At 48.0% G+C, this 57,671-nt stretch carries 43 protein-coding genes (2 of these 43 cut by a window edge); 26 read left to right on the top strand and 17 right to left on the bottom strand.

Annotated features, from left to right (window positions below; translation table 11 throughout):
• From BM257_RS04260 to BM257_RS04230, 7 genes are all read left to right on the top strand, one after another.
• Positions 1-1,831, top strand: the 3' portion of a protein-coding gene (locus BM257_RS04260; protein WP_092068720.1) for a hypothetical protein. The gene continues 1,232 nt to the left of window position 1, outside the view; only the last 1,831 of its 3,063 coding nucleotides appear in the window; its start codon lies beyond the left edge, outside the window; its stop codon occupies positions 1,829-1,831.
• Between the two features lie 17 nt (positions 1,832-1,848).
• A complete protein-coding gene (locus tag BM257_RS04255) occupies positions 1,849-3,318 on the top strand; it encodes a glycoside hydrolase family 30 protein (RefSeq protein ID WP_218154492.1) in 1,470 nt (489 codons plus the stop codon).
• Positions 3,315-4,793 (top strand): MFS transporter, encoded by a 1,479-nt coding sequence (locus BM257_RS04250; protein ID WP_092068717.1) that lies wholly within the window; start codon positions 3,315-3,317, stop codon positions 4,791-4,793. The genes BM257_RS04255 and BM257_RS04250 overlap by 4 nt, the downstream gene beginning before the upstream one ends.
• 116 nt (positions 4,794-4,909) lie before the next feature.
• Complete coding sequence (locus tag BM257_RS04245) at positions 4,910-6,577, top strand: DUF6377 domain-containing protein (protein WP_092068714.1); 1,668 nt, start codon at positions 4,910-4,912, stop codon at positions 6,575-6,577.
• A 179-nt stretch (positions 6,578-6,756) separates the two neighbouring features.
• Positions 6,757-7,758 (top strand): class II fructose-bisphosphate aldolase, encoded by a 1,002-nt coding sequence (locus tag BM257_RS04240; protein ID WP_092068711.1) that lies wholly within the window; start codon positions 6,757-6,759, stop codon positions 7,756-7,758.
• A 319-nt stretch (positions 7,759-8,077) separates the two neighbouring features.
• The gene (locus tag BM257_RS04235; protein ID WP_143096739.1) at positions 8,078-9,520 is read left to right on the top strand and encodes a hypothetical protein; all 1,443 of its coding nucleotides are present in this window, start codon (positions 8,078-8,080) and stop codon (positions 9,518-9,520) included.
• Between the two features lie 224 nt (positions 9,521-9,744).
• Positions 9,745-11,262 carry an SLC13 family permease gene (locus BM257_RS04230; RefSeq protein ID WP_092068706.1) on the top strand — a complete coding sequence of 506 codons (1,518 nt, stop codon included), beginning with the start codon at positions 9,745-9,747 and terminating at the stop codon, positions 11,260-11,262.
• Here BM257_RS04230 and scpB read toward each other — a convergent pair whose 3' ends face one another.
• The 3 genes from scpB to BM257_RS04215 are packed head-to-tail and all read right to left on the bottom strand — an operon-like array spanning position 11,263 to position 14,723.
• Positions 11,263-12,072, bottom strand: coding sequence for a methylmalonyl-CoA decarboxylase (gene scpB, locus BM257_RS04225; RefSeq protein ID WP_092068703.1), 810 nt, complete (start codon positions 12,070-12,072; stop codon positions 11,263-11,265). It abuts the gene before it with no gap.
• 22 nt (positions 12,073-12,094) lie between these two features.
• Complete coding sequence (locus tag BM257_RS04220; protein ID WP_092068700.1) at positions 12,095-13,204, bottom strand: DUF4831 family protein; 1,110 nt, start codon at positions 13,202-13,204, stop codon at positions 12,095-12,097.
• 4 nt (positions 13,205-13,208) lie between these two features.
• Positions 13,209-14,723, bottom strand: a complete 1,515-nt coding sequence (locus tag BM257_RS04215) for an NAD(P)H-hydrate dehydratase (protein ID WP_092068697.1) — start codon at positions 14,721-14,723, stop codon at positions 13,209-13,211.
• A gap of 92 nt (positions 14,724-14,815) precedes the next feature.
• On the opposite strand from BM257_RS04215, the gene hpt reads away from it, so the two are divergent.
• From hpt to BM257_RS04180, 7 genes are all read left to right on the top strand, one after another.
• The gene (gene hpt / locus BM257_RS04210) at positions 14,816-15,355 is read left to right on the top strand and encodes a hypoxanthine phosphoribosyltransferase (protein WP_092068694.1); all 540 of its coding nucleotides are present in this window, start codon (positions 14,816-14,818) and stop codon (positions 15,353-15,355) included.
• 136 nt (positions 15,356-15,491) lie between these two features.
• Positions 15,492-16,064, top strand: coding sequence for an adenylate kinase (locus BM257_RS04205; protein WP_092069337.1), 573 nt, complete (start codon positions 15,492-15,494; stop codon positions 16,062-16,064).
• A gap of 40 nt (positions 16,065-16,104) precedes the next feature.
• Positions 16,105-17,274 (top strand): GTPase ObgE, encoded by a 1,170-nt coding sequence (gene obgE, locus BM257_RS04200; protein WP_092068691.1) that lies wholly within the window; start codon positions 16,105-16,107, stop codon positions 17,272-17,274.
• On the top strand, positions 17,267-18,016 hold the full coding sequence (gene pgeF / locus BM257_RS04195) for a peptidoglycan editing factor PgeF (protein WP_092068688.1): 750 nt from the start codon (positions 17,267-17,269) through the stop codon (positions 18,014-18,016). The genes obgE and pgeF overlap by 8 nt, the downstream gene beginning before the upstream one ends.
• Positions 18,017-18,029: 13 nt before the next feature.
• Entirely contained in the window at positions 18,030-19,010 is a 981-nt protein-coding gene (gene mutY, locus BM257_RS04190; RefSeq protein ID WP_092068685.1) for an A/G-specific adenine glycosylase, read from the top strand.
• A 1-nt stretch (position 19,011) separates the two neighbouring features.
• A complete protein-coding gene (locus BM257_RS04185) occupies positions 19,012-19,590 on the top strand; it encodes a phosphoribosylglycinamide formyltransferase (protein ID WP_092069334.1) in 579 nt (192 codons plus the stop codon).
• Between the two features lie 2 nt (positions 19,591-19,592).
• On the top strand, positions 19,593-19,946 hold the full coding sequence (locus tag BM257_RS04180) for a YraN family protein (protein ID WP_092068682.1): 354 nt from the start codon (positions 19,593-19,595) through the stop codon (positions 19,944-19,946).
• 12 nt (positions 19,947-19,958) lie between these two features.
• Here the strand turns inward: BM257_RS04180 and ndk are convergent, their stop codons facing one another.
• The 4 genes from ndk to BM257_RS04160 are packed head-to-tail and all read right to left on the bottom strand — an operon-like array spanning position 19,959 to position 24,075.
• Positions 19,959-20,423, bottom strand: coding sequence for a nucleoside-diphosphate kinase (ndk, locus tag BM257_RS04175; RefSeq protein ID WP_092068679.1), 465 nt, complete (start codon positions 20,421-20,423; stop codon positions 19,959-19,961).
• 11 nt (positions 20,424-20,434) lie between these two features.
• The gene (locus BM257_RS04170) at positions 20,435-22,165 is read right to left on the bottom strand and encodes an acyl-CoA dehydrogenase family protein (RefSeq protein WP_092068677.1); all 1,731 of its coding nucleotides are present in this window, start codon (positions 22,163-22,165) and stop codon (positions 20,435-20,437) included.
• Positions 22,166-22,171: 6 nt separating this feature from the next.
• The gene (locus BM257_RS04165; protein ID WP_092068674.1) at positions 22,172-23,197 is read right to left on the bottom strand and encodes an electron transfer flavoprotein subunit alpha/FixB family protein; all 1,026 of its coding nucleotides are present in this window, start codon (positions 23,195-23,197) and stop codon (positions 22,172-22,174) included.
• A gap of 5 nt (positions 23,198-23,202) precedes the next feature.
• Positions 23,203-24,075, bottom strand: coding sequence for an electron transfer flavoprotein subunit beta/FixA family protein (locus tag BM257_RS04160; protein WP_092068671.1), 873 nt, complete (start codon positions 24,073-24,075; stop codon positions 23,203-23,205).
• Positions 24,076-24,827: 752 nt separating this feature from the next.
• Here BM257_RS04160 and BM257_RS04155 point away from each other — a divergent pair.
• The gene (locus BM257_RS04155; protein ID WP_092068668.1) at positions 24,828-26,267 is read left to right on the top strand and encodes a hypothetical protein; all 1,440 of its coding nucleotides are present in this window, start codon (positions 24,828-24,830) and stop codon (positions 26,265-26,267) included.
• Between the two features lie 74 nt (positions 26,268-26,341).
• Positions 26,342-28,507, top strand: a complete 2,166-nt coding sequence (locus BM257_RS04150) for a hypothetical protein (RefSeq protein ID WP_092068665.1) — start codon at positions 26,342-26,344, stop codon at positions 28,505-28,507.
• A gap of 161 nt (positions 28,508-28,668) precedes the next feature.
• Here BM257_RS04150 and BM257_RS14725 read toward each other — a convergent pair whose 3' ends face one another.
• Together BM257_RS14725 and BM257_RS04145 are read right to left on the bottom strand one after the other, a co-directional pair.
• Positions 28,669-28,818, bottom strand: coding sequence for a hypothetical protein (locus BM257_RS14725; RefSeq protein WP_177216011.1), 150 nt, complete (start codon positions 28,816-28,818; stop codon positions 28,669-28,671).
• A 240-nt stretch (positions 28,819-29,058) separates the two neighbouring features.
• Complete coding sequence (locus tag BM257_RS04145; RefSeq protein WP_092068662.1) at positions 29,059-29,958, bottom strand: diaminopimelate dehydrogenase; 900 nt, start codon at positions 29,956-29,958, stop codon at positions 29,059-29,061.
• Positions 29,959-30,187: 229 nt separating this feature from the next.
• On the opposite strand from BM257_RS04145, the gene ruvA reads away from it, so the two are divergent.
• From ruvA to BM257_RS04115, 6 genes are all read left to right on the top strand, one after another.
• On the top strand, positions 30,188-30,790 hold the full coding sequence (gene ruvA / locus BM257_RS04140; protein ID WP_092068659.1) for a Holliday junction branch migration protein RuvA: 603 nt from the start codon (positions 30,188-30,190) through the stop codon (positions 30,788-30,790).
• Between the two features lie 52 nt (positions 30,791-30,842).
• On the top strand, positions 30,843-38,216 hold the full coding sequence (sprA, locus tag BM257_RS04135; protein ID WP_092069331.1) for a T9SS outer membrane translocon Sov/SprA: 7,374 nt from the start codon (positions 30,843-30,845) through the stop codon (positions 38,214-38,216).
• 97 nt (positions 38,217-38,313) lie between these two features.
• A complete protein-coding gene (gene dxs, locus BM257_RS04130; protein WP_369821303.1) occupies positions 38,314-40,182 on the top strand; it encodes a 1-deoxy-D-xylulose-5-phosphate synthase in 1,869 nt (622 codons plus the stop codon).
• Complete coding sequence (trkA, locus tag BM257_RS04125) at positions 40,179-41,537, top strand: Trk system potassium transporter TrkA (protein WP_092068657.1); 1,359 nt, start codon at positions 40,179-40,181, stop codon at positions 41,535-41,537. Before dxs ends, trkA begins: the two co-directional genes overlap by 4 nt.
• Positions 41,531-42,991 (top strand): TrkH family potassium uptake protein, encoded by a 1,461-nt coding sequence (locus tag BM257_RS04120; protein WP_092068653.1) that lies wholly within the window; start codon positions 41,531-41,533, stop codon positions 42,989-42,991. The genes trkA and BM257_RS04120 overlap by 7 nt, the downstream gene beginning before the upstream one ends.
• A gap of 20 nt (positions 42,992-43,011) precedes the next feature.
• Entirely contained in the window at positions 43,012-43,968 is a 957-nt protein-coding gene (locus BM257_RS04115) for a type I phosphomannose isomerase catalytic subunit (RefSeq protein WP_092068650.1), read from the top strand.
• On the opposite strand, the gene BM257_RS04110 is transcribed toward BM257_RS04115, so the two are convergent.
• The 7 genes from BM257_RS04110 to BM257_RS04080 all read right to left on the bottom strand — a co-directional run bounded on the left by BM257_RS04110 (position 43,937) and on the right by BM257_RS04080 (position 51,753).
• Entirely contained in the window at positions 43,937-44,947 is a 1,011-nt protein-coding gene (locus BM257_RS04110) for a DUF4435 domain-containing protein (RefSeq protein WP_092068647.1), read from the bottom strand. The two genes, BM257_RS04115 and BM257_RS04110, sit on opposite strands and share 32 nt — an antisense overlap.
• A 45-nt stretch (positions 44,948-44,992) precedes the next feature.
• A complete protein-coding gene (locus BM257_RS04105) occupies positions 44,993-45,829 on the bottom strand; it encodes an AAA family ATPase (RefSeq protein WP_092068644.1) in 837 nt (278 codons plus the stop codon).
• 39 nt (positions 45,830-45,868) lie between these two features.
• Positions 45,869-46,480, bottom strand: coding sequence for an FKBP-type peptidyl-prolyl cis-trans isomerase (locus BM257_RS04100; protein ID WP_092068642.1), 612 nt, complete (start codon positions 46,478-46,480; stop codon positions 45,869-45,871).
• Positions 46,481-46,504: 24 nt separating this feature from the next.
• Positions 46,505-48,046 (bottom strand): glycine--tRNA ligase, encoded by a 1,542-nt coding sequence (locus BM257_RS04095; protein ID WP_092068639.1) that lies wholly within the window; start codon positions 48,044-48,046, stop codon positions 46,505-46,507.
• Positions 48,047-48,129: 83 nt separating this feature from the next.
• On the bottom strand, positions 48,130-49,242 hold the full coding sequence (locus tag BM257_RS04090; RefSeq protein ID WP_092068635.1) for a penicillin-binding transpeptidase domain-containing protein: 1,113 nt from the start codon (positions 49,240-49,242) through the stop codon (positions 48,130-48,132).
• A gap of 33 nt (positions 49,243-49,275) precedes the next feature.
• Positions 49,276-50,520, bottom strand: coding sequence for an esterase (locus BM257_RS04085; protein ID WP_092068632.1), 1,245 nt, complete (start codon positions 50,518-50,520; stop codon positions 49,276-49,278).
• A gap of 24 nt (positions 50,521-50,544) precedes the next feature.
• Entirely contained in the window at positions 50,545-51,753 is a 1,209-nt protein-coding gene (locus BM257_RS04080) for an esterase (RefSeq protein ID WP_092068629.1), read from the bottom strand.
• A gap of 142 nt (positions 51,754-51,895) precedes the next feature.
• Here BM257_RS04080 and BM257_RS04075 point away from each other — a divergent pair, with 142 nt between their 5' ends.
• On the top strand, positions 51,896-52,990 hold the full coding sequence (locus BM257_RS04075) for a helix-turn-helix domain-containing protein (RefSeq protein ID WP_092068626.1): 1,095 nt from the start codon (positions 51,896-51,898) through the stop codon (positions 52,988-52,990).
• Between the two features lie 173 nt (positions 52,991-53,163).
• On the opposite strand, the gene BM257_RS04070 is transcribed toward BM257_RS04075, so the two are convergent.
• Positions 53,164-53,487 (bottom strand): hypothetical protein, encoded by a 324-nt coding sequence (locus BM257_RS04070; RefSeq protein ID WP_092068623.1) that lies wholly within the window; start codon positions 53,485-53,487, stop codon positions 53,164-53,166.
• Positions 53,488-53,791: 304 nt separating this feature from the next.
• Here BM257_RS04070 and BM257_RS04065 point away from each other — a divergent pair, with 304 nt between their 5' ends.
• The 3 genes in view from BM257_RS04065 to BM257_RS04055 are tightly spaced (at most 54 nt apart) and all read left to right on the top strand, a layout consistent with a single transcriptional unit that may run on beyond the window.
• Positions 53,792-54,031, top strand: coding sequence for a GlsB/YeaQ/YmgE family stress response membrane protein (locus BM257_RS04065; RefSeq protein ID WP_092068620.1), 240 nt, complete (start codon positions 53,792-53,794; stop codon positions 54,029-54,031).
• Positions 54,032-56,083 (top strand): SpoIIE family protein phosphatase, encoded by a 2,052-nt coding sequence (locus BM257_RS04060; RefSeq protein ID WP_143096738.1) that lies wholly within the window; start codon positions 54,032-54,034, stop codon positions 56,081-56,083.
• 54 nt (positions 56,084-56,137) lie between these two features.
• A protein-coding gene (locus tag BM257_RS04055) for a DNA gyrase/topoisomerase IV subunit A (protein ID WP_092068617.1) crosses the window boundary here: on the top strand, positions 56,138-57,671 show its 5' portion. 1,172 nt of this gene lie beyond the right edge of the window; 1,534 of the gene's 2,706 nt are visible here — the first part of the coding sequence; its start codon is at positions 56,138-56,140; its stop codon lies off the right edge, out of view.

Raw genomic sequence — 57,671 nt, 5'->3', positions numbered from 1 at the left:
GACACTGCTGAAACCCATGACGGATAAGTTCCTCAGTTGTTCAACAGCTGATGGTTACAATCCCTATCGCGTCACTAAAGCAGGATTCGACTGGGAGACAGTGGATCCGTCAGACCCTTGGTCGTATATCGGCTATTGGGGTGACCACCAGATCATCTATCTGTTGAGACTGATGGAGGCAGAGGAGGCCCATACACCTGGAGAAATCGCTGCCCGTCTGGATATCCCTGCCTATCCCTTTGCCAATGTTCCCTATCGTATCAAGACGTATCATGAGATCCTGCTAAACCCCAAAGATACCATCCGTTTCGATGCATCACTAAACAACCAGATTAAGAAAGAGATGGCAGTGAAGGGGATAGATGCGGCACTGCTGAAAGGAACTGATGGCAAGACCATCAAAGTATCACTTTTGGAGAAACTACTAGTGTCACTATTAGCTAAACTCTCTAACTTCATCCCTGATGGTGGTATCTGGATGAATACACAACGTCCCGAATGGAATGATGCTAATAATGCTTTGGTAGGCGGTGGACTGTCGGTAGTGACATTGTGCTATCTACACCGTGCTCTGGTATTCTATAGAAATATTGTAGCTGCCTCACCGACAGCAACGTTTACTCTCTCTCGGGAAGTAAGTACATGGATGGACTGCACAAAGGATGCCCTTGCACTGACATCCACACAGGAAGTCATGAATGCCTTGGGTGAAGCTGCCACCACTTATAGGCAGAAGATATATACCCAGTCGTTCTGTGAGGGCAACATACAGGTACAACGTGAGGACGTGCTGTCATTCCTAACAGCAGCACTGATTCCTGTGGAGCGTAGTATTCGTGCCAATCGCAGAGATGACGGTCTATACCATTCTTATAATATTCTAGAACTGTCAAAGGGACGCTTTGCCGGCATTCGCACTCTCCCAGAAATGCTGGAGGGACAGGTAGCTGTGCTCAGCTCTGGGGTCCTCTCACCCAAGGAAGCGCTCGCCGTACTGGATACACTTCGCACCAGTCGTCTCTATCGAGAAGACCAGCAGAGTTACATGCTCTATCCCAATAAGGAATTACCTGGCTTCTTAGAGAAAAACTGTCTACCAGGAGATGCCCTTGACCGTTCTGCCTTGCTGAAGAAAATGATCAAAGAGGGTGACAAGCGTCTAGTCAGTCAGGATGTATGTGGAAAACTGCACTTCAACGGAACGTTCCGCAATGCCGCAGACTTAGCCATAGCGATGAAGAACATCGATGTGACGGAAGACGAACAGAATGTCCTACTAGATTTGTTTGAAGAGACCTTCGATCACAAGGCTTTTACTGGTAGAAGTGGTACCTTCTACGCCTATGAGGGATTGGGTAGCATCTATTGGCACATGGTATCGAAACTAGTGGTGGCTACACAAGAGTGTTATTTCCAGGCATTGGATAGCAATGCGCCAGAGACAGAAGCATTAGCCAAACACTATCATGCCATTTTGGAAGGAACAGGTATTCACAAGGACGCACGCCAGTATGGAGCATTTTCGACAGATGCTTATTCGCATACCCCCTGGGGCAAAGGCGTACGTCAACCAGGAATGACAGGACAGGTAAAAGAAGATATCCTCACTCGCTTCGGTGAACTGGGTGTAAGGATAAAAGACGGAAAAGTGACCTTCTCCCCCACTCTTCTTCGGGATGATGAGTATCTGCCTGACGGCACACTCACATTCTCCTATTGTGGAGCACAGATTACCTATCATCGTGGCAAGGGAGAAGGTATCACCTTGTCAAAAGCAGACAGCGCCCGTCTGTTTGCACGCCAGATGACAGAATTAGAAATCAATGTATAACTAAAAACACAAACATCATGAAGACTAAAGCGTTGTTAATGATAGCAATGGCATTACAAGCATGTTCCCAGAAAGAGAGTATCACAGTCTGGGAGACCTCTTCTGAAGGAGACAAATTGGTACAAAAAACCGAGTTTGCTTTCATGGAGAAAAAAGTCGCTATCGAAGTAAACAGTAGTGAAGAGCGACAGACACTCGTTGGTATTGGTGGTTCCTTCACAGAGGCAACCTCCTCGTTGTTGGCACGAATGAGTAAAGAGAAGCGTCAGGAAATCATTGATGCTTACTTTGGAGAAGACGGTGCCCGTTACTCACTCACCCGTACCCATATCGGATCTTGTGATTTCTCGAAGGGCAACTATTGCTATGACGAAGTGAAGGGTGACACCTTATTAAAGAACTTCAGCATTAAACATGACGAGGAGACATTACTGCCACTGATTAAGGATGCCCAGGCTGCCTCCCGTGATGGTTTCAAGATAGTGGCATCACCTTGGTCTGCTCCTTTCTGGATGAAGGACAATCAGAATTATGTGGGTGGCGCTTTGCTGCCTGAGTGCCAACAGGTATATGCTAATTATCTGGTAAAATATTTAGAGGCTTACAAGGCTCAAGGCGTAGACATTTGGGGTATCACTCCCGTGAACGAACCATATGGAAATAATAATAATTGGGAAAGTATGTACTTTGACCCGAAATATGAAGCCGCCTTTGTACGTGACTACATGGGACCCACCTTTGAAAAAGCAGGATTTGGTGATGTCCAGATATTAGGATACGACCAGAACCGTGCTGGTATTCCACAATGGGTGGATGCCATGTATACTGACGAGGCTACTGCAAAATATTTCGGTGGAATCGCCGTCCACTGGTATGAGAGTACCGTTGAGTGGCAACCTGACATGTTGAACCTTGCCCATGATAAAGCACCTCAGAAGCATATCATTGAGACAGAAGGGTGTTGTGATGCGGAGATACCTATCTGGAAAGACGATGCCTGGTACTGGAAGTGTGAGGGTACGGACTGGGGATGGGACTGGGCACCTGATGACCAGAAACATCTGCATCCAAAATATGTACCTGTATTCCGCTATGCCCGTGACCTCATCGGTTGCCTTAACAACTGGGTAGACGGTTGGATAGACTGGAACATGGTGCTGGATCGTCAAGGTGGACCTAACTGGGCTAAGAACTGGTGTCTGGCTCCAGTTATCGTCGATCCCGAAGTTGATGAGGTGTATTTCACCCCGATGTACTACGCACTCGCCCACTTTAGCCGTTTCCTTCGTCCTGGTGCAAAAGTACTAAGTGTTAAATGTGAAAGCAAAGAAGTGATGGCTACTGCCGTCCGTAATCCTGACAAGACACTGGCTATTGTGGTGATTAATCAAGGACAATCACCTATTGGTCTCGACCTTACCATAGATGGTAAGCACTATGATCTGTCTATTGCTAAAGAAGCTATTCAAACCATTACATTGCCATGAAACAGACCACTATCACCTCTACAGGCAGACTGAGCTTTGGTCAGAAACTCGCCTACGGCTCAGGAAGCCTTACCAATAACCTGCTGCCCGCCGCATTGGGTGTGTTTATGTACTTCCTCGTCACAGGATTTGGAATGGATCCATTCTTGGCAGGTTTATTAGGTGGAATCCCGCGTTTCTTTGACGCGCTAACCGACCCTATCATGGGCTATATCTCTGATAATAGTCGTACAGGATGGGGACGTCGTCGTCCGTATATTTTCGTCGGCGCCATTGTTACTGGTATTCTCTTTATCCTGCTATGGCAGATGAGTCCTGAAAACGGTCAGACATTTAATTTCTGGTACTTTCTGGTCATGTCTCTCTTGTATATTACGGGAAACACCATCTTCAGTACTCCGTTCATCGGACTGGGTTACGAAATGTCAGACGACTACAACGAGCGTACCCGTCTGATGGGTATCACAAATATCATCGGTCAGACAGCATGGATGATAGTACCTTGGTTTTGGGCTTTAATCTCTAACCCCGACTATATCTTTGCCACACAGGTGGAAGGTGTTCGCAAATTATCTATTGCCGTTGGCGCATTGTGTATTCTCACAGGAATCATGCCAGCCATCTTCTGTAAGGAGCCGCCACTTTCCGAGGATGCCAAGAACCGTCAAGGCATCACTATGTCTGGAATGTGGAACGTTATGAAAGATATCTTCAAGAATCTGGGAGAGGTGTTTAGTAACAGACCATTCCTACGGCTGTGCGTTGCTACTTTTCTGGTATACAACGGTTTTCAGATTGTGGCTGCCTTCAGTAACTATATTATTGTATATTATATGTTCAATGGTGACTATTCACTTGCCAACAACTGGCTTACCTGGTCATGGGTACCTACACTGTTCCGTTCGGCATCTGCTTGGTTTGCCACTGTAAATGCCCTTATCACCGCCTTCCTGGTAATTCCTATTGTCACTTGGATGGCTGCTAAATATGGAAAGAAACAGGCTTTTGTCATTTCCACAGTACTCTCTATCGTTGGATATATCATGAAATGGTGGGGATTCAGTCCTGAGAATCCCTGGTTGATGTTCCTGCCATTACCTCTCATGTCGTTCGGTATGGGTGGATTGTTCACACTTATGATGAGTATGACAGCCGATGTATGTGATTTGGATGAGCTTCATAACGGACTACCCCGAAAAGAGAGTCAGTTTGGGGCTATCTACTGGTGGATGGTGAAGATGGGACAGTCCTTGGCACTGGTACTGAGTGGAGCGATTCTCAAATGGGTGGCTTTCGACCAGAATGCAGCTATCCAGACCCCAGAGACACTTACTAATTTGCGACTGGCTGATATTATTGTTCCTGCCGGATCAGCATTCATTGCTATCTTTGTAATGATAGGTTATAACCTGACAGAAGACAGGATGAATGACATCAAGGAGAAACTAAAAATCAAGAGAAGTCAGCAACAATAAATAGGTTATTCTTCAGCAGATTCACAAAAAAAAGAGTCTGCTGAAGAATTTCATACGAAAAATAACGATTATATGGCGTTTTTTAGCTATATTTGTCCCCAAAATAAAGCGGGCTTATGCGATTATTGGCGTTTTTATTTTATTTATTAACCTCCGTTTCGGTCCTGGGGCAATCACCAAATCAAGGGGCTTTATTACAGGAGATTGACAGGGAAATTGACCGTTTCCCAGTTTATGTAGCACAGCATGAAGGGCTCATCAAAGAAGCCCGCAAACGCTTAAATGCGGCAGAGCGTCCAGCCGTCAAATATGAGGATGCATTACAGCTTTACGAATTATATAAAGCTTTTGTCAGTGACTCCGCCATCTTCTTTTTGTCTGAGGCTATCAAATATGCGGATTTGGTAGGTAATCCCTCTGAGACAGCTCGTTGCCGTTGTCTGATGGCAATACGCTGTACCAATGTCGGCATGTATGATGAAGCCCAAATCATATTGGACAGCATCAATATAGAAGGACTCGACAAGGCTGCCTTAGGAGAGTATTACAAGGCTCGCACTAATGTATATAATGAACTTGCCTACTATACCCAGTTGGATCTTATGCGACAGCAATATTGGCAATTGGCAGGAAAATACGAAGCATTAATGTATGAGACACTGCCTCCTCAGGATCCAGAATGTATGCTGCGACGGGAGTTGGCAAAGCAGAATGCCGGTGATCTGAAAGGGTCCATGAAAATCAATGATGAATGGTTGAAGTCTGTGGAAAAAGGAAGTCATCCTTATGCTTTAGTGACTCTCTATCGTTTTTTGGAATATAAGGCACAGGGAGATACCATTCAGATGATGAAATGGCTGAAAGAGTCCGTACTTGCAGATATCCGAAATGGTGTGATGGATCAAGGCTCTATGTGGGAGCTAGCCAACCAGCTGATGCTGATGGGTGACATAGACCATGCCTATCGCTATATCAGTTTTACCAGTGACTGTGCTGGTCGCTATGGTTCCAGACAACGTCGCTGGCAGATAACTCCTTTATTGACTGCAATAGCCAATGACTATAAGGCTAAGAGTGAACGCACCACCACCCAACTATGGGTGTTGTTAGGTGGAACCAGTGTTCTCGCCTTATTGTTATTGATTGCCTATTTCTTCGTCAGACGCCGCAACCTACAGCTTGCCATGGCTCGTAATGCTCTCCATCTGACCAATGATCAATTGGCGACCCTCAATCAAGAATTACAAGATGCCAATAACCAGTTGTCATCTACCAATGAGCAGTTTGCTGTGCTTAATGCTAAACTGAAAGAGGCGAACGTTGTGAAAGACGAGTATATCGGACGCTTCCTATCTCTTTGTGCCCAGTATGTAGATAAACTTGACAACTATCGGAAGATGGTGAATAAGAAAATGAAAAACAAAGAACTAGAGGAGCTCTACCGCATCACGAAATCCACCGAACTGAAAGAAGAGGAGATAGAGGAACTCAACCAGAACTTCGATTCTGTTTTCTTACATCTGTTCCCTAACTTTATTGACGATTTCAATGCCTTGTTAATGCCAGAGGTGCAGATACATCCAAAAGAGGAAAACCGCCTAACAACGGATTTGCGTATTTTCGCCCTGATCCGGCTTGGAATTGAGGATTCCTCAAAAATAGCGGAGTTCCTGCATTACAGCGTAAATACCGTATATAATTACCGAGCACGCATCAAGAACGGAGCCATAGGTAACCGAGAAGCTTTTGAACGTCAGGTCAAGGAATTGGGTATGCCACAATAAGGAAGAAAATGTAAAATGCAGATGACATTTTTTAGATTGTGTATCATCTGTTTTGTTAATCAATGAAAAAAAAAAGCACAGGAACATAAAAACTTTAAACTTTAAACTTTGAACTTTGAACTTTTTCGTAACTTTGCACGAGAAAATTTATAAAATCACTTTTAATCAATAGTATAATTATGGTAAATTACAAGGATTTAGGTCTCGTCAATACTCGCGAGATGTTCAAGAAGGCTGTAGCTGGTGGCTACGCTATCCCTGCTTTCAACTTCAACACAATGGAGCAGATGCAGGCTATCGTACAGGCTGCCGTTGAGACAAAGTCACCTGTTATCATGCAGGTTTCCAAGGGTGCTCGTAACTATGCTAACGCTACTATCCTCCGCTATATGGCTGAGGGTGCTGTGGCTTATGCTAAGGAGCTGGGTTGTGAGAAACCAGAGATCGTGCTTCACCTTGACCACGGTGACAGCTTCGAGCTCTGCAAGGACTGTATCGACATGGGCTTCTCTTCAGTGATGTACGACGGTTCTTCACTGCCTTACGAGGAGAACGTCAAGATCTCTCGTCAGGTTGTAGAGTATGCACACAAGTATGACGTTACCGTAGAGTGTGAGCTCGGTGTCCTCGCTGGTGTTGAGGATGAGGTTGCCTCTGAGGTAAGCCACTACACCAAGCCCGAGGAGGTTATCGACTTCGCTACCCGCACAGGCTGTGACTCTTTGGCTATTTCTATCGGTACTTCTCATGGTGCTTATAAGTTCAAGCCCGAGCAGTGCACACGTGACCCGAAGACTGGCAAGCTCGTTCCTCCTCCACTCGCTTTCGACGTGCTGGCTGAGATCGAGAAGAAGCTTCCTGGATTCCCCATCGTGCTCCACGGCTCTTCTTCCGTTCCACAAGACGAGGTTGACACGATCAACAAGTACGGTGGTAACCTGCCCGACGCTGTAGGTATTCCTGAGGAGCAGCTCCGCAAGGCATCTAAGAGTGCTGTCTGCAAGATCAACATCGACTCTGACTCTCGTCTTGCCATGACCGCTGCCATCCGTAAGTATCTCGCTGAGCATCCTGACCACTTCGATCCTCGTCAGTATCTGAAGCCCGCTCGTGAGAACATGAAGAAGATGTACATCCACAAGATTGTGAACGTACTCGGTTCTGATGGAAAACTGGGATAATCCCACACATTATTTATAATATAATAGAAGCCTCGGACACTTGTTCGAGGCTTTTTTGTACCCTTTTGTTGTAAAAGTGTCGCTCCAACACCTCTATACGTTATCCACTTTTGGAGCCTTTTGATAATATTATAACTAACTGACATTCAATTTGATATAAAAACAAAGAAAGAGAAAAATTCCACTTATACTACTATACACGCTTGTTTTGCATGAAAGGATGTCGTAATTTTGCACCGTCGAAAGATAACAACGACGAACATTCTCTGAAATTTAAAATTTATACATTATTTATATGAAAACAATTTTTAAAAGCCTGATGATGTTAACAGCAGTCGCAACAATGACTGCTTGTGTGAAAGACAGCCTGGATATGACGCAGACGGAGAAAGCCTCCAAAGCATCATACGCTGAGAATTTCTCTAAGAAATATCCTAATGTGAATCTGAATCAGAACTGGGATTACAGTACAAAATATAGTTTTTACACCTTGGGTGAAACTCATACGATGCGTTCAGCCAACCGTGCTGCAGGTGAAATGGGATACACGATGAGTAACGATTGGTATGAGGTAGACAATGCGTCACTTGAATGGATGCATGAAAAACTGATCGAAGGTAAAAACAACACTTTACTTGGTAAACCTTTCTATATGAAAGCACCAGGTAATGATTTCACCATCGTACCCATCTATCAGGGTGTAGCCGGCGCATTGTGGGATTTACACGTTGTCATTGGCGGTGTGGATTATAAGGTCTGGGAGAAAATCAACTTTGCAAGACTGGGAGGTACGGAACCTGCTGAGGGAGAGCGTGCCACACAGAACGAGACATTGGTTGGTACTATTCAGATTAAAGAACCAGACAATCAAGAGTGGCATAACCTGCATGGCTCTGAGGAAAGCTGGGGCTATGGTCACTGGAACAGTCTGTACACTACCGATGGTGAAGTGGACGCTGTAAGGTCAAGAGCCTATACCTTTACTGGTTTCCCTGCTGGCACAGAGATGTATTTTTATCTGGATATCATTGAAGACGGCAACGAGAGAAATGGTAATACGATTACAAAACACTACCAGGACGTAGGTGATAAGCAAATGTCTATCAAGGGTATGATGCTTGCACTGACAGACTGCCCTATTCCTGCTAACCTCACAGGTAACGAAGCTATGATCGTCGGTTGTGAGGACGCAGACAAAGACGGCAGCGACTGGGACTACAACGACCTTGTGCTTCTCGTATATGGTGAGCATATACCACAGCCTATGGTTATTGAGGAAGGTGAGACCATTGAGGAGGTGAAGACCGTCCGTTATATGATTGAGGACCTCGGCGCGACAGATGACTTCGATTTCAATGATATCGTATTAGATGTTTCTGAGATCCGCAGCCTCACTCCTACCTATATCACATATACTGACAAGACTGTCACCGTGTGGGAAGAGACTGACTATCGCCAGGAAGCTACTATCCGTCACCTCGGTGGTACACTGCCCTTTGTCCTTCAGATAGGAGATACTGAGTTGGAGGAGCGTCCAGGTGTTCTCGGAGCAGATCCTAATGAGACTATCCCAGTGACTGGCTGGAATATCAACAAGCACAATATCAGTATCAAGGTACGACAGAATGCGAGCAGCAGCGTCTTTAACAATATCGTTTTCCCGAAATATGGTGAGGTTCCGATGATTATCGCTGTTGACCCCTCACAGAATTGGATGGACGAACGAATAAGCGTTCCAGCATCTTGGTTCTATATTCCCTGAAAATATAAAGTTTTTGATTCATGATAGATAAATAGAACTCGAATCATGTAAGCGTATAAGACTCGTTTCTTAGTTAGGTTAATAGTTATGAGTTCATTGTTAGTTAGTTAGTAGTTGGAAAAGGATGTCTGCGGGAGCAAACATCCTTTTTGTTTTTTTATGAGCAAAAAGCATTGGCTTTGCTGAAAATGGTGTATCTTTGCAGCATTCAAACATAAGAAGAGATGGAAAATATGCAATTTGACAACAAACGCCGTATCTTTGGAGCGATAGCTGGTCCGCTTTTAGCAATTTTGATATGGTGGTTACCTTTTGAGGCACTGTCTGCGGAGGCTCATCATTTGCTAGCAATCATGTCCTTGGTAGCTGTCTGGTGGATTACCGAACCGGTGGCTATTCCAGTCACCTCGTTACTTGGTCCCACACTCTGCGTCCTCGTAGGTGTGGCACCAGTAGACAAGGCATTCTCCAATTTCGCCAATCCCTTGATATTCTTGTTCCTGGGTGGTTTCCTCTTGGCAAAGGCTATGATGGTGAACGGACTGGATAAGCGTATCGCCTATGGTGTCATGTCGATGAAATGGGTGGGCGATTCTCCTCGTCGCATCTTCTTAGCTATCGGTCTTGCCTGTATGATGTGCTCTGGATGGATCAGTAATACGGCTACGGCGGCAATGATGTTTCCTATCTCCCTTGGACTCTTGGAGGCTATTCGTACTATGATGGCTGCCAATGGCAAGGTGATAGACCTTAAGAACTACAAATATGCCACAGGACTGATGCTGATGACAGCCTATGCCTGTTCCATCGGAGGAGTGCTGACACCTATCGGTACACCGCCAAATATCATCATGCTGGGTTTCCTTGATGAGTTGGCTCCGCAGGCACCTACTGTTTCTTTCTTCCAATGGATGATATGGGGGGTTGTGGCAATGGCCTTGTATTTCTTGGTTGCTTATGTCGTATTGTGGCGAATGTTCCCTTCCGATGTCAGTCATATCCAGGGAGCCAGAGAGTTTATCCGTAGCCGTGTCGAAGAGTTAGGAGGCTGGACACGTGCCCAGAAGAACACTATGATTGCTTTTGGCGTTGCTGTCGTGTTATGGGTGGCTCCCAGTGTACTGAGTTTGATACACGGACCGCATTCAGAGATTATGAAGGCATACGATAGCCATTGTCCTGAGAGTATCGCTGCTATGGTGGGCGGACTGTTCCTGTTCTTCTTGCCTGTCGACTTGAAGAAAGGTAAGATGACGCTCGACTGGAAGGAAGGTGTGGAAGGTATTGAATGGGGTACCTTGTTACTCTTCGGCGGCGGTTTAGCCATGGGTAGCCTGATGTACACCACAGGATTGTCAGACTGGATTGGCGGCGGCATTAAGGAGATGATGGGCGGTCAGCCGTCAGAGATACTCTTTGTGGGTGTTTTCTGTGTCACCTGTCTGTTGTTGGCAGAGTTCACTTCCCATACGGCAGCCATCAACCTGATAGGCTCCATAGCTATCGGAACAGCTGTCTCATTAGGTTTCAATCCTATTCCTGTGGCAGTAGGTGTTGCATTAGCATCCTCCTTAGGCTTTATGATGCCGGTATCCACACCGCCTAACGCTATCGTCTATGCATCAGGTATGGTGCCGATCACGAAGATGATCCGTTCTGGAATCATCATTGATATCATCGGTGTCCTGCTCATCACGATACCTATCGTCCTCCTGCTTGTCAAGGCAGTGGTGGGTGGATAATTATTTGGTGGTATCCAGGTCAGATGCCTTTCCCTTGTATACTGGGGCACGTTTCTCCAAGAAGGCATTGATGCCCTCCTGATAGTCGGCACCTTTGTAAACACGGGTGCGATAGGCATTGATACGCTCGAAACTCTCTGAGGGGATGACAGAAGAGGCACGGCTGAGGATACGGAATTGTCGTTTGATAGCACTAATAGACAACACACTATTACGACGCAGGGGGTTCAGAAAATGCTCTTCCAATACACTCTCCAACTGGTCGGGCTCAGCGACGCGGTTAATTAATCCGACATTCAGAGCATCGCCAGCCTCAATAGGGGTAGCAAGGAAGAACATCTCTCGTGCCTTGTTAAGACCCAACTGATTGATGAAATGCATGATACCCGATGCATTATAGGGAATACCGATCTTGGCAGGTGTGATGGCAAATGTGGCAATAGAGGAACTGACGATCATATCACAAGACAGGCAGAGGTCACAGGCACCTCCCCATACAGTACCATCCACACAGGCAATGACAGGGATCGGTGTCTCCTGTACCTTTCGGATCAGTTTCTCCATGGGCACGTCATAGGCAAGAGGGTCGTTACCGTCCTGAGGTAACTCACGGATATCATGTCCCGCACTCCACACGCCTTTCTTACACTGTGCCTTGATGACGATGCCCACACATTCCTGGTCATAGCCATACTGCAGACTTTCGATTAACTCCTGACACATCTCCTCGCTCAGACAATTGAAATGGTCAGCATTCTGCATCTCCACGTAGCAGATGCGCTCTTTGATAACTGCACTTACTAAGTTCATCGTACTATTTTTTATAAAGACATTACAAAGATTCTTCTGATTTTTCTGTTTCTTCCCCTTTCTTCTTGGGCATTTCCGCTTGTAGTTTCTCAACGGCACCGGTGATGGGGTTAAGTCGCAGATGGGTAGGGTATTTCTTGAAAAGGGAACCACCGCGGAGTTCTGTGAAACCGAACTGAGCGAGGGGATAGTCAAAGGTAGCCAGTTGTTGGTCTTCCCGATAAAGAGTCAGGCGGACGAAGCCTGGGATATTGGTATAGAAACCGCCATCTTTCTTGTTTTCCGGGAAATCGTATTGCTGTTGGGATTGCTGGTGCAAGTCCTCCAGTGTCAGGTAGAAGGGAATGCCGGATAGGTCATCCTTGTCGACCAGTCCCTGTAGTTTGCTGATGCGAAAGACAACCTCACGCTTCATCTCCTTGTCAGGACTGAGGGTAAAAGTCTGTTCCGTGGTATCACACTCCGTGACTCCGGTGAAGAGAGACATAAGGGCGTTGTACGTCTTGTCGATCTCGTCGAGCATCAGTTGCAGCTGAGCCTTGTCCGAAGGCATCTCCTCCGCCTCACCAGTAATCAACAGTTGGCGATGCTCTTTCAATTCTGCGATCTGGAGGGCTGTCAGTTCTGCTTTTTTCGCCATACTGCCTGCCATCTGTACTTCCTCGCTGAGGAATCTCATCGGATCAATTCTCCGTTTCTTGGGGGCTGCTACAAACGGTGTGTGTGACTTGATGACAACGGGGGTGTCGTTGACAGCCAGCAGGACACCATCGTCACTGAGTTTGATTTCTGATGTCGCACTCTTTCCCTTCAGATTGACGATAAAACACTTGGAAGTGTCACGGACACCAGTCTGACTCAGTTGAAAGTCTACGAGGCGATGTTTGATCTGACTCTCTTGTTGGATACCCCTGAGATGAAGATACCTCTCGGCGTACTTGGTGAAGACACCAGGGGTATAAGATGTCTTCTCAATGAGGAGGTGGAAATGGAAAACTGTTTTAGGAAGATAATATACTGTACCTTCTGGTACCTTACCCTCTAATAATTTCGTGGAGGATACAGGTTGTGCCCATGAAATCATATTCCAAAGGATTAATGCCAGGATGATAAGAAAACGCCAGCGTCCCATGTGTCTATTCCTTCAATCGTTTGAAAGCACGGGAGATATAGCGGATGATATCCTCTGCTATCAGACTCTCCTCTCCTAAGTCACGTGCCGCCAAGTCGCCAGCCAGTCCATGGAGATAGACACCCACAACACAGGCATCCTGCGGATTATACCCTCGGGCAAGAAGAGCCGTAAGGATACCCGTCAGCACGTCACCGCTGCCTGCTGTCGCCATCCCGGCATTTCCTGTCGGATTGAAGAACACATGTCCATCAGGCAGACAGATAGCGGTATAACGACCTTTCAATATCACATATCCTTGCAGCCGTTCTGCCAAATGACGTGCCTTCGTCAGTCGCTCATAACTGTCAGAGGAATGTCCTTCCATTCTGTCGAACTCCTTGACATGGGGGGTAAGGATAATACCTTTAGGCAGTTGCTGCATCCATGCTCGGTGATTAGCAAGAATATTCAAGGCGTCGGCATCAGCAACGATAGGACTGGTGGTACGACGCAGCTGTGCTATCAGCGGGATGGCTGTCGTCTCACTGATACCTAATCCTGGACCAATACCAAGAGCCTGGAAATCTTCTGTGTCCACTGCCTCCGAGAAAATGGTCTCCTCGGGATCAAACTGAAGGACAGCCTCTGGAATGGCTATCTGCAATATCTCACGATTCTTTTTGGGAGTATGGATAGTCAGTTTACCCACCCCAGACCGCAGACAAGCTCTGGCTGCAAGGATAGCAGCCCCCGCCATTCCATAACTTCCTGCTATCAGAAGGGCATGCCCCATCTGTCCCTTATGGGCATAAGGGTCACGTCCTAAGAGCATAGAACGCACATCCGACTCCTCCAGTACAGTATAGTTCGCCTCTATCTTCTCCATTCCCTCCTGACTCAACCGGATGTCCAGGACTCGTAACTTTCCGATGAACTGCTGATTCTCAGGGAAAAGGAAAGCTAGCTTAGGCTGTTGGAGAGTAAGGGTAAGGGTTGCATGGATAATGTTGGCACGCACATTATAGGTATTATCCTCAGTCATCAGTCCTGAGGGGATGTCAATAGCAACAATATCAGCCTGCGAGGCATTGATATATTTCACCAGGGAGGCAAAGCCGCCTGCCAACGGTTTATTGAGACCAGAACCGAAGAGACCGTCAACAACCACCATCCCTTTCTCAAGGCGAGGCGGGTCAAACTCCTGCGTCACCTCTATGAAGTCCTTGATGCGTTTTGACTCCATGAGCCGCTTCTTATTGGCAGCGCATTCTTCTGCAAGATGTCCGCTGATATTAAACAGATAAACACTGACCTGATAGTTAAGCTCGCCTAACATACGGGCAACAGCAAGTGCATCCCCGCCATTATTTCCTGGTCCGGCAAAGACGACAACAGGAGTCGCATTATTCCATGTATCAGTAATGGCACGTGTCAATGCCTTAGCGGCACGTTCCATCAGATCGATACTGGGTATCGGCTCGTGTTCGACGGTGTATCTGTCAAGCTCTTTTATCTGAGCACTGGTAAATATTTTCATTACAACTGCAAAATTAAGAAAAAAACCTCATTGTAGACCATTCTTTGGCAAAAAATTTGTAATTTTGTGCCAAATTTGCAATTCACAGCATTATGAGTATTGTAAGAATCAAGGACAAGACGTTTGAGACGTCTATTTTGGAAAGAGAGATCAAACAACGTGTAAAGGAGCTGGCGCAACAGTTGAGCAAGGATCTGGAAGGCAAGAATCCGTTGTTGTTATGCGTGCTTAACGGCTCGTTTATATTTGCCGCTGATTTAATGCGTGAGATAACGATTCCCTGTGAGATTTCTTTTGTGAAACTCGCATCCTATGATGGTATTACCTCTACGGAAAAGGTGAAAGAGATCATCGGGCTGAATACAGATCTCACAGGACGTACCGTTGTCATCGTGGAGGATATCGTTGATACAGGTCGTACGATGCAGCAGATGCTGTATTCTCTGTCTTTCCATAATCCGGAGTCTATCCATATCTGCACGCTGTTCGTCAAGCCAGAGAAACTGATAGTGAATCTGGATGTCGAATATGCCGCCTTCTCTATTCCCAACGACTTCATTGTGGGTTACGGACTGGACTTTGACCAGCAAGGGCGTGGACTGAAAGATATTTATACGTTAAAAGAGGATTGAGATTATGCGACAAATCAAACTTCCCCATCTGCCAAGTGATGTCGAGGCACAGCAAAGTGACCTCATCACAGACGTATGGTATAAGAAAGGAAAAGAAACACAGATCAAACAAGACAAGATAGAAAAGAAAGTTGTGATGAAGAATATTGTGATTTTTGGTGCTCCCGGATCAGGAAAAGGGACACAGAGTGATTTAATGATTGAGCATTACGGGCTGGGACATATCTCCACAGGTGACGTGCTCCGTGCAGAGATCAAAAAAGGTACAGAACTGGGTAAGACAGCTCAGAGCTATATCGACAAGGGGAACCTGATTCCCGATGAGTTAATGATCAGTATCCTTGCCAATGTCTACGACTCTTTTGGCCGTGGTCATAAGGGAGTTATCTTTGACGGATTTCCCCGTACGATCCCACAGGCTGAGGCACTGAAGAAAATGCTGGACGAACGTGGTGACAAGGTGGCAGCGATGATTGAGCTGGATGTTCCCGAGGACGAATTGATGACCCGTCTTATCAAACGCGGTCAAGACAGTGGTCGCGCTGATGACAACGAGGAGACAATTAAGAAACGCCTGGTCGTTTATCACTCCCAGACACAACCACTGATCGAGTGGTATAAGAAAGAAGGACTGCATCATCATATCAATGGTTTTGGAACCTTAGAGCGAATCTTCGGTGATATCCAAAAGGTGATAGATAATTTATAGTGACTATAGTACCTATAGTTCCTATAGTATTTATAAAAAGATGGAAAGCAACTTTGTAGACTACGTCAAGATACTATGCCGTTCGGGCAAGGGCGGACGGGGATCAATGCATCTCCGTCATGTGAAATACAATCCGAATGGTGGACCGGACGGTGGCGATGGTGGTAAAGGTGGGAGCATCATCCTGCGAGGCAATCATAACTACTGGACGTTACTGCATCTGCGTTATGAGCGTCATATCTTTGCGGAGCATGGAGGTAACGGTGGTCGTGACAAGTGTCATGGCACAGATGGCAAGGATGTCTATATCGACGTTCCTTGTGGGACAGTGGTCTACAATGCGGAGACAGGTAAGTATGTCTGCGACATCACCTACGACGGACAGAAAGTCGTGCTGCTGAAAGGTGGTCGTGGTGGATTGGGCAACTTCCAGTTCCGCTCTGCCACGAATCAGGCTCCCCGCTATGCACAGCCTGGAGAACCGATGCAGGAGATGACGATTATCCTGGAGCTGAAACTACTTGCCGATGTCGGTCTGGTGGGCTTCCCCAATGCCGGTAAGTCGACACTGGTGTCTGCATTGTCGAATGCCCGTCCAAAGATTGCCAACTATCCCTTTACCACTATGGAGCCCTCTTTGGGTATTGTGGGCTATCGTGACAACAAGTCGTTTGTGATGGCTGACATCCCTGGTATCATCGAGGGAGCCAGTGAGGGGAAGGGGCTGGGACTCCGTTTCCTTCGTCATATCGAGCGTAACTCACTATTGTTGTTTATGGTACCTGGTGATACTGATGACATCAAAAAGGAATATGAGATTCTGTTGAATGAGTTAGCGAAGTTCAATCCCGACATGCTTGAGAAGCACCGTGTCCTCGCTGTCACGAAATGTGACCTGCTGGATGCAGAGCTCATCGAGATGCTGAAAGAGACACTGCCAGACGACCTACCCGTGGTCTTTATCTCCGCAGTCACCAATATGGGACTCGACGAGCTTAAGGACGTTCTTTGGCGTGAGCTAAATGCAGAGAGCAACAAGCTTGCCGCTGTCATGGCAGAGGACACACTGGTGCATCGTGACAAGGATATGTCCCGTTTCGCCCAAGAACTGGCTGATGAGGGTGAGGACGAAGAGATAGAATATGTGGAACTAGAAGACCTAGATGATATAGAATATCTAGATGAACTAGAAGACCTGGAAGATGCCTGAGCCCCAGTTGACTTATTATGATCTAGGCGACCATGTTGTCGCTTTCAGCACCACACGTCACGGTGGTTGCAGCACAGGCAACTATAGTGGGTTTAATATCAACAACTATTGTGGTGACGAGACGTCTCATATTGTAGAGAATCGTCGTTCCCTTGCCGCAGTGTTAGGGATTGACGATAACCACATCATGATGCCCCATCAGGTACATGGCACAGAGGTTCGTCGTATTGACGGACCGCAACAAGAAGTCATCGAGGGTGTGGATGCCGTGATGACGGATGTCCCACAGTTATGTATAGGCGTTTCGACAGCCGACTGTATTCCTATCTTATTATATGACGAGACGCATCATGCAGTCTGTGCCGTTCATGCTGGATGGCGAGGTACTGTGAAGCGTATCGTCCATGCTGCCACTCATGCCATGCATGCCACCTATGGCACTGAGCCATTCCAACTGAAAGCCGTGATTGGACCTGGCATCTCCTTGGAGAGTTTTGAGGTAGGTAATGAGGTCTACCAGCAATTTGCCGATGCAGGATTCAACATGGGGCAGATTGCCCGTAAATATTCCAAATGGCACATCGACCTCCCTCTGTGCAACCGCCTGCAATTAGAGGACTGGGGGGTGAAAGACATCTATATGTCTGGAATCTGTACATACCAACAATATAAAGACTATTTCTCTGCCCGCCGTCTGGGTGTTAACTCAGGACGTATCTTCACAGGGATCATGTATTTATAACCTTCTCTGCAAAATGAGTTTTACCACCACGATATTACAATGGTTTCAGGACAATGGACGTGCCCTTCCTTGGAGGGATACACGTGATCCGTATGCGATATGGTTGTCGGAGATCATCCTCCAACAGACCCGTATCGAGCAGGGACTTCCATATTGGGAACGGTTTATGAGACATTGGCATACTGTGGAGGAACTGGCGGCAGCCTCAGAAGATGAGGTGCTGCGTGAATGGCAGGGGCTGGGCTATTACAGTCGTGCAAGGAATCTGCACACAGCAGCAAAGCAGATTGTGGAGATGGGGGGATTCCCCCGAACTTTGGAAGGGATCAAAAGGCTCAAGGGTGTTGGCGACTATACAGCAGCCGCTATTGGAAGTATTGCTTTCAACCTACCTGCTGCCGTTGTTGACGGAAATGTCTATCGGGTGTTGTCTCGCTATTACGGCATCATCACACCTATCAATACCACGGAAGGCAAGAAAGAGTTTACGGCATTGGCACAAAGTCTGTTGCCGAAAAATGAGGCATCCGCTTTCAATCAGGCGATGATGGACTTCGGTGCCATCCAATGTACTCCACAAACTCCATTGTGCCCATCCTGCCCATTACAAGAAACCTGCATCGCTTTTCGCGAGAATAAAGTTACAGGATTGCCAGTCAAGCAAAAGACCTTGAAAATCAAAGAGCGTCATCTGACTTATATATATATAAAGTATAAGGGGGAGACTGCTATTCATCGTCGTTCTGCCAGAGACATCTGGCAAGGGCTCTATGAACCCTGGCTTACTGACGTTGTTCCTTCTAGTGCTGTGTTACAGTGCCGAAACCTCAAGCACGTCCTGACCCATCGCATCATCTATGCCGACTTCTACTTGTGGGAACCAACAGAAAGGCCTTCGCTGCCTGATGACTATGTATGGATTAAGGAAACGGATATCGATAAATATGGTATCCCTCGACTAATAGATATCTTTTTGCAGAAGCTCAATGAATAATATGGAAAGAATAAATATCGCCATCTTTGTATCAGGAAGTGGTACGAACTGTGAGAACCTGATTAAATATTTCAGCGGTTCTGAACGCTATCGTTGTGCCTTGGTCGTCAGCAACAAGCCTGAGGTTCTTGCCTTGGAACGGGCAGAGCGTTTAGGTGTGGCGACGGCAGTAACTCCCAAACCGCAATTAAATGATGCGGATGTCATGATGCCGTTACTTCGTCAGTATGATATACAGTTTATTGTCTTGGCAGGTTTCCTACCCCTGATTCCTGATTTCCTTATTGATGCCTTCCCTCGTCGTATCATCAATATCCACCCTGCCCTCTTGCCGAAATATGGCGGCAAGGGTATGTGGGGACATCATGTGCATGAGGCTGTGAAGGCTGCTGGAGAAACGGAGACAGGTATGACTGTGCATTATGTGACCCCTGTCTGTGATTCTGGTGAGATGATCGCGCAATACAAGGTGGCGCTTTCTCCTGACGATACTGCCGACGATATCGCAGCCAAGGAGCATCAGTTGGAGATGAAGTATTATCCTTTAGTCGTGGAAAAGGTTCTCAACGAGACATTTTAGGTATGGCAGAACATAACGATTTAGGGAAATGGGGTGAAGACCTTGCTGCCGATTATTTACAACGCAAGGGCTATGTCATCTTGGAACGTGACTGGAGGAGCGGTCATCGTGATCTGGATATCATCGCATTGGATGGTGACACCATTGTCTTTGTCGAGGTAAAGACCCGCAGTAACAAGTTGTTTACAGACCCTGTGGATGCAGTAGGATATCAAAAGATTCGCAACCTTCAACAGGCTGCGAATCATTATGTGAAATATCGTCGTATCAATCGTGATATCCGTTTTGACATCGTCTGCGTGACAGGCACCTCCGACTCAGAAGCGGATATAGAACATATTGAGGGCGCTTTCTAAACAACAGCGTACTTATTTGCACTCTCCCTCACCATAGATATATCCCTGCATACCACTGGTATAGTCGAAGATTTCTTCCGGGCGGAAGAAACGGGCTAACTCAATGGCAGCATTTGACGTGGAGTCAGAAGCGTGTACGATGTTCTGCTGGTTGCTCATGGAGTAGTCACCACGGATAGTACCGGGGGCTGCTTCACGACCATTGGTGACACCAGTCATGGTACGTACTACCTGAACGGCGTCAACACCAGAGATAGCGAGGGCTACGACAGGTGATGCCTGCATGGAGGCAGCCAGTGAGGGGAAGAAGGGACGATCTACCAGATGAGCATAGTGCTCACGGAGTATCTCGTCACTGAGTTGCATCATCTTCATACCTGAGATACGAAGACCACGACGCTCAAAACGGTTCAGCACTTCACCAATCAATTGGCGCTGTACACAACTGGGCTTTAATAATACGAATGTTGTTTCCATTGCTATATGTTTTATGCTTCTTCAACTTCTTTCTCAGCAGCCTTGAAGTTCTCGAGGTCTTCTACACGGAAGGCCTTGATGTAAGCAGACTTACCATAGACATCCTCTTCCGTCATGCGAACATAGACGTTGGCAGACTTCTCAAACAACTCGGGAGCCTTGGTGGCGTCGCGGATGATGAGCAGGCTCATCACAAGTTCAGCAGTCATGTCATAGAGACGACGGGCAAGGAAGTCCTGAGCATCCTGATTCTCCAGAGCCTTGACATTGGCAAGAGCCTCCTCATAGACAGGAATCAGTTTCTCCACACGAGCCTTGAGAGCAGCATTGGCCTCTGAAGGCAGAACTGCCAGCATCTCCTTGATATTGTTCAGCATGGTGCCGTTGGTGATATAGCGGATAGCGGCAACAACCTGCAACTGAGTGGTACCCTCATAGATAGAGAAAATACGGGCATCGCGGAACAGGCGCTGGCTCTTGTACTCCATGATAAAGCCCGAACCACCATGGATGCTGATAGCATCATAGGCATTCTGGTTGGCATACTCAGAGTTCATACCCTTAGCCAGTGGGGTGAAGGCATCAGCCAGACGCTGGTACTTCTTCAACTCCTGCTTCTCCTCGGGCTCCAACTTACGATCACGCTCGATATCCTCTAAGCACTTATAAACATCCACATAGCAAGCAGTCTCATAAAGCAGTGAACGACCAGCGTCGAGTTTCGCCTTCATACGAGAGAGCATATCATAGACAGCGGGGAAGTTGATGATCTTATCACCAAACTGCTGACGCTCTTTAGCATATGCCAGACCCTCGTTGTAAGCCTCCTGCTCAACACCTACTGACTGTGCAGCGATACCCAGACGGGCACCGTTCATCAGGGCCATCACATATTTAATCAATCCAAGACGGGTGCTACCGCAGAGTTCTGCCTTGGCATTCTTATAAGTCAACTCACAAGTGGGTGAACCATGAATACCGAGTTTATGCTCGATGTGACGTACATTCACACCACCCTGACGCTTGTCGTAGATGAACATGGAAAGACCACGTCCGTCTTTAGTACCCTCCTCAGAACGAGCCAGCACGAGGTGGATGTCGCTATCACCATTGGTGATGAAACGCTTCACACCATTCAGACGCCAGCAGTTCTCCTTCTCATCGAAGGTGGCCTTCAGCATTACGCGCTGCAGGTCAGAACCGGCATCAGGCTCTGTCAAGTCCATACTCATACCCTCACCTGCGCAAACACGGGGGATATATTTCTGGCGCTGCTCCTCTGAACCGAACTCATAGAGCGTGTCGATACAACTCTGCAGACTCCAGATGTTCTGGAAACCGGCATCAGCAGCCGAAATCATCTCACTCAGCATGGAGAACACAGCGTTAGGCAGGTTCAGGCCGCCGTAACGACGGGGCATACTTACACCCCACAAACCAGCCTTTCGGGTGGCGTCGAGGTTCTCGTAAGTCTTAGAGGCGTAGATCATACGGCCGTTCTCAAGGTGCGGACCTTCAAGGTCAACAGCCTCAGAGTTTGGCTCGATGATATTGGCAGCCACGTCGCCAGTGATGTCGAGAATCTGCTTGTAGTTCTCGATGGCATCGCCCAAGTCAACGGGGGCATAGTCATATTCTTTCGCATCAGCGAAACCCTTTTCTTTCAGCTCAACGATACGAGCCATCAGGGGGTGGTTCAAGTAGAACCCGATCTCAGGATGATCGCTATAATAGTTTGCCATATTCTTTTACTTACTATTTTGCTTATAATACTTAATGAGCTTGGGAACTACCTCTTCAACGGTACCCGTGATGACGTAGTCAGCGATGCGGTTGATGGGTGCATCAGGGTCAGAGTTGATGCTGATGATGATACCAGAGTCCTGCATACCGGCGATGTGCTGAATCTGACCAGAGATACCACAGGCGATGTACACCTTCGGATGAACGGTGACACCAGTCTGACCAATCTGACGGTCGTGGTCGAGCCAGCCTGCATCAACGGCAGCACGAGAACCACCTACCTCACCATGCAGCACCTTTGCAAGCTGGAACAGCATGTCAAAGTTCTCCTTAGACCCCATACCGTAACCACCAGCTACAACGATGGGCGCACCCTTCAAGTTGTGCTTGGCAGCCTCCACATGGTGGTCGAGTACCTTCACGACGAAAGCCTCAGGACTTACATACTTGCTTACCTCGGGGTATACAACCTCCTTCTTACACTCACCCTCGTAGATAGCCTTCTGCATCACACCACTACGAACAGTAGCCATCTGAGGACGATGGTCTGGGTTCACGATGGTAGCAACGATATTACCACCGAAGGCAGGACGAATCTGATAGAGCAGGTTCTCATATACCTTGTTGTTCTTCTTATCCTCATAAGGACCAATCTCCAACTCGGTGCAGTCAGCCGTCAGACCAGAGGTCAGCGACGAACTAACACGAGGACCAAGGTCACGACCAATCACAGTAGCACCCATCAGACAGATCTGCGGCTGCTCCTCCTTGAAGAGGTTCACGAGGATGTCGGTATGTGGAGCGGATGTGTAAGGAAACAGGTCCTTAGCGTCGAACACAAACAGTTTATCGACACCATAAGGCAGAATCTGATCCTCTACTTTACCCTTGATGCCTGTACCGGCAACAACGGCGTGGAGTTCCACTTTCAGTTCATTGGCGAGCTTGCGACCCTTGGTCAGCAACTCCTGAGATACTTCCTGTACCAGAGTACCTTCTATTTCGCAATATACAAATACGTTGTTAGCCATATCTCTTAACCAATAATCTTTTCGTCCAACAATTCTTTGATCATTCCCTCGATATCAGCATCAGAAGCCGTCAAAGTCTTCGACTCCTTAGCCTGGAACACGATGTTCTTGATAGCCTTCACCTTTGTAGGTGAGCCACTCAGACCGCACTGGTTCACATCACCATCTACATCAGCAACGCTCCACTGATTCAGTGTCAGATAAGGACGCTCCTCGTAGAGCTTATCATAGGGTGTACCCTCAGCAGGACGCTCCATAGGACAAGTAGCACGCTTGTACTTCATCACCAGTTTGGCATTCTGAGGACGACAGGGAGCAGCACTTCCGTTCACGGTAATCACTACTGGCAGCGGAGCCTCAACAGTCTCCACACCACCGTCAATCACACGCTTGATAGTTGCCTTGCCATCCTTTACGCTCAGAACCTCCTCTGCATAAGTCACCTGATTCAGTCCTAACTTCTGAGCCACCTGCGGACCTACCTGTGCAGTATCACCATCGATAGCCTGACGACCACCAATCACGATGTCTACATCACCAATCTTCTTGATAGCAGTAGCCAATGCGTAAGAAGTAGCGAGGGTATCAGCACCTGCGAAGAGACGGTCAGTCAACAGCCAACCTGTATCAGCGCCACGATAAAGTCCCTGACGGATAATCTCACCTGCACGTGGAGGACCCATCGTGAGGATTCCTACTGTAGAGCCCGGATTCTGCTCCTTCAGACGAAGAGCCTGCTCCAAGGCATTCAAATCTTCTGGGTTGAAGATGGCAGGTAAGGCAGCACGGTTGACCGTTCCTTCGGCTGTCATAGCATCCTTACCCACATTACGGGTGTCTGGCACTTGCTTCGCCAGCACAACAATCTTTAAAGCCATAAAATATTATTATAATAATGTATTACTTCGCACACGATTTCTTTGAAATCGGCTGCAAAGGTACAAAAAAACGAACACATAGCCAAACAAATTGCACAAAAAGGGATAAAACGTGCACACATCTCCCTTTTTGTGCAACATTTCGATTAAGCGATTCGAGACTGGTAGAAGTATCTCCTATGAAAGTAAATTCAGTGTGTTTACTCAGTAAATTCAGTGAATTTACTCACCAAATTCAGTGAATTTACTGAGATAAGAGATATCGGAATAAAAAGCACCTAACAGGGGTGTGTTATGAAGGCGGCACCTCCTGCCTGCGAAGGTGTCGCTTCCTCGGGTCGAAGGTACGGGCTTCGAGGGTCGAAGGCGGCACCTAACACATAGATAGTCGGTACCTAACGCATGGATAGTCGGTACCTAACTCGGGAGGGAATGCCTTCTAAGGATATCCATATGTGGATGAATATTTTATCGAAAAAAAAATGGAACTTTCATAATTTCTTTGTATCTTTGCAATTTGAAATTATTATTCAACTCTTCTACGATAATTGTAGAACATTTGTACGCAAAAAATGGTCACGGTCACAACTGTGACCATGTGACCGCAGAGGATGGCGGTGAGATAAGATAACAATGTAATGTTTTGATATACAAATATTTATAAACGAACTAATGATATCAACGAAGCGAAATGGTCACATGGTCACAGCTGTGACCATGTGACCGATAGAACAAAACCAAGAGATATGACGATGGAAATAAAAAGAATTGTTGACGACGAGCGCGCAGAGCAACTGACAGCCCTGCTGTGCCATCATTGGGAAGTGGCGACACAAAGACTGGATACGCTGGCACAAGAGGTAACAAGTGGTATGGATACCTGCATTGAGGCGGAGGTTTATGCAGCCCTGATGCGTACGCAGCATGTAGTGATGGCGCTGATGGAACTCAACAAGATACCCACAACATATTTGTTTTCAGAGTACCTGGAGCGCATCAACAAGACCGTTTCGAATACCAGTATACGTCAGTCGTTCATGACACTGGTACAACGACTGTTGGGCGGAGCATCATCTAACAAACAAGCGACACCCTTCTTCGACCTGGTTTTCCAGACGATGACACAACACGTGACCTTGCCTACGGAACAGCAGGAAACTATCCGAAAGATAGTGTCGCTACAATACATCTTCGGTGTATGTGCCCAACACCTGAATCCTAAAGACTTGATGATGGTGGCACAAATCCTTCAGGACGTCAATACTGAAGGCGACGCAGAGGAGCAGGAAGAGATTATCAGCCAGCTTCAGAATATGCGACAGGTCATAGAAACGCTTGACAGGCAGATGAGCGAGAATCTGCAGATGATGCTGATAGGACTGTTATTGTTGATTTTGTTACCAGGTTTGTTTGTTAGTCTGATGCAACAACGCCGAACTGACCGCAAGGCAATGGCGCAGTTTTTTAATAAAGTACTCATGCAGGTACGTGAGAGCAACCGTTGGTGGGAGTATTGGCAAGAGCGTCGCGAGACACTCCGCGTGGTCAGCGACAGCAGTTCGTGGAAAGATATCATGACGGCTGAACGCACCAAGGAGCGCAAAGAACTGGGGAAGGTGCCTGGAGGGTTGTTTGCCAAGTGGTCCACCGATCGCAAGACCTTCGATGAGTTCTTTCTCGATACCCATCTCGATGACGATGCCCTGCGCCACTTCATCTTCCACCTGGCGACACTGTCGGAGATTGCCCGAGAACTCAACCCCACCACCAAGTTTGGCGACGAGCAACTGGTGCTGGACGACCAACAACGTGTGGGTGAGGCCGTCCTCGAGGCTGCCAGCAAGCTGGGCAACCTGGTGGCTAAGACGTGGGAAAAACATTATGAAGCCTTGTGGCATGAACTGATTCAGGACGAGACCATCTTCGCTCATCTGAAAGTGACACGCAAGAGTCCGCACAACAACCTGTTTACTGCACGTTTCTTCTGTCACTTGGTGGGAGAATTGAAAAAAAGTGCAGTCTTCGGAGCCCATTCCGACAATGACTTGGCAGAAAAACTGACTAAGAAGCAGTATGTGGGTACTTTCAGGAAAAACATCCAGGAAGGAATGGGCGAAGAAATAAAAAATGTGCAAAAAACGTTCAATGCTATCTATCAGAAATATAAGCAGTTAGCATTCGCTAAATCATAATTTACGTCTTTGAACCACAACTTATAAAATCCCACTTTGAAGGTGCAAGACCCCTTGTGACCTTTGCCGCCGATATGATTCAATTGGCACAATCATTTAGCGGCAAGCCTCGCAAGGCGAGCATGGCTGCTTATCGTCAACTGCTGGCGAAGAATCACGTGGAGGAAATCCTTCAGGACGTGAAGCAGAACAAAAATATGAATCGCAAGAAGGAACTGCCCGTATGGCTGCCTCTTGCACAGTGTTTTAACAATGGTTCGCGCAAGGCTGAGGATGCAGTACCCTCAGGACTCTTCTTCCTCGACATCGACGAGAAGGGACTGACAGAACAACTTTGGCAGAAGGTGCAGGACGAGAACCTCATTGAGGAATTCCGCATCGTCTACTTTGCTGAGAGTGCAGGTGGTGGTACCCACATCTGGGCTTGGCGAACACCAGGTTCTACCATCGAGGAGGACATCCAGAAGTTGGCGAGTCGCCTGGGTGTCAGCTATGACTCGCATGTGACTGATCTGGCACGCTGCTGTTTCATGGTCAGCGAACAGTATGTGAAGCTGCTCGACCCAGTGGTGTTTGAGGACATTGACCATTCACCATTCACCATTGACCATTCGGCTGCGCAGAAAGAGGTCTCTGAAGAATCTGAGGATAAAACGGAAGTTTCAACTCTAAACTCTAAACTCTCAACTTTTAACTATAAAGGCATCCCCTACGAGAACATCGTACAGGCTCTGCTTTGGAAATTGGGTTATGGCGATGCACCTGCTGAGGGTGAACGCAATATGGCTCTCTACACCATGAGTCGCTACCTGCGTTTCATCTGTGACTTTGACGAACAGAAACTCTTTGCGATTCTACCCCATTGGGGACTGTCGGATCATGAGGTATTGTCCACCATCAAGAGTGCCGTAGGCAGCACACGTCCTGCAGGTATTCCTTCGATGATGCATGAGGTACTCTCATCGTTGGGAGCAGCTATCGAAGCAGGATCAGCAGAGGCTGAGGAAACGACTGTCGTTCCAGTCGACAATGAGCTGCCTGGTATCCTTCAAGACTTGTCCGACCACGCTCCAGAGGAGTTCCGAGAGGCGACACTGATAGCGGCAATGCCGATGTTGGGTACGTTGGCAACAGGCATCCGTGCCAAGTATCGTGATGGCAAGCTGAACTCACCCAGCTTCATCGTGGATATCGAGGCTCCTCAAGCCACAGGTAAGTCGTTCGTTGACAATGAATTCGAGTTACTGATGGACCCTATCATCAAGCAGGACGAGGTGGAATGGCAGAAGGAGATTGCCTATTCGCTGGCGAAGAAAGACGGTGAGGAAGTGGAGAATCCCTGTGCCCAGATCCGCATCATCGAACCCAACATCGGCGTGTCGGCATTCTTGGAGCGTGCCCTCTATGCGAAAGGTAAGCATCTCTTCACCTATGCCCCTGAGATTGAAACGGTATTGAAGAACAACAAAGGCGGTGCGTGGACAGAGAAGAACGACCTCTTCCGTCTGGCTTATGACAACAAGCCCTGGGGGCAGCATCGCATCTCGAAGGACTCGTTCTCCGGCAAGGTCACCCTCTATTACAATATGGTGATGTGTGGAACACCCAATAAATGCCGAGCCTTCTTTGCTGATGCGGAGAGTGGTCTCGTGAGCCGAGTGACACCTGTCATCCTACCTGATATGGTAGGTGCAAAGATGCCTGAGTTCAAGGCGTGGAGTCAGGAAGGTGAAGAAAAAGTGAAGCGCCAGTGCCTTTGTCTGATGGACGAGGAGGGTGAGGTGGATTTGCCACTCATCAACAAAGCCATTGAGGAATGGGATGAAGGCAAGCGTCAAGAGTATCTTCAGACGTTGCGCTACTCGCTTGATGTACTGCGTCGTCGTGCTGCTCTCAATGGTTTCCGAGCTGGCATCATCGCCTATCTGCTCGAAGGTCGTCAAGAGACGGAGCGCGCCATTAAGTTTGCCCTCTGGTATGCTGAGCGTTGTCTCCACTACCAGTTACAGCTCTATGGTGACAAGATTGATGCCTTGCACAACAACACGTTAAGCCCACAGACCTCGAAGAGCAACATCTACTATCTGGATGCGTTGCCCAAGGAGTTCACGAAGGAGGACTTGGTAAACCTCCGTCTGTCCAACAACGAGTCGCCAGTAGTAAAGACCATCATCTACCGCTGGGTGAAAGAAGGTCTCGTCGTAAAAACCGACACCAACCTCTGGCAGAAAATCCAATAACAAATGAGCCTCCCTTCGGGGAGGCTCATTTTATAAGTCATACATCTTTCCCACATAAGCATCCAACTCGGCAATCTTGGCTCTGAATTCCGTCTCTCTCTTTCCTATTCATTGTTTTTCGTTTTTATTGTTTGTAAGGAAGGATAAATTGATGACATAAACTATTTCAGAATATCATCATTAAGCAAAAACTGTATCAGTCCCATAAAGACAATTCCGTTATTGTCGGTATAGGTAGCAATGTCATCACCATTGTCACGCCTGTCAATAAGTTGTTGCAGGTATCGCGGTCTGTTGATATAATTCGCCATAATTGCTATCTGTTACTTACTTTCAATTCGAAATTTACTGCAAAGTAACATAAAATTTCGAATTGCAATATAATTGAAGCAAATATCAATAGAAATTTAACGATTATTATTTTACAAAATAAGTCTGTTACCTTCGCTTAAATCTGCTGTAAAAATACTCATTGAATATGCATGCAAAGAGATGGGAGAGGTTAGCCAACCTCTCCCATGAAAAAAATACTTGTTGTATAGAGTGCAATCTTATACCAGATGCTCGATGAGGTCAGCACGCTCACCAGGCAGCATGTCGATGACAGGAATCTCGATCATCGTATAACAACCAGGTTGCTGACGCATGGAGGCACGAGCCACGTTGACCAGTACCTGAGCGGTGAGTGCCGGATTATTGATGCTCATGTTGAACTCCAGGCGCTGGTTCTGAGTCTTACCACTCACACCCTTACGGACGAGGTTGACACCATGCCCCATATCCTTCACGGCATCCACTGACTCGACAGCGAACACGTGCGTCTCGTCATTGGCGAAATAAGGATCCGCCTTGATATCCTTCGTCACCTGCTCCAAAGTATAACCGTCCTCCAGCTCGACATATACCATACGGCGATGGATGCCCTCGCCCAGAGGAATCGTCATGGACAGTGCGTTCTTCACACCAGCCTTTGAGCGTACACAGACAGAGTGACCCATAGACATACCTGGTCCGAAGTTCGTATAGCTCAAGCCCTTGGGGGCAAGACTCTGCATAAGGGTGCGTACGATAGAGTCAGAGCCCGGATCCCATCCAGCGGCGATGACGCTGACGGTGTTGGTCTTCTTGTTCAGTTCCATCAGACGCTCACGATAGCCACGGATATTGGTATGGATATCAAACGAGTCGACAGTATTGATACCCAAGGGAAGAATCTGTTTGGCGAACTCCTCACAAGAACGAGTAGGAGTAGCAAGGATGGCGACATCGACATCCTTGAGTTCCTTGATATCCTTCACAACCTCATAGGGAGCCAGCTCCGCAGGCTTGTCGGCAGCCCCGTTTCTACGTACTATTCCTGCAATCTCAAAATCAGCCGAGGCTTCCAGCGCCTCAATGGTAAACTTACCGATGTTGCCGTATCCAACGACGGCTGCACGAATCTTTTTCATACCTATTTTCTATTATCTAGTTGTTTTTTCTTCAATTCTTTTCTTGCAAAGCGTACCAAGAGTACGATTTCGGTTGCAAAATTACACTTTTTCGACTAAAAACGTAACGAAAAGAAAGAAAAATTTCAAAAATAACATCTTTTTGCCATCTCGCATAGGGTAAGCAAAGGCTAATACAATAAATCGCGAACTGTCTGCGTTTATATCATTGTATTAATACAATGCGCAAATGATAGAATACATTAAGGGCGAGTTGACGGAACTCACCCCTGCATTAGCAACGGTTGAAGCGGCAGGAGTGGGCTATGGTCTGAATATCTCGCTGAACACTTACAGTGCCATCCAAGGCAAGAAAGAGGTGAGACTCTATGTCTATGAGGCGATTCGGGAAGACGCCTATGTCTTGTATGGTTTTGTGAACAAGAAAGAACGGGAGATGTTTGAGTTACTCATCTCCGTCAGTGGCGTAGGTCCCAACACCGCTCGCATGATGCTCTCGTCGATGAGTGTGTCAGAGCTCTGCGGTGCGATCTCGACAGGCAACGAACGAATCGTGAAAGGTATCAAGGGTATTGGGAAGATGACGGCACAGCGTATCATCGTCGACCTTCGTGACAAGATTGTCGCCTTGGGTATCGCCGACGAGATACCTGCTGGCGGAACCATCGCCACCCCCATCAACAATGCCGTCCGCGACGAGGCAGTGGCAGCGCTCACTATGTTGGGATTCTCCCCTGCCCCTACCCAGAAAGTCGTCATCGCCATCTTACAAGAACAGCCTGACGCTCCCGTGGAGCAGGTTGTCAAACTGGCATTGAAACAGATCAAGTAAGGTTTTTCGCGTGAAGAGGTTCGGCGTATATATTATCCTTCTGCTCATCAGCATGGTTGCCCTGGCACACATGCTGCCAGCATTATTCCCCTTCCCTTCACGCCCAGACGACAAAGACTCCATCAAGGCACAACCCACGTTGGTGACAGAGGATGACGAGATTCCCGACTCTCTGCTGCACCCCCGTTGGAAAATCAAGAGAACAACTCCCGTATTGGTGAGCGACCTTGACAGCTCCGTCGTCGACCTCCGTATGCCTGAGAACATCAAGCAACAGGCGGAATACGACGATTCCACAGGTGTGTACCTGATTGGTTCGAAGATCGGCAGCTCCTACCTCAACGCCCCCATCCTGATGACCCCGGAGGAATACCAGGAATGGAGTCGTGAGCGTGAGCTTCGCAGTTTCTTCCGTCAGAAGAACGCTGCCAACTTCGCCACCAAGGGCAAGGACAAATTCGACTTTGCCGACATGCACTTCGACTTAGGTCCTGCGGAGAAGATCTTCGGACCGGGTGGTGTGCGTATCAAGACACAAGGTACTGCCGAGCTGAAGCTAGGCGCAAACTTCAAGAGCATCGACAACCCGTCGCTACCAGAGCGTAACAGGAACACGAAGGCGATAGACTTTGACGAGAAGATCAACCTGAACGTGAACGGTAAGGTTGGTGATAAGGTGAATATGAACCTGAACTACAACACGGACGCCACTTTCGACTTCGATACCAAGAATATCAAACTGCGTTACGAAGGTAAGGAGGACGAGATCATCAAACTCATCGAGGCTGGTAACATCACCTTCCCCACCAATAACTCACTGGTCAAAGGAGCCTCCAGCCTCTTTGGTGTCCGTACCGATATGCAGTTTGGCAAGCTGAAACTGCAGACCGTCTTCTCCCAGAAGAAATCCACGACGACCAGTGTATCCTCCAAGGGTGGTGTGCAACTGACTCCCTTCGAGTTTAACATCGCTGACTATGAGGAGAACCGCCACTTCTTCCTGGCAAAGTATTTCAGGGAGCATTACGATGATGCCATGCAGAAACTGCCCAACCTCATGACAGGTATCCAGATTACCCGTGTGGAGATATGGGTCACCAACAAGACGGGAACGACAGCCAATACCCGTAATATCATCGCACTCACAGATCTTGGCGAGAGTACTTCCACTGAATGGGGAAAAGGAGGTAAAGACTCTAACATCCCCGATAATAGCGCCAACAGGGAGTATAACGAGATGATTACCACCTATGCCGAAGCCCGTAATATCGACCTGACATCGACAATTCTTGATAATAGCGGAAAATTCGTGGGTAGCGTGGACTATGAGAAACTAGCCGCCGCACGACTGCTCACCAGTTCGGAATACACAGTCAATAAAGCATTAGGATACGTCTCCCTCAAGACAGGTCTACAGACCGACCAGGTCCTGGCTGTCGCCTTTGAGTTCACCTATGGAGGACAGACCTACCAGGTGGGAGAGTTTGCCAGTGACCTGACCAGAGCCAACGAGGCGCTCTATGTGAAGTCGCTGAAGAATACCAGCAACAACCCCTCCCAGAACAACTGGCCTTTGATGATGAAGAACGTCTACTACCTCGCATCGAATGTGGAGAAGACCAAGTTCCGACTCGACATCAAGTTCCAGAGCGATACGGCAGGTGTCTACCTGACCTATATCCCTGAGGTGAAGGACATCACCTTGCTGCGTGGACTTGGCTGTGACCGTCTGGACAACAACAACCGTGCTCACCCCAATGGATTCTTCGACTACGTAGAAGGATATACCGTCAGCGAGGGTCGTGTTTTCCTTCCCTCCGTCGAACCGTTTGGCAAGACGCTCCGCCAGTTCCTGAAGAAGAATCATGTCCCTGACGACAAGATCGCCAAATATACGTTCAGCGAGCTCTACGACACCACGAGGACCGCCGCCAAACAGATGACAGACAAGAACAAATACCTGTTGGTGGGACAGTTTAAGGGCACCGCTGCCAACGTCATCTCCTTGGGAGCCTATAACGTACCTCAAGGCTCGGTGGTCGTGACAGCCGGTGGAGTCATCCTTAACGAAGGCTCCGACTATAGTGTCGACTACTCCGCTGGTGAGGTGACCATCCTCAACCAGAGCATCATCGATGCCGGAACAAGTGTCAACGTGTCGTTGGAGAGTAATACTGATTATGGTATGCAGCGTAAGACGATGCTAGGTCTTAACTGGGAGTATGACTTCTCGAAAGACCTGCAAGTAGGTGGTACCTTCCAGTATCTCACAGAACAGACCCTGACCTCGAAAGTCACGATGGGACAGGAGCCTCTGCGTAACATGCTGTGGGGACTTAATATCAACTGGAAACATGAGAGTCAGTGGTTGACGAACATACTCGACAAACTGCCTTTCCTGCATTGTACACAACCCTCACAAATCTCCTTTACGGGAGAGTTCGCACAACTGATTGCCGGACAGGCTGGCGGTACTCAGGATAATGCCTCGTATATTGACGACTTCGAGAACGCGAAAAACGGGCTTGACGTCAGCGAGCCCAAGTCATGGACAATGTCGAGCGTGCCTACCATGTTCAAGGAATATAATGACAAAGACTCCGTGACGAGTGGCTTCAACCGCTCACTCCTCGCCTGGTATAACATCGACCCACTCTTCACCTACCGCACCTCCTCCCTGACACCCAGTCATATCAAGAGCGACCTCGAGCAGTTGTCGAACCACTATGTCCGTGCCGTCTATGTGAGCGAGCTGTATCCTAACCGCCAGCAGAGCACCTATAGCGGTGCTACGGCAACACTTCCTATCCTCAACCTTGCCTACTATCCGCAAGAGCGTGGCGCCTACAACCTGGACACGGATGTTGACGTCATGGGAAAACTCACCAGACCCATGCAGCGATGGGGCGGTATGATGCGTAAGCTGGACACCAACGATTTTGAGACAGCCAATGTGGAGTATATTGAGTTCTGGCTGCTGGATCCCTTCATCTATACCAACCAACAGAGTGATGCTAACGAATATGGTGGCGACCTCTATATCAATCTCGGAGAGGTCAGCGAGGATATCCTGAAAGACGGTAAGAAATTCTATGAGAGTGGTATGCCTGTAGACGGTACGAATAATTTCTCTTATACCCCGTGGGGTAAGGTACCTATCCAAGCCACTCAGACATACGCCTTCGCCACCTCACCAGGTTCACGAGCCAAACAGGATGTTGGCTTCAATGGTCTTAACGACGAGGAAGAGCGTTCCAAACCTGCCTATGCCAACTTCCTCAATGGTGTCAATGTGAATGACAGTGTCCGTGCGGCTTGGAACGCTGACCCTGCCAATGACAACTACCACTATTTCCGCGGCAGAGACCTTGACGAGCGACAGGCATCTATCCTCGACCGTTACAAGCGTATCAACATGCCTCAGGGAAACTCTCCTGACAGTGACCAGCAGACGGAGGGTTATGACACCAGCTACAAGACTTTCCCGGACGTGGAGGATATCAACCAGGACTTCACCCTCAACGAGTACGAGCGTTACTTCCAATATAAAGTCAGTATCCGACCAGAGGATATGGTGTTGGGCAGAAACCATATCACGGACATCCGTGAGGCAAGTGTCTCCCTGCGTAACGGTAACCGTGAGACCGTGAAATGGTATCAGTTCCGCATCCCCCTCGACCAGTATGAGGACTGTGTGGGTAACATCAGCGACTTCACCAGTGTGCGTTTCATGCGTATGTTCCTCACCCAGTTCAAACGTCCCATCGTCCTGCGCTTCGGCTCTCTTGACTTGGTGCGTGGAGAGTGGCGTATCTATCAGCAACCGCTATCCACTGTTTCCGAGAGTGGCATCTTAGAGGTCAGTGCTGTAAACATCGAGGAGAACAACGACAAACGACCCGTCAACTATGTATTGCCACCAGGTATCAGCAGGGTGACCGACCCCTCACAGCCACAGCTGGTGGAAGAGAACGAGCAGTCAATGAAAATGGATGTCCGCGACTTGGCACCTGGTGAGTCGAAGGCTGTCTATAAGAATACCATGCTGGACTTGCGCCGTTATAAACATATACAGATGTTCAATCATGCCAACCACCTGATTGACGACTATAATCTCAAAAATGGAGAGCTCGCCTTATTCATCCGCTTTGGCAGTGACTATAAGAACAATTACTATGAATACGAGATTCCTCTCTCTTTGACTCCTGACCGTAACGACTATAACAAATATAACGTGGAGGACTGTCGTGCCGTATGGCCAAAGGAGAACATGCTGGACCTCGACCTGAATTTGTTTACCACACTTAAGAAGGAACGTAACAAGTCAAGAGCCAGCGGTGGTGCCTCCTTCAACCAGATATACTCAATAGCAGACCCCAGTAATCCTTCCAATACAGCCAGTATAGTAGGTAACCCGACACTTGGAGAGGTCAAGACGATGATGATCGGTGTGCGCAACATCTCCAACGAGCATAAGTCGGGAGAGGTATGGGTCAACGAGTTACGTCTGATGGACACCAACAACAATGGCGGCTGGGCTGCCAGCGGTGCTCTGAATGTGCAACTCTCCGACATCGGCTCGATCAATATGACGGGAAAAATCATGACAGCAGGATTCGGCGGACTGGAAGAGGGCGTCTTGCAACGCTCCAACGACGATTACAAGACCTACTCCATCACAGCCAATGTGGATCTGGGTAAATTCTTCCCCGACAAAGCGAAAGTCAGTGCACCACTCTATTATTCCATCACCAAAGAGGAGAGACGACCGAAATATAACCCGTTAGACACCGACCTGGAACTGAAGGACGCACTGGACGCCGCTGCCTCTAAACAGGAACGTGACTCTATTGAGAGTATCGCCGTGACTAAATCGACCACTACCAATTTCTCCTTGTCAAACGTACGAGTTGGCATCAAGACCAAGAGGCATCCTATGCCATACGACCCTGCTAACTTCTCCTTCTCCTACAGCAACTCCCATCGCCATACTAGTGGTGAGACAACTGTCTATGAGAACGAGAACCAGTGGCGTGGAGCCCTGAACTACAGCTATTCTCCGGTCTATAAGCCATGGGAGCCTTTCAAGAAGAGTAAAAGCAAATCCAAATGGGCACAATATCCGAAACAGTTCGGACTGAACTGGTTACCACAGAACATCTCCTTCAATACGGATATACAGAGGTTCTACCATGAGCTGCAAGAACGGGACATGGAGGATCTTGGAGGACAAAAGCTCCCTGTCTCCTGGAGTTCACAATTCCTGTGGAATCGTGAGTTCTCCCTTCGTTGGGATCTTACCAAGAACCTGCACCTGAACTTCCAGTCGGCGACTCATGCGGAAATCGAGGAGCCTTATGACGAGAGACCTATCAACAAAGACCTCTATCCTGACCGCTATGAGGCTTGGAAGGACTCGGTATGGCATAGTATCCTCCACTTCGGAGTACCTCTTGACTACCAGCAACATTTCACTGCCTCTTTCCAGTTCCCTCTCAACAAACTGCCTATCTTTGACTGGATGACAGCAGATGCGTCGTATAATGCAACTTATCGATGGGTACGTGGTACGGACCTTGAGAATGGAACGAACTTAGGAAACACCATTGCGAATAACCGTCAGTTGAATATCAACGGTAATTTCAATATGGAGACACTCTATAACCATATCCCTTTCCTGAAGAAAGCAAATGAAAGGTTCAAGAAAGCGGCAAGTGCCAATACCTCTAAAACGAGAAATAACACGAAAGACAAAAATACAAAAGATAAGAACGCGAAAGATAAAAACGCTAAACAAAACAAGAAGGAGGAGAAGATACTACCCAAGAACCAGAATGCATGGCAGAAGGAGGTTACGTTGATGGCAGACTCCTCCATCATCGTCAACCATGGTAAGAAAACCAAGAAACTGACCGTCACTGCACGTACCAAGGATGGTAAGAAGTATGCTATAAAATACAAAGTCCTGGATGACAATCGTATCCGCATCAAGAATCGTGACACCATCCAACTGATGCTCAGTATCGCGCCCAAACCGCCCTCAGAGAAACAGTGGTGGTACAAACCGGCACAGACAGGTGCACGTCTCCTGATGATGGTGCGCTCTATCGGAATCTCCTATCGCAACCAGTATTCCATGTCAATTCCAGGCTTCCTGCCAAATATCGGAGATGCTTTCGGACAACGGACAGGTAGTGTGATGGCACCAGGATTAGGTTTTGCCTTTGGTATGGTTGACGATAGTTATATCCAGAAGGCACACAACAATGGTTGGTTATTAGAGGTCGACAGTGTGGCAACTCCTGCTACCACAAATCTGACAAAGGACTTACAGATAAAGGCAACGCTGGAACCTTTCCGTGACCTGAAGATTGACCTGAATGCCAGTCGTACAGAGACGAAGGCGAAATCCATACAGTATATGTTTGAGGGTATGCCGACGACGCAGAGTGGTACCTTCACGATGACTACCATCTCCCTGAAATCAGCACTTGAAGGTATTGGGGATGCCAACAATGGGTTCCATTCCGCCTCGTTCGACAGGTTCTGTAGTTTGCTGGCCTCCTACCAGCAGAGGGCGGAGGCGCAATATGGCACCAGTGTTGACCAATACCATGCCAGCGTGATGATCCCAGCCTTCCTCTCCGCCTATACCAGCAGTGGAGGAGGACTCAGTTTCTTCCCGTCACTGACACGTCTGTTACCGAACTGGACCGTCCGCTATACAGGACTGTCGAAACTCCCGTGGTTCCGCGACGTGTTCAAGAGCGTGACCTTCAACCATGCCTATAAGAGCATCTATGCGGTAGGAAGCTACACGGCGAATGCCGGCACCAACTCGCTCTTAGGCTATAATGTTCCAACGGTCAGCCTCAACGAATCGTTCTCGCCATTAATTGGTGTTGATTTCACTTTCCAAAACAACCTCACGGCAAAGGTAGAGTATCGTACCACACGTGTCTTGAACCTTTCCATGACGAGTGTCCAGATTAACGAGAGCCGTTCCAACGACTGGGTGGTTGGTCTTGCCTACAAGATCAGTGACTTCAACCTCTTCGGAAGCAATGGCAACCGCAAGGTCAAGAAAGCACAACGTGGCAGCAGGAAGAAAGCTAATGACAAGCAACAGACGGCAACAACAACCGCACCGAAGACTGGTGTCAATCATGACCTGAACATGCGTCTTGACTTCTCTTTGCGTAAACAGGCTGCCATCACTCGTGATATCGCCTCGCAGACAAGTGCCGCAAGCAGTGGTAACACAGCATTGAAGATATCTTTTATGGCAGACTATACCCTGTCCAGATTGTTGACGCTCAGCGCATATTATGACAGACAGACAAACACTCCATTACTCTCTGCCAGCAGTTATCCCACGACGACTCACGATTTCGGCTTATCACTGAAATTCAGTCTGACACGATAAGATTTTTTCAATTGGAGCAAAGCTCCTTCGTCCTTTTTTCTCATTATATTTTTTGTCATTTCAAAAAAACTTTGTATCTTCGCACCGTAATATACGAATTAAGGTGGAATTACTCAAGAACATCAAATATCCCGACGACTTACGTAAGTTGTCGGTCGACCAACTTCCAGAACTATGCCAAGAGCTTCGCGACGATATCGTGAAGGAGCTTTCAGTGAATCCTGGACACCTTGCTTCCAGTCTCGGCGTAGTGGAGCTGACCGTCGCCTTACACTATGTCTATAATACCCCAGAAGACCGAATTGTCTGGGATGTAGGACATCAGGCGTATGGTCATAAAATTCTGACAGGACGTCGAGAACAGTTCTGTACCAATCGTAAGTTAGGAGGTATCCGTCCCTTCCCCTCACCCTATGAAAGCGAGTATGATACTTTTGCATGCGGGCATGCCAGCAACTCTGTCTCTGCTGCGTTAGGTATGGCAGTAGCAGCCAAGAAAACCGGTAAAGACAATCGTCATGTGGTGGCTGTCATCGGTGATGGTGCTTTAAGTGGTGGGCTCGCCTTTGAAGGACTGAACAACGTATCTTCATCTCCCAATGACATGTTGATTATTCTAAATGACAACAACATGTCTATCGACCGTTCTGTAGGTGGCATGAAGCAATACTTGATTGATTTAAGTACCAATGAGACATATAATGCCATCAAATTCAAGGTTAACAACTGGTTGCACAGGAAGGGGCTGATGAGTGATGAGCGTCAGAACGGACTCCAGCGACTAGCTAATGCCTTGAAGAGTGCTATCTCCCATCAGCAGAACATCTTCGATGGTATGAACATTCGTTATCTAGGACCTTTCGACGGACATAATGTAAAGGAGTTGGTACGTATCCTCAATCAGCTAAAGAACATGAAAGGTCCTAAGTTGTTACACCTACATACGCAAAAAGGACATGGCTATGCCCCTGCGGAGAAAGACGTGACAACATGGCATGCACCAGGCAAGTTTGACCCAGAGACAGGTGAGCGACTGGTAGACAAAGACCCCAACAAGCCTCAGAAATACCAAGATGTCTTCGGACACACACTGTTGGAACTGGCGAAACAGAATCCCAAGATTGTGGGTGTCACACCCGCAATGCCATCAGGCTGTTCTATGAACATCATGATGAAGGAGATGCCAGACCGGGCTTTTGATGTTGGCATCGCAGAGGGGCATGCCGTCACCTTCTCTGGAGGTATGGCGAAAGACGGACTGATACCCTTCTGTAATATATACAGCGCTTTCTCACAGAGAGCTTTTGACAATATCATCCACGATGTCGCATTATTGAACCTGCATGTCGTCTTCTGTTTCGACCGTGCTGGTATCGTAGGAGAAGACGGTCCTACCCATCATGGTGCCTTCGATCTTGCAGCACTTCGTCCTATACCCAACCTCACCATCTCCTCCCCCATGGATGAGCATGAGTTACGCCGGCTGATGTACACCGCCCAGTTACCTGACAAGGGGCCTTTCGTTATCCGCTATCCAAGAGGTGGAGGGGTTTTGATGGACTGGCGTTGTCCTTTTGAGGAAATCAAAGTGGGGACAGGCAGGAAGATGAAAGACGGAGAGGATGTCGCCGTGCTCTCTATTGGTCCGATAGGTAATAACGTGACGGAAGCTGTAGAGGGGACAACTGCTGCCCATTACGATATGCGATTCCTGAAGCCCATTGACGAGAATATCCTCCAGGAAGTCGCCGAGAAATACAAGCACATCATCACGGTGGAGAACGGTGTTAAGAATGGCGGCTTAGGATCTGCCGTAGTGGAATGGATGAACGACCACGGCTATTCCCCACGTGTCACCCGTCTTGGTATGCCAGACGACCAGTTTGTCGAACATGGCACTGTTGAGGAACTACATCATATCGTAGGCTTAGATGCCTCAAGTATCAGAAAAGCGATAGAGTCATGAAGATTGTGATTGCCGGTGCAGGTGCCGTTGGAACTCACCTGTCAAAACTCCTTTCACGCGATCATCAGGATTGTGTGTTGATTGACCCGGATGCCTCGCGACTGGCAGGTCTTGACGGTCGTTATGATATCATGACGATCCAAGGCTCTCCGACAAGTATCAAGACGCTGAAGGATGCCGGCACGGAATCCGCTGACCTCTTTGTCGGGGTGACACCAGATGAGAGCAAAAACATGGCGGCATGCAGTATTGCCCATGCTTTAGGAGCCAAGAAGACAGTTGCACGTATTGATAACTACGAATACCTGGCACCACATCTGAAGCCATTCTTCGAGGGAATGGGGGTCAACTCCCTCATCTATCCTGAGGTCCTTGCCGCCATCGACATCACGAATGGTCTGAAAATGTCATGGGTCAGACAACGCTGGGACGTACATGGCGGTGCTTTGGTAATGCTGGGTATCAAACTACGAAAGACCTGTGAGATACTCAATGAGCCACTGAAGAACCTCTGCGGTCCTGATGACCCTTATCATGTCGTAGCCATCAAACGTGGTGGCGAGACACTGATACCGAGTGGTAATGATAAATTATGTGTCAACGACCTCGCCTACTTCATGACGACCAGCGAGTATATTCCTTATATACGCAAGATTTCCGGAAAGGAGCATTATGCTGATGTGAAGAATGTCATTATCATGGGTGGAGGAAAGACTGCCGTTCGCGTGGGGTTGACGCTTCCTGAATATATGAACTTGAAAATCATTGAGAAGAGCGAGCGGCGTTGTGAGCAGTTGAACGAACTTCTTTGCGACACAGACACCATGATCATCCATGGAGATGCCCGTGACCTTGGATTATTGCAGGAAGAGGGTATCGACAATACACAGGCTTTCGTCGCCCTGACAGGAAATGCAGAGACGAATATTCTAGCCTGCCTGACCGCCAAGCGACTCGGTGTCAGGAAGACGGTGGCTATGGTTGAGAACCTTGACTATGTGGAGATGGCAGAGAGTTTGGATATCGGAACGATTATTAATAAGAAGACAGTAGCCGCCAGTCATATCTACCAAATGATGCTGGACGCGGATGTCAGCAATGTCCGTTCTCTGATGATGGTCGACTCCGATGTAGCGGAGTTTACCGCGGCAGAAGGTTCCAGAGTTACCAAGAAACCAGTAAAGGACTTAGGGCTTCCTTTTGGTGTGACGATCGGCGGTCTCGTTCGTCATGACGAGGGAATCCTTGTCAATGGTAACACACAAATCATGGCAGGTGACTCTGTCATGGTATTCTGTCATGAACAGAATCTGAAAAAGATAGAGAAGTTCTTCAAGTCAAATATCTTATGGTAAACTATCCATTGATATACAAGATCATCGGTTCGCTGCTCCTACTATTAGGATCACTGCTGACCTGTTGCACGTGTATATCATTCTATTATATGGAAGACGATATGATGGCTTTCCTGCTGTCCACGTTGTTTACCTTCAGTTGTGGCTTTATCCTTAAATTCATAGGGCGGAACGCCAATAACAATCTGGGTCGTCGTGATGCCTATCTTCTAGTCACGCTGACATGGACGGTATTCAGTCTGTTTGGCATGATTCCGTTTCTTATTGGAGGATATATTGATAATGTGACGGATGCCTTCTTCGAGACCATGTCCGGATTCTCTACGACGGGTGCCACCATTATTGATGATGTGGAATGGATGCCACATGCTATTCTGTTCTGGCGTACACAGACTCAATGGATTGGGGCACTTGGAATCGTGTTCTTCACCATTGCCATTCTACCGTCTATGGTAGGAAGCGGTAGCGTGAAGATCTTTGCTGCGGAAGCTACAGGTCCTATCCGCTCGAAGATGCACCCCCGTCTCTCCACCACCGCCAAATGGATATGGTCCATATATTCTGCGCTTACCATTGCTTGTGTCCTTTCTTTCTATATTGCGGGGATGGACGTCTTCGACAGTATCAACTATGCGATGACCACAACGGCGACAGGTGGTTTCTCTCCTCATAATGACTCTGCGGCATTTTTCCGGTCACCGACAATTGAGTACATCGCTATCCTGTTCCAGTTCCTGGCAGGTATCAACTTCACCATGCTCTATTTCGCTGTGTTCCGCTTAAAGGTCGCCAACCTTTTCAAGAATTCAGAGTTTAAACTGTATATCTTTCTCATCACCGTATCCACGATATGGATCATGTATCTGTTGATGTCACATAACGGATACGGTATAGAGAGAGCATTCCGTTCTTCTCTATTCCAAGTAGTATCGTTTATGACCACCACAGGACTCTTCAATGACGATGCGGCATTATGGCCTCACATCACATGGGTCATCCTTGGCTGTTTGATGTTTTTAGGAGCATGTGCTGGTTCCACTACTGGTGGATTCAAGTGTATCCGTGGTGTGATGATTATGAAGGTCTTACGCAATGAATTCCATAAACTGCTCCATCCAAATGCGGTCCTTCCTGTGAAGATCAACGGGCAACCTGTTTCTCAGCAGAAGCTGAACTCACTACTTGCCTTCTTTGCCATCTTCACTTTGATGGTACTATTATCCGCAACGATTATGATAGTAGCGGGAATTGACAATACGAACGCCATCACCATTGCCTTGAGCTGTATCAGTAATGTCGGACCATCTCTTGGGACACAGATTGGTCCAGAGATGTCATGGAGCCAGTTGCCTGACTTCATCAAATGGGTATGCTCCTTCTTGATGCTGGTAGGACGTCTGGAGATTATGAGTGTTCTGGTATTGTTCACACGAGGGTTCTGGAGAGACAATTAATCTGAATCAAACTAGCATATATGAATTACTACAAATTTGAACCATTATTAAAACAGACGCTATGGGGAGGCGACAAGATTATCCACTTCAAGAAACTCAATGCACAAATGGAGAATGTGGGTGAGAGCTGGGAGATCTCTGGTGTTAAGGATAATGAAACGATAACCATTGGTGACGGGCGATCCCTCAATCAATTAGTACATGAAATGAAAGGACAGTTAGTCGGTGAGACAAACTATAAGCGTTTTGGCGATGAGTTTCCCTTACTTATTAAATTCATCGATGCCCGTCAGGACCTGAGTATACAGGTACACCCCACTGACGAGATAGCCCACCGACAGGGAAAGAGTCGTGGTAAGACCGAGATGTGGTTTGTGATGGACAGCGCTCCAACGGCAAAACTCTATAACGGGCTGAGACGGCAAATTACCTCTGAGCAATATAAGGAGATGGTAGAAAATGACACCATCTGTGACGCTCTTGCCCAATATGAGGTAAAAGAGGGTGACTGTTTCTTTATCCCCGCAGGACGCATCCATGCCATTGGCGCCGGTTGCTTCTTGGCGGAGATCCAGCAGACCTCCGATGTGACCTATCGAATTTACGACTTCAAGCGCAAGGACAAGGACGGCAACTATCGTCAGTTACACACCCAGGAGGCTTCTGAGAGCATTAACTATACCGTCCTTGAGGATTACCGCACGTCGTATACCCCCCAGAAAAACGAGAGTCAGCTATTGGTGGAGTGTCCTTATTTCAACACTGCAGTCTACGACCTGACAGAGCCGATGACGATAGACTATAGTGAACTCGACTCTTTCGTCATCCTAATTGGACTGAAGGGAGAGGGTACATTGACTATTGACGGGGAAGAAGTGAGTTTCCATGCTGGTGAGACCGTCCTTATCCCTGCTACAGTCAAAGAGATAAGAACAGAGGGAACTATTAAGTTTCTGGAGACTTATGTCCTATCGTAAGATACTGCTCCACATCTGACTGTACACGACGGAATTGTTCTGACTGCATGTAACCACTATTTTTCTTCAACATCTGACGGATGTCCTGCAACGAGTGTTCGTAGCAGGACATCTCGTTTCTGCGTTGCGTATGATGCCGTGCCGTCCGCGTGATCTCATCCTGTCTTTCCAGACGGAGCCGGTTACACACCTTATTTAATATAGGGACTATCACATTGTCAAACAAGGAATGCCCTTGTACATAAAGATAGGTGGTCTGTGGAGTAACACCCAGTTCTTTAATCTCCGCTTTCAGCTTCAGATAAGACTCCTTATTACCAGGGAACTCTGTCTGTAGCTGTCTAACCTTCCTACAGACTTTCTGACGGAGATGGTCAAGAGACGGTTGCGGATCAAAGACATTGAAGCCCCCCGGGTCTATCACCCTTGCCATATCAGACAGGGAGAATTGGTTATGCCGACCTGTACGGTATGCCCATACCGACCATATAAACAAAGGGAATATCGCCTCACTATACTGCGTAAGATAATCCTCGAAATCAAAGAGACGATGATCGTTGAGGGTGACGGCGACACAGACATCATGAAGAGAGGGTGCGTAACACTGCAGGTTCTCGATAGCATAAGCATAAGTATGGAACACATAAGGACTCTCCACCACCTTCTTCGATTGTGGAGTGACACCCTGTAGCAGATAATCATAATCCGCATCCACACAGGCGATCATATCCTCTCCTATCCTACCCTCTATAAAGGACATCAATACCGATTTCTTCCCACGTTCCAATTTCTGGTGGGAAGGCAGCATCACCTCAAAGTAGCGTTTATCATCCTCAAAGCGTCCCAAGACGGTACGCCAGAAGTAGATATCGTCGTAACTTTCCACATAAGCTACGATTCTCCGCCTTGCCTTTTTCGAGGTCATCTGGTTGGCAGCCTCGAAATAGCGACTATTAAGATGATCCTTCAGCCTGCTCATTGTAATATATTATAGGAACTATAGGTACTATAGTGACTATAGAAGCTATACTGTTATGTCACTCACTTCTGTCACCTTATCCATCCAGCCGTTCATAATGACAGCTGGCGAATGAGTGGTCAGGATAATCTGCACGTTAGGATTAAGTTCTTGTATCAAGTCGATGAGTCGCTTCTGCCATTCGATATGTAGAGACACCTCCGGCTCATCCATAAAAAGAACATAAGGTTGCTGGTCTTCCACCAATACTGTTAAGAGGATGGCAAGGATCTGTTTCTCTCCACTTGACAGTTTATAGGGTAGCAAGATCTCACCGATCTGTGAGAAACGGATTTCATTCTCCGTACGTACAATCTTCTTTCCTGTCTCATTAAAGAGATCGTCAACGATATCCTGAAAGCGTTTCTTGGGTTCAGACAGGTGTTGCGCCGCATCCGTATTCCCTTGTTGCAACTCAGCAATGATACGGTTGCCTATATTCACTTGATAGTCGAGGTATTTACGTTGCAGGTTATAGAGTTGCATATCTAGCAACGAGCCACCTCCCATGCCAGCAAGAGCCGACAAGGTCTCGCGCATCACAGCCTCCCCTTCCGTCAGGGTCTGGGAGATATTACTATCTAACGAGCGGATGATGTCGAAGCGCACATGGGTAGCATCCTCTGGCTCTGAGATGATATGTACCCCTTTGAGCATGTGGTTCAGTAAATCACCATTGATGGCGATACTCCTCACTACCCTGTTCAGGATAGTAGACTTACCCACACCATTGATACCACTAAGCACATTCACCTTAGGGTCAAGATCCCATACAATATGTTTCCGACCTCCCCAAAGGGAGTCTATCTCTATCCTCTTGATATAATCCGCATACTTTTGCATATCGATGACCTGTTTAAATAAAATAAAATGGTGACCTGCTTAATAGCGGTCACCTTTCTCTTTTGTCCAAAAGTCTTCCAAGCGAACTTCGAAGATAAGCGTGCTATAGGCTGGAATAGTACCATTCTCACTCGTTCCGTATCCTAACTGATAGGGAACGACGACTAGCCAGTAGTCCCCCCGATGCATCTGCATCAAAGCGGTGCCGAATCCTGGTACGACTGCACTGACAGCAAATTTACTAGGAACAGCCGTATCTATGTCAAATGGTGCCAGATAACTCTGGTCAAACTGATATCCCGTGCTATAGGAGGGAGACGGAATCAGACGTCCCACATAATGTATCTGTACTGTATCACTTAGATAAGGAGTCACCTCAGGGGCTCCCATCTCGCTGCCCAGTTTATCCACCAGTACATAGTCAGTATGACCTGCCACATAACTTGTGCCCAGAGAGTATTTCTTTAGCTTCAAGTCATAATCATCGGAGAGGTAAGCGGCTTCAAAGAACTGCTCGTTCTTATTCTTCCAGTCGGCATATTCCTGAACGGTATCGTCTCTCTCACTGCAGGCAGTAAAAGCAAGCAGCGACATCGTTGCTGCAATATAATAATTTAACAGTCTGAAAATAACAGAATGATTCCTTTTCATTTTCTCATTACTGAAGTTTTCTCATTACTGAAGTTTTTTCAGTAAAGAAGCGATGCTTACCTTATCCTCGATGATAGATGCGAGATCAGAGATATTCACGCGCTCCTGCTCCATCGTGTCACGGAAGCGGAGGGTTACCTTGCCATCGTTCAGCGAGTCGTGGTCGACGGTCACGCAATAGGGAGTACCGATGGCATCCTGACGACGATAGCGCTTACCGATAGAGTCTTTCTCATCATACTGGCAGTTGAAGTGGAACTTCAGGTCGTTGATGATCTCACGAGCCTTCTCAGGCAGACCGTCTTTCTTGACCAGCGGCATCACGGCGAGTTTCACAGGAGCCAAGGCTGCAGGCAGTCTCAATACCACACGCGTTTCTCCATTCTCCAGTTTCTCCTCGCAGAAGGAGTGACACATGATAGAGAGGAACATACGGTCGACGCCTATAGAGGTCTCGATGACGAACGGAGTATAGCTCTCGTTAGTCTGCGGATCGAAGTATTTGATGCTCTTACCAGAATATTTCTCATGCTGCGACAGGTCGAAGTTGGTACGAGAGTGGATACCCTCCACCTCCTTGAAACCGAATGGCATCTTGAACTCGATATCCGTAGCGGCATTGGCATAGTGCGCCAACTTATCGTGGTCGTGGAAGCGATAGTTCTCTGCACCAAAGCCCAATGCCTGGTGCCAAGCCATACGAGTCTGCTTCCACTTGGGGAACCACTCCAGCTCTGTGCCGGGAGCTACGAAGAACTGCATCTCCATCTGCTCGAACTCACGCATACGGAAGATAAACTGACGAGCAACAATCTCGTTACGGAATGCCTTACCGATCTGAGCGATACCAAAAGGAATCTTCATACGTCCCGTCTTCTGCACGTTCAGGTAGTTGACAAAGATACCCTGAGCCGTCTCTGGACGCAGGTAAACCTTCATAGAGCCGTCGGCACTGGCACCCATCTCTGTGGAGAACATCAGATTGAACTGACGCACATCCGTCCAGTTACGGGTTCCACTGATAGGACATACGATCTCCTCATCGAGAATGATCTGCTTCAGCTCCTCCAAGTCGGGACCTTGCATGGCAGCGGCATAACGGGCGTGCAACGCATCACGTTTCTCCTTGGTCTCCTTCACACGCTCACTGGTCTCGAGATACTTCGCCTCATCGAAAGAGTCACCAAAGCGCTTGCGTGCCTTCTCCACCTCTTTTTGGATCTTCTCGTCATATTTGGCGATCTGATCCTCGATGAGCACGTCAGCACGATAGCGTTTCTTGGAGTCACGGTTGTCGATTAAGGGGTCATTGAAAGCGTCCACATGACCAGAAGCCTTCCATATCGTTGGGTGCATAAAGATGGCTGAGTCGATACCTACGATATTCTCGTGTAACAGGACCATCGACTTCCACCAGTATTCTTTGATATTATTCTTCAACTCCACGCCATTCTGACCGTAGTCATACACGGCGCCTAATCCATCGTAAATATCACTACTGGGAAATACGAAACCATACTCCTTGCAGTGGCTTACGATTTTCTTAAATACATCTTCTTGTGCCATAAAATACTATAATTTCGAAATGATGGGTGCAAAGGTACGATTAAGTGAGCAAAAAAGCAAATTTATTTGCATTTTTTCAAATTTCAGCGAGTCTTCTTTGCCGTCAGCTGCTTGGCTTTAGCCGAAGAGGATGGCGACAGTTTGCCTTTCAGATAGGCTTCGATGATGAGTCCGGCGATAGGAGCTGCCATATCAGCTCCGAAGCCTCCATGCTCAATATATACTGAAACCGCAATCTTCGGGTCGTTCATAGGAGCGAAACCGATAAAGGCGGAGTGGTCTTTCCCAGGGTTCTCCACCGTCCCCGTCTTCCCACAAATCGGGTATGTAGTACGGATACATGTTGCCGTCCCTTTCTCCACAGCCATCTTCATCCCCTCCACCACAGGCTGGTATGCCGACTTCTTCACCTTTGTCCATCGTTTGGTGAGGTAACGTTTGTTCTTGGTTCCCTGATGGATATGAGGTACGAAGAACCACCCTCGGTTGGCAATGGTCACTGCGAGGTTACAGAGCTGCAAGGGTGTGCAGGTCACATCACCCTGTCCCATGCCAGCCCACCAGATGGTCTTGCCGTCCCAGTTGTTCTTGTAACGCCTGTTCAGGTAGTCGGCACCAGCCAGCAGTCCACCTTGCTCACCTTCAATATCGATATGCATCGGACCACCCAGTCCCATGCTCTGCATATAACTACGCCATGTATTAATAGCCTCTGTCTTGTCGTTATAGACAAAGTTGTCGTTGATCATCGAGGCAAAGGTCATCAGAAACCACGTATTACAGCTCTGTGCCAGCGCGTCCCTCAAGGCAAGCGGAGAGCGATGCTGGTGGCACCCCACCTTAATATTCTCATCTGTCACCCCGTTGTTGCAGACCACTTGTATGGCAGGTGTCACAATATCCTCCGACAACAAGGTCAGTGCCTGTGCTGTCTTGAAGGTGGAGCCAGGAGCCTGCGGTTTCCCGACAGCCTGTCGCACATCACTCCCCTTCGGCGTATTGGTCGCTATACAGAGTATCTCGCCGTTGGCAGGATTGATAGCCACGATACTGCCTGTCTTTCCCTTCAACAGTTGTTCGCCCAGTTGTTGCAGCATCGGGCGTATCGTCAGCGGACCGTCTGTCGGCAACTGCTGACACATTGCCACGATACTCATCCAAAGCATCATGCTGCATATATACCATCTTTTCATCATGCAAAGGTAACAAGATAAATTCTCTCTACCTTTCTATTTGAAAATTTTCTGAGCGAACATCGTCAGATAGATTCGCCAATTGCGCCATATATGTCCACCATCGGTCTCAACATACTCATAGGGATAACCTTTGCTGTCCCAATAGGCACGCAGGTCGACAGTGCTCTGATACAGGAAGTCAGTCTTACCCATACCCATCCAATAGAGTTTTGGCTTGCTACCGAAGAGGCGGGCACTCTGCTGGGCAAAATCGGGATCTTCCTTTATCTGCTCTGCGAAGGGCTGATTCATATTGAAGTTCTTACCGAGATGCAAACCTGCAGAGAAGAGTCCGTAATAGTCGAATGTCGTAGGGTATAACAGACTGATGCCGAAGGTGTGACCGCCACCCATGGAGAGGCCACAAACGGCACGTCCCGCACGACTCTTAATGGTGCGGTAATTGGCATCGACATAGTTTACGATATCCATGAAACTGGCAGGAATCGTAGCCACTGCTGGAGCTGTAGGACCAGTACCGCTATCGCGGAAGCCTGGGGTATACATACCCCATGACCATTCACCAGGAGCAGCCTGACAATTGGGATTACCGTTTGGCATCACTACAATCATGGGCTTTGCCTTACCTGTAGCAATCAGATTGTCAAGAATCTGTGCGGCACGTCCGAGCTCGCTCCAGGCATTCTCGTCACCACCAGCGCCATGAAGCAGATAGAGCACAGGATATTTACCGCCTTTATCATAGCCTGCAGGAGTATAGACGGTCATACGACGCTGCATCTTCAGCGTAGGACTAGGATACCAGACCTTGCTCAGATTGCCATGGGGCACCTCATTCACACGATACAGGTCGCCCTTGTCCCCTTTCGCATCACTAATGATGAAGATATTGGTGAACGACACGATGTCACGATTCACATAGATATTGGCAGGATCCTTCACGCCCTTCATGCCATCAATATTAAAGGTATAACTATACATCTCAGGAGCCAGCTTGTCTGTGGTATAGCTCCATACACCATTCTCACCTTCCTTCAACTGAGCAACGCCGGGGGCATCATACTTACCATAGCCAGGGACATCAATCTGCTGTGTAGGCAAGAAGTCGCCCGTTACCTCCACTTTAACAGCTTTGGGAGCGAATAGGTTAAATGTCACGGTCCCGTCCTTGTTGATGACAGGAGACTGTACATTGGCACTCTGGAAGAGTTTCTCTTGGGCTGGAACATTCAGGCAGCACATCGCTGCCAGTGCCATCATCATAGATATTCTTTTCATAATACGGATTTACTCAATAGGTCTTTATTTAAATAATAAGGGTGTGAACTCAGAGAGATAGATGCGCCAGTTGCGCCAGATATGCCCTCCCTCTGTCTCGAGGTAGGTATATTTATGATGCTGGGAATCAAGATAGGCGCGCAAATCGTTATTGTTCTTGAAGAGGAAGTCCGTCTTGCCGATACCAATCCAGAAAAGCTGCGGTTTCTTGGCAAAGAGAGCGTCAATCTTCTTGTTACGGTCTGCATAAATATTGGGGAAACCGTTAGGGTCAGCCTGCTGCTGGTCCACAGCTGCGGAGAAGAGTCCTACATAGCCGAAGAGGTCCGGGTTGTTGATGCTGATGAAAAGACTATGGAAGCCGCCCATCGACAAACCCGCGATGGCACGGTGAGCCTTATCTTTCCTCACACGATATGTTTTCTCTATGAACTTCACCACATCAGGGAAGGCGGTCTCAAATGAACCCTCCATCGTCTTAGGGAGCATCATAGTAGGTACCTTGAAGCCCTCGCTGGTCTCACCAGGACAAGCCTCCTGCGAGATGTTCCCATTGGTCATCACCACCAGCATCGGCTCTGCCTTACCCTGCGCAATCAGGTTGTCAAGGATCTGTGCGGCACGTCCCAGCTCACTCCACGCATTCTCGTCCCCACCGATTCCATGAAGCAAGTAAAGCACAGGATACTCCTTATTACTTGTCTCATAGCCAGCAGGTGTATAGACCGTCAGACGACGTGTAAGTCCTGCCGTCGGACTCTCGTACCATATCTTACTGACAGTACCATGAGCCACTTTATTGACTTTATAGAGATCTGTACGTGCATCACCACCGATGAGCAACACACTGAACAGGTTGTTGATGTCACGGATGTTGTAGACGTTCAGCGGGTCGATGATCTTCACACCGTCCACAATCATATTATAGGTATAGAGCTCTGGCATCAGCGGCTCAGTAGTGAAACTCCATACGCCCTTGTCGTTCTTCACCAAGTCGACCACTCCAGGAGCGTCGTAAATATTACCGCCGAATTCCACCTTCTTTGTAGGCAGCATATCACCAGTGATCTGTACCTTCTGTGCTTCCGGGGCTATCAGATTAAAAGTAACACTGTTGTCAGCATGCACATCGGGAGATACTACTTGAGGACCTTGTCCCCAGCTCAAGTTCTGCTGAGCCTGTGCTACCACTGCCATCAGACAGAGGGTAGCCATCATCATCATTTTTCTCATAGTTGTTGTCATTAGTTTATTGGATGGTGCAAATATACACTTTTTTTCTCAGACTACAAGTTTTTTACAGAAACTTATCAGAATAATTTGGAACATTCGGAAATAGTTGCTAACTTTGCAGTAGCAATCAGGATGTGAAAAAATGATACAATACGATGTAGACATTTTTTATGTCATGTTATACGCAGGAGTGACCTTTGTGGCTGCCGCTGCCTGCTGTTATACACTCTTTCGAAGGGGTAATGCCTTCGCCCCTGATATCATTTCGTCCATACGTCTGCGCCGTTGGGTAGCAGCTTTCTTTGCCGTTATGGTCTTGAGTCATGGGTGGTGGTTTCAATTAGAATTCTTCCGACAATACCCTGACTCCTTAGCGTACTTAGCTATAGCTGTCGGACTTGACGGTGCGACACTGATTATCACAGTGGCCGGTATACTACTCTCCATGCTGCAAGACCGCAGGCGTTCGCTCCTGCCAGTCATCCTGTCGCTATTGCCTTTACTTGTCGGACTGGCAGTATGTATCATCCGGCACGACGAAACCTTCCTAACGATATCCATCACCTATTTCCAATGGCTGGTCCTTGCCAGTCTGCTTTACTTCGTGTATCATGTAAGACAGTATAGCTACTGGCTGCGCGACAACTATGCCGACCTGGAGCACAAGGAGGTGTGGAAGAGTCTGTTGGTGCTGACAATCTTCTTCCTTTTCTTCGGCATCTATGGCAACAATGTCAGCCATATCGCCTATGCGTATTGGGTTCAGGTGAACGACCTCATCCTAATAGCTCTCCTACTATGGCGTGTGGAGACATTACAGCAGTTGGAGCCCATTCCCCAAGAGGAGGCTGTCAGCATCGACACACAGACGGCCTCAGAAGCTGCGCTGACGATTCCCTCCGGCATCGGCACCCAGCTGAAAGAGCTCTGCGAGGACACCCAGCTTTACCTGCGTCATGACATCACCCTCGACGAGCTCAGCAAGGCGATTGGCACCAATCGCACCTATCTGAGTACTTATTTCGCACTAGAGGGTATCTCCTATAATGCTTACATCAATAGACTGCGTATCCAGCACTTCGTAAAACTCTATCGTGAGAGGAAGAAACAGAAGCAACAGTTTACTGCCCTGGAACTTGCCAACGAGAGTGGGTTCCGCAGCTATGCCACCTTCGGTCTCGCCTTCAAGCGTTTCATGGGTCAGACCGTCACCTCCTGGATGAAAGAAGATAGTTAACGATGGTTGACATAGAGTCAGCAGGTCTGTCGACTGGAGTCAGCAACCTTGTCGACTGGAGTCAGCAACCCTGTCGACTGGAGTCGACAACCGATTAGGATGCTTGTAACGATTGCTTATAACGGCACTTTACATCGATGACAACGGCACTTGCAACTGCTTAGGATGCCTTCTCACTTCTTAGTATGACGATAATAACAAACGGTTCCCCCTATCTTCTTCGGATACAGATAGGGTGAAGGGGTGACACAAAGACTGTCAAGCCATTTATTCGCCATATACCTTGTTATACCGAAAAGTCCCATCATCTGCCTGCATGTCAGCATCTCATGACTGCTAAACCATTGGTCGAGCCGCATTTTTACCTGTTCCTCCGACTGTTCGGTAGAGTGCCCCACCCGTCCTCTGCCTGTGGCATTGACGAAATGGTAGCCGTGCTCGTGCAACTGCTTGAGGAATTGTCTGTCGGGGGTGAAGCCGACGGAGTCGATGCACACTGAACTTGATATTATATCCCATAGTTGCTAATTAGGTTAATTAATGGCACAAAGATACGATTAAATGAGCAAAAAACCAAGAAAATCTTGAGTTTTTTCGAAAGGCTACGGGTAGGCGAACGAAGTTCGGGAATGCGTGAGTATCTTCGGGAACTTCTCCAAAGAAACTAATTCTTTGGGATATCATAAAGGTTTTCTAAAGAAAAACTAACAAAAGTTTCCTTAATTCAGAAATAATTACTAACTTTGCAACAGCCCTTAGAACAGGGGCTTTTATAGGAATTAACCAAAACGTAATATTATTATGGGACTGATTGGATCACTTATTTTAGGATGCCTGGCAGGATTCTGCGCAGGTAAGTTGATGAAAGGCGGAGGCTTCGGACTGATTATGAACATCGTTCTGGGACTCTTTGGCGGTCTGGTAGGCGGTTGGCTTTTCGACCAGCTGGGCATCACCTGGGGTGGTATCTTAGGACAACTCGGTACTGCCATCATCGGTGCTGTCGCCATCCTATGGGTAGCATCACTCATCAAGAAATAAATGAGAATAAGAATCGCATTTTTGCTGACGCTCCTTACTCTACTTACCATCACTTCATGCGACGACGCGAAGCGGAAAGTAGAGAAGAAGAACTATGCCGACAGCCTGGTAAATGCCGCTCAGAAAGAAGGAGACCTTGAGCGTATGCTGGCTTTGGTGGACAGTCTGGAGCCCACAGGACTGCTGAGCGACATCAGGGTCAACCAGGCAAGGGGATGGGTCTATAACCGGATGGGACAGAGACGCCGTTCGGAGATCTATTATCAGAAAGTGGTAGATGCCGAACCCAAGAATGACCAGCAACGTTCCCTCCAAAACACTGTTGCCATCAACCTCACCTCTCGACAAGTTGCCAAAGGTGACTATGAAGCCGCTTTGAAGGTCGCCATCGAGACCGTGAAACGGATGGAGCAGAATAAGGAGCAGAACATCCGTGCCCTTGGAGCCCTTTACAACACCATCGGAGCTTGTCAGCTCAACTTAGGACACGACGAGGAAGCCGAGAAGTATTACGAGCATGCTTACGACCTCAATATGCAGGTTTGCGAGAAGGACGAGAAAGGCATAGACTCCAGACAGTCTATCGACGCAATGGTCAATACCGTCATTGACTATTGCAACGCCAAGAAATATAATATGGTGCTCCCTTGGCTGCAACGGACTCGTGACATGATAGGACTCTATGAGCGCAAGCCTCATGCCGACACCATTAGCGCCTTTGATTTCCGCATCAGACTGCAACTGCTGGAGGCTATCGCCCTGCAAGGACTCGGAGACACGAAGAAGGCGGCACAAATCTACGAGAGTGTGAAAGACACCGAGTTCGGACGCTCTGCTGACGGACGACTGACTGCCAACGACTACCTGCTGGCTGCTGGACGCTATAGTGAGGCTGCCGATAATTTCAGGGACCTCGACCATGTGATAGACGATTGGGGACTCGACCTCTCGCTGGAGACTATCCAGCTCTTCTTGATTCCTAAGCTGAGGGCTAACGTGGGGGCGGATCGTAAGGATTCTGTTTCCAGATTCTCCATCCAGTTGGCTGACGCCCTTGACAAAGCGATAGAACAGAACAAGAGTAATACGACGGCAGAACTTGCCGCTGTCTACGAAACGGAACAGAAGGAGGCTGAGATCGCTCTTCATCAGGCAAGAATCCAACAACAGCGATTCATCGGGACAGCCGGTGTACTGGTGTTGTTCGTGGTCTTTTTCATCCTATACTCCGCCTACCGTCGTAAGGCTGAGCACCGACTTGCCGTTGCTAACGACAAGCTGCAAAGCGCGTATGACCAATTGGAGGAGACGACAACCCAGAAGGAAAGGATTGAGAGTGAGCTGCGAATTGCCAGAGATATCCAGATGTCGATGGTTCCTCATGTCTTCCCCAAGCACCAGGGGCTCGACCTCTATGCTATGATGAAACCTGCCAAGGAGGTGGGAGGTGACCTCTATTCCTATCTGGTCGTCGAGGACTTACTCTATTTCTGTGTGGGAGATGTTAGTGGAAAGGGGGTCCCCGCCTCGCTCTTCATGGCTCAGGTGGCAAGGATGTTCCGCACCCTCTCTGCCCAGCGAATGAAACCAGAGCAGATTGCTACGGAAATGAACAATGAGCTGACCGAGGATAATGAGATGGGTATGTTCGTCACTCTTTTCATCGGTCTGGTTGATATGAATACAGGACACCTCTTCTTTTGTAATGCCGGACATAACCCACCTGTAATGGGAGACGGGGATTTAGGTGGACGGTTTATGGATGTAGAGTCAAACGCGCCCATTGGCCTGTGGCCCGACTTGCAGTTTGTCGGACAAGAGCTGGAGTCTGTCAAAGATCATCCCCTGTTTGTCTATTCTGATGGACTAAACGAGGCAGAGAACAAAGAACAACAGCAGTTTGGCGACGAGCAACTGCTGGAGATTCTGCATAAGACACGTTATGAGACAGCACAACAGGTCATTGAAGTGATGGAAAGAGAGGTAGAGAGACATCGTAACGGTGCCCTTCCCAACGATGACCTTACAATGCTCTGCCTGCGTGTAAACTGACAAGGGGAAAGCTACTTGGAACAAATAAATACACTTATCAAGATATAAACATTCATGGACGACGAGATTAAAGACATCAAAGACTCAGAGAGCTCAGAGGTCTCCGAATTTTCCGAGAACTCCGAAGCTCACTCTGACTATCAACCAGTCAACCGCTTCGACGCTGCCGCCGTACACCATCTGAGTGGCATGTACCAGAACTGGTTTCTGGACTATGCCTCTTATACCATCCTCGACCGTGCCGTTCCACATATCGAGGACGGACTGAAACCCGTACAGCGACGTATCCTGCACTCCATGAAACGTATGGATGACGGCAGGTTCAACAAAGTAGCGAATATCGTGGGACATACCATGCAGTTTCATCCGCATGGCGATGCCTCCATCGGTGACGCTCTGGTACAGCTGGGACAGAAAGAGCTGCTGGTGGACACACAGGGTAACTGGGGTAATATCCTGACAGGCAACAAAGCGGCTGCTCCCCGATATATCGAGGCACGCCTGTCGAAATTCGCCCTCGACACCGTCTTCAATCCCAAGACCACAGAATGGCAGATGTCGTATGACGGCAGGAACAAGGAACCTATCACCCTGCCTGTGAAGTTCCCATTGCTGCTTGCTCAGGGTGCCGAGGGTATCGCTGTAGGCTTGTCGACGAAAGTTCTGCCCCATAACTTCGTGGAAATCTGCGACGCGGCAATCGCCTACTTACACAACGAGCCTTTCCAGCTCTTCCCCGACTTCCCCACAGGTGGTTCCATCGATGTCTCGAAATACAATGACGGACAGCGAGGTGGCGTACTGAAAGTACGTGCCAAAATTGAAAAACTCGACCCGAAGACACTCGTCATCCGTGAGATTCCTTTCTCCAAGACGACAGAGACGCTGATTGACTCTATCCTCAAGGCGATAGAGAAGGGAAAAATCAAGGCACGCCATGTGGAGGATCTGACAGCGGCGAAGGTGGAGATACAAGTACAACTGGCTCCTGGTGTCTCCTCTGATAAGACACTAGATGCCCTCTATGCCTTCTCCGACTGTGAGATCAACATCTCACCCAACTGTTGTGTCATCGAGGATAACAAACCACAGTTCCTCACCATATCTGATGTGCTGCGCCACTCTGTGGACCGGACGAAAGACCTCATCAGACAAGAGTTGGAGATCCGCAAGGGGGAATTGTTGGAGCAACTGCATTTCTACTCCCTCGAGAAGATATTCATCGAGGAGCGTATCTATAAAGATAAGAAATTCGAACAAGCACCGACTATCGATGCTGTCTGCGAGCATATCGACGAGCGACTGACACCTTACTATCCACAGATGGTACGTGAGGTCACCAAGGACGACATCCTCAAGCTGTTGGAAATCAAGATGCAACGCATCCTGAAGTTCAACAAAGACAAGGCGGATGAGTTGATGGCTCGCATCAAAGCGGAGATTGACGAGATAGACCACGACCTCGCCAACCTCGTGGAAGTGACCGCCGACTGGTTCCAATTCCTCAAGGACAAATACGGCAAGGACCATCCACGCCTGACGGAGATTCGTAACTTCGACACCATCGTGGCAACGAAGGTCGTAGAGG

Source organism: Prevotella sp. tf2-5 (assembly GCF_900115435.1).
Lineage (GTDB): Bacteria > Bacteroidota > Bacteroidia > Bacteroidales > Bacteroidaceae > Prevotella.
This window is presented reverse-complemented; position numbering and strand designations above follow the sequence as displayed.

Excerpts from the sequence above, each read along its gene's own strand:
- BM257_RS04065 (WP_092068620.1), top strand. The coding sequence starts at position 53,792 with ATGGGACTGATTGGATCACTTATTTTAGGATGCCTGGCAGGATTCTGC.
- BM257_RS04165 (WP_092068674.1), bottom strand. The coding sequence starts at position 23,197 with ATGGCTAACAACGTATTTGTATATTGCGAAATAGAAGGTACTCTGGTA.
- BM257_RS04240 (WP_092068711.1), top strand. The coding sequence starts at position 6,757 with ATGGTAAATTACAAGGATTTAGGTCTCGTCAATACTCGCGAGATGTTC.
- trkA (WP_092068657.1), top strand. The coding sequence starts at position 40,179 with ATGAAGATTGTGATTGCCGGTGCAGGTGCCGTTGGAACTCACCTGTCA.
- BM257_RS04185 (WP_092069334.1), top strand. The coding sequence starts at position 19,012 with ATGGAAAGAATAAATATCGCCATCTTTGTATCAGGAAGTGGTACGAAC.
- BM257_RS04215 (WP_092068697.1), bottom strand. The coding sequence starts at position 14,723 with ATGAAAATATTTACCAGTGCTCAGATAAAAGAGCTTGACAGATACACC.
- ndk (WP_092068679.1), bottom strand. The coding sequence starts at position 20,423 with ATGGAAACAACATTCGTATTATTAAAGCCCAGTTGTGTACAGCGCCAA.
- BM257_RS04080 (WP_092068629.1), bottom strand. The coding sequence starts at position 51,753 with ATGAGAAAAATGATGATGATGGCTACCCTCTGTCTGATGGCAGTGGTA.
- pgeF (WP_092068688.1), top strand. The coding sequence starts at position 17,267 with ATGCCTGAGCCCCAGTTGACTTATTATGATCTAGGCGACCATGTTGTC.
- hpt (WP_092068694.1), top strand. The coding sequence starts at position 14,816 with ATGAGTATTGTAAGAATCAAGGACAAGACGTTTGAGACGTCTATTTTG.
- scpB (WP_092068703.1), bottom strand. The coding sequence starts at position 12,072 with ATGAACTTAGTAAGTGCAGTTATCAAAGAGCGCATCTGCTACGTGGAG.
- sprA (WP_092069331.1), top strand. The coding sequence starts at position 30,843 with ATGGTTGCCCTGGCACACATGCTGCCAGCATTATTCCCCTTCCCTTCA.
- mutY (WP_092068685.1), top strand. The coding sequence starts at position 18,030 with ATGAGTTTTACCACCACGATATTACAATGGTTTCAGGACAATGGACGT.
- BM257_RS04085 (WP_092068632.1), bottom strand. The coding sequence starts at position 50,520 with ATGAAAAGAATATCTATGATGATGGCACTGGCAGCGATGTGCTGCCTG.
- BM257_RS04060 (WP_143096738.1), top strand. The coding sequence starts at position 54,032 with ATGAGAATAAGAATCGCATTTTTGCTGACGCTCCTTACTCTACTTACC.
- BM257_RS04235 (WP_143096739.1), top strand. The coding sequence starts at position 8,078 with ATGATGTTAACAGCAGTCGCAACAATGACTGCTTGTGTGAAAGACAGC.
- BM257_RS04145 (WP_092068662.1), bottom strand. The coding sequence starts at position 29,958 with ATGAAAAAGATTCGTGCAGCCGTCGTTGGATACGGCAACATCGGTAAG.
- BM257_RS04105 (WP_092068644.1), bottom strand. The coding sequence starts at position 45,829 with ATGCAAAAGTATGCGGATTATATCAAGAGGATAGAGATAGACTCCCTT.
- BM257_RS04155 (WP_092068668.1), top strand. The coding sequence starts at position 24,828 with ATGGAAATAAAAAGAATTGTTGACGACGAGCGCGCAGAGCAACTGACA.
- BM257_RS04120 (WP_092068653.1), top strand. The coding sequence starts at position 41,531 with ATGGTAAACTATCCATTGATATACAAGATCATCGGTTCGCTGCTCCTA.
- BM257_RS04115 (WP_092068650.1), top strand. The coding sequence starts at position 43,012 with ATGAATTACTACAAATTTGAACCATTATTAAAACAGACGCTATGGGGA.
- BM257_RS04250 (WP_092068717.1), top strand. The coding sequence starts at position 3,315 with ATGAAACAGACCACTATCACCTCTACAGGCAGACTGAGCTTTGGTCAG.
- BM257_RS04220 (WP_092068700.1), bottom strand. The coding sequence starts at position 13,204 with ATGGGACGCTGGCGTTTTCTTATCATCCTGGCATTAATCCTTTGGAAT.
- BM257_RS04205 (WP_092069337.1), top strand. The coding sequence starts at position 15,492 with ATGAAGAATATTGTGATTTTTGGTGCTCCCGGATCAGGAAAAGGGACA.
- obgE (WP_092068691.1), top strand. The coding sequence starts at position 16,105 with ATGGAAAGCAACTTTGTAGACTACGTCAAGATACTATGCCGTTCGGGC.
- BM257_RS04160 (WP_092068671.1), bottom strand. The coding sequence starts at position 24,075 with ATGGCTTTAAAGATTGTTGTGCTGGCGAAGCAAGTGCCAGACACCCGT.
- BM257_RS04090 (WP_092068635.1), bottom strand. The coding sequence starts at position 49,242 with ATGATGAAAAGATGGTATATATGCAGCATGATGCTTTGGATGAGTATC.
- BM257_RS04150 (WP_092068665.1), top strand. The coding sequence starts at position 26,342 with ATGATTCAATTGGCACAATCATTTAGCGGCAAGCCTCGCAAGGCGAGC.
- BM257_RS04075 (WP_092068626.1), top strand. The coding sequence starts at position 51,896 with ATGATACAATACGATGTAGACATTTTTTATGTCATGTTATACGCAGGA.
- BM257_RS04100 (WP_092068642.1), bottom strand. The coding sequence starts at position 46,480 with ATGAAAAGGAATCATTCTGTTATTTTCAGACTGTTAAATTATTATATT.
- BM257_RS04095 (WP_092068639.1), bottom strand. The coding sequence starts at position 48,046 with ATGGCACAAGAAGATGTATTTAAGAAAATCGTAAGCCACTGCAAGGAG.
- BM257_RS04230 (WP_092068706.1), top strand. The coding sequence starts at position 9,745 with ATGGAAAATATGCAATTTGACAACAAACGCCGTATCTTTGGAGCGATA.
- BM257_RS04255 (WP_218154492.1), top strand. The coding sequence starts at position 1,849 with ATGAAGACTAAAGCGTTGTTAATGATAGCAATGGCATTACAAGCATGT.
- BM257_RS04170 (WP_092068677.1), bottom strand. The coding sequence starts at position 22,165 with ATGGCAAACTATTATAGCGATCATCCTGAGATCGGGTTCTACTTGAAC.
- BM257_RS04180 (WP_092068682.1), top strand. The coding sequence starts at position 19,593 with ATGGCAGAACATAACGATTTAGGGAAATGGGGTGAAGACCTTGCTGCC.
- BM257_RS14725 (WP_177216011.1), bottom strand. The coding sequence starts at position 28,818 with ATGGCGAATTATATCAACAGACCGCGATACCTGCAACAACTTATTGAC.
- BM257_RS04110 (WP_092068647.1), bottom strand. The coding sequence starts at position 44,947 with ATGAGCAGGCTGAAGGATCATCTTAATAGTCGCTATTTCGAGGCTGCC.
- BM257_RS04245 (WP_092068714.1), top strand. The coding sequence starts at position 4,910 with ATGCGATTATTGGCGTTTTTATTTTATTTATTAACCTCCGTTTCGGTC.
- ruvA (WP_092068659.1), top strand. The coding sequence starts at position 30,188 with ATGATAGAATACATTAAGGGCGAGTTGACGGAACTCACCCCTGCATTA.